The sequence below is a fragment of the Acetobacterium wieringae genome (genome assembly GCF_026646375.1).
GTDB lineage: Bacteria > Bacillota > Clostridia > Eubacteriales > Eubacteriaceae > Acetobacterium > Acetobacterium wieringae_A.
The window spans coordinates 1-42,926 of record NZ_JAIPPU010000023.1 but is presented as its reverse complement, the minus strand read 5'-3'; the positions used below and the strand labels follow the sequence as shown (position 1 = coordinate 42,926).

Annotated in this window: 37 protein-coding genes; 2 read left to right on the top strand and 35 right to left on the bottom strand. The window is 41.9% G+C overall.

From position 1 onward, the window contains the following. Positions 1-105: 105 nt before the first annotated feature. The 6 genes from Q7P33_RS16475 to Q7P33_RS16450 all read right to left on the bottom strand — a co-directional run bounded on the left by Q7P33_RS16475 (position 106) and on the right by Q7P33_RS16450 (position 5,337). Positions 106-834 carry an amino acid ABC transporter ATP-binding protein gene (locus tag Q7P33_RS16475; protein WP_303871834.1) on the bottom strand — a complete coding sequence of 243 codons (729 nt, stop codon included), beginning with the start codon at positions 832-834 and terminating at the stop codon, positions 106-108. Next, on the bottom strand, positions 815-1,480 hold the full coding sequence (locus Q7P33_RS16470) for an amino acid ABC transporter permease (protein WP_303871833.1): 666 nt from the start codon (positions 1,478-1,480) through the stop codon (positions 815-817). Before Q7P33_RS16470 ends, Q7P33_RS16475 begins: the two co-directional genes overlap by 20 nt. A gap of 161 nt (positions 1,481-1,641) precedes the next feature. Further along, entirely contained in the window at positions 1,642-2,412 is a 771-nt protein-coding gene (locus Q7P33_RS16465; RefSeq protein ID WP_303871832.1) for a transporter substrate-binding domain-containing protein, read from the bottom strand. Positions 2,413-2,661: 249 nt separating this feature from the next. Next, on the bottom strand, positions 2,662-4,242 hold the full coding sequence (locus tag Q7P33_RS16460; protein ID WP_303871831.1) for a hypothetical protein: 1,581 nt from the start codon (positions 4,240-4,242) through the stop codon (positions 2,662-2,664). A gap of 4 nt (positions 4,243-4,246) precedes the next feature. Further along, positions 4,247-4,816: a hypothetical protein gene (locus Q7P33_RS16455; protein ID WP_303871830.1), complete on the bottom strand. Its 570-nt coding sequence runs from the start codon at positions 4,814-4,816 to the stop codon at positions 4,247-4,249. Positions 4,817-5,028: 212 nt separating this feature from the next. Then, positions 5,029-5,337: a hypothetical protein gene (locus Q7P33_RS16450; protein ID WP_303871829.1), complete on the bottom strand. Its 309-nt coding sequence runs from the start codon at positions 5,335-5,337 to the stop codon at positions 5,029-5,031. On the opposite strand from Q7P33_RS16450, the gene Q7P33_RS16445 reads away from it, so the two are divergent. Then, positions 5,327-6,346 carry an LCP family protein gene (locus Q7P33_RS16445; protein ID WP_303871828.1) on the top strand — a complete coding sequence of 340 codons (1,020 nt, stop codon included), beginning with the start codon at positions 5,327-5,329 and terminating at the stop codon, positions 6,344-6,346. The genes Q7P33_RS16450 and Q7P33_RS16445 overlap by 11 nt on opposite strands. Before the next feature lie 117 nt (positions 6,347-6,463). Here the strand turns inward: Q7P33_RS16445 and Q7P33_RS16440 are convergent, their stop codons facing one another. From Q7P33_RS16440 to rfbD, 19 genes are all read right to left on the bottom strand, one after another. Further along, the gene (locus Q7P33_RS16440) at positions 6,464-7,849 is read right to left on the bottom strand and encodes a DUF6056 family protein (protein WP_303871827.1); all 1,386 of its coding nucleotides are present in this window, start codon (positions 7,847-7,849) and stop codon (positions 6,464-6,466) included. 71 nt (positions 7,850-7,920) lie between these two features. Next, positions 7,921-8,271: an EamA family transporter gene (locus Q7P33_RS16435; RefSeq protein WP_303871826.1), complete on the bottom strand. Its 351-nt coding sequence runs from the start codon at positions 8,269-8,271 to the stop codon at positions 7,921-7,923. Beyond that, on the bottom strand, positions 8,261-8,629 hold the full coding sequence (locus Q7P33_RS16430) for an EamA family transporter (protein WP_303871825.1): 369 nt from the start codon (positions 8,627-8,629) through the stop codon (positions 8,261-8,263). The genes Q7P33_RS16435 and Q7P33_RS16430 overlap by 11 nt, the downstream gene beginning before the upstream one ends. Beyond that, positions 8,626-10,329 carry a hypothetical protein gene (locus tag Q7P33_RS16425; protein ID WP_303871824.1) on the bottom strand — a complete coding sequence of 568 codons (1,704 nt, stop codon included), beginning with the start codon at positions 10,327-10,329 and terminating at the stop codon, positions 8,626-8,628. The genes Q7P33_RS16430 and Q7P33_RS16425 overlap by 4 nt, the downstream gene beginning before the upstream one ends. Positions 10,330-10,405: 76 nt before the next feature. Further along, positions 10,406-11,566 (bottom strand): glycosyltransferase family 2 protein, encoded by a 1,161-nt coding sequence (locus Q7P33_RS16420; protein ID WP_303871823.1) that lies wholly within the window; start codon positions 11,564-11,566, stop codon positions 10,406-10,408. Between the two features lie 84 nt (positions 11,567-11,650). Further along, the gene (locus Q7P33_RS16415; protein ID WP_303871822.1) at positions 11,651-12,595 is read right to left on the bottom strand and encodes a glycosyltransferase family 2 protein; all 945 of its coding nucleotides are present in this window, start codon (positions 12,593-12,595) and stop codon (positions 11,651-11,653) included. Between the two features lie 10 nt (positions 12,596-12,605). Further along, positions 12,606-14,678: a hypothetical protein gene (locus tag Q7P33_RS16410; RefSeq protein WP_303871821.1), complete on the bottom strand. Its 2,073-nt coding sequence runs from the start codon at positions 14,676-14,678 to the stop codon at positions 12,606-12,608. 94 nt (positions 14,679-14,772) lie between these two features. After that, positions 14,773-16,170, bottom strand: a complete 1,398-nt coding sequence (locus Q7P33_RS16405; protein ID WP_303871820.1) for an undecaprenyl-phosphate glucose phosphotransferase — start codon at positions 16,168-16,170, stop codon at positions 14,773-14,775. 21 nt (positions 16,171-16,191) lie between these two features. Beyond that, positions 16,192-17,058, bottom strand: a complete 867-nt coding sequence (locus tag Q7P33_RS16400) for a glycosyltransferase family 2 protein (protein WP_303871819.1) — start codon at positions 17,056-17,058, stop codon at positions 16,192-16,194. A 92-nt stretch (positions 17,059-17,150) separates the two neighbouring features. Next, on the bottom strand, positions 17,151-18,158 hold the full coding sequence (locus Q7P33_RS16395; protein ID WP_303871818.1) for a glycosyltransferase family 2 protein: 1,008 nt from the start codon (positions 18,156-18,158) through the stop codon (positions 17,151-17,153). An 87-nt stretch (positions 18,159-18,245) separates the two neighbouring features. Beyond that, positions 18,246-20,243 carry a GBS Bsp-like repeat-containing protein gene (locus Q7P33_RS16390; protein ID WP_303871817.1) on the bottom strand — a complete coding sequence of 666 codons (1,998 nt, stop codon included), beginning with the start codon at positions 20,241-20,243 and terminating at the stop codon, positions 18,246-18,248. A 119-nt stretch (positions 20,244-20,362) separates the two neighbouring features. After that, entirely contained in the window at positions 20,363-23,188 is a 2,826-nt protein-coding gene (locus Q7P33_RS16385; RefSeq protein WP_303871816.1) for a GBS Bsp-like repeat-containing protein, read from the bottom strand. A gap of 121 nt (positions 23,189-23,309) precedes the next feature. Continuing rightward, complete coding sequence (locus tag Q7P33_RS16380; RefSeq protein ID WP_303871815.1) at positions 23,310-25,520, bottom strand: glycosyltransferase family 2 protein; 2,211 nt, start codon at positions 25,518-25,520, stop codon at positions 23,310-23,312. Between the two features lie 21 nt (positions 25,521-25,541). Further along, complete coding sequence (locus Q7P33_RS16375; RefSeq protein ID WP_303871814.1) at positions 25,542-26,738, bottom strand: ABC transporter ATP-binding protein; 1,197 nt, start codon at positions 26,736-26,738, stop codon at positions 25,542-25,544. A 32-nt stretch (positions 26,739-26,770) separates the two neighbouring features. Continuing rightward, positions 26,771-27,580, bottom strand: a complete 810-nt coding sequence (locus tag Q7P33_RS16370; RefSeq protein ID WP_303871813.1) for an ABC transporter permease — start codon at positions 27,578-27,580, stop codon at positions 26,771-26,773. A gap of 66 nt (positions 27,581-27,646) precedes the next feature. After that, on the bottom strand, positions 27,647-28,750 hold the full coding sequence (gene rfbB, locus Q7P33_RS16365; protein WP_303871812.1) for a dTDP-glucose 4,6-dehydratase: 1,104 nt from the start codon (positions 28,748-28,750) through the stop codon (positions 27,647-27,649). 33 nt (positions 28,751-28,783) lie between these two features. After that, positions 28,784-29,350, bottom strand: a complete 567-nt coding sequence (gene rfbC / locus Q7P33_RS16360) for a dTDP-4-dehydrorhamnose 3,5-epimerase (protein WP_303871811.1) — start codon at positions 29,348-29,350, stop codon at positions 28,784-28,786. An 8-nt stretch (positions 29,351-29,358) separates the two neighbouring features. Then, positions 29,359-30,228: a glucose-1-phosphate thymidylyltransferase RfbA gene (gene rfbA, locus Q7P33_RS16355; protein WP_303871810.1), complete on the bottom strand. Its 870-nt coding sequence runs from the start codon at positions 30,226-30,228 to the stop codon at positions 29,359-29,361. A 94-nt stretch (positions 30,229-30,322) separates the two neighbouring features. Further along, positions 30,323-31,183: a dTDP-4-dehydrorhamnose reductase gene (rfbD, locus tag Q7P33_RS16350; RefSeq protein ID WP_303871809.1), complete on the bottom strand. Its 861-nt coding sequence runs from the start codon at positions 31,181-31,183 to the stop codon at positions 30,323-30,325. 281 nt (positions 31,184-31,464) lie between these two features. On the opposite strand from rfbD, the gene Q7P33_RS16345 reads away from it, so the two are divergent. Further along, a complete protein-coding gene (locus Q7P33_RS16345) occupies positions 31,465-32,976 on the top strand; it encodes an LCP family protein (protein ID WP_303871808.1) in 1,512 nt (503 codons plus the stop codon). Positions 32,977-33,108: 132 nt separating this feature from the next. Here Q7P33_RS16345 and Q7P33_RS16340 read toward each other — a convergent pair whose 3' ends face one another. The 10 genes from Q7P33_RS16340 to atpE all read right to left on the bottom strand — a co-directional run. Beyond that, positions 33,109-34,806, bottom strand: coding sequence for a phospho-sugar mutase (locus Q7P33_RS16340; RefSeq protein WP_303871807.1), 1,698 nt, complete (start codon positions 34,804-34,806; stop codon positions 33,109-33,111). Between the two features lie 83 nt (positions 34,807-34,889). Next, entirely contained in the window at positions 34,890-35,765 is an 876-nt protein-coding gene (galU, locus tag Q7P33_RS16335) for a UTP--glucose-1-phosphate uridylyltransferase GalU (RefSeq protein WP_303871806.1), read from the bottom strand. Between the two features lies 1 nt (position 35,766). Further along, a complete protein-coding gene (locus Q7P33_RS16330; RefSeq protein WP_303871805.1) occupies positions 35,767-37,098 on the bottom strand; it encodes a UDP-glucose/GDP-mannose dehydrogenase family protein in 1,332 nt (443 codons plus the stop codon). A gap of 203 nt (positions 37,099-37,301) precedes the next feature. Then, a complete protein-coding gene (gene atpC, locus Q7P33_RS16325) occupies positions 37,302-37,703 on the bottom strand; it encodes an ATP synthase F1 subunit epsilon (RefSeq protein WP_303871804.1) in 402 nt (133 codons plus the stop codon). 15 nt (positions 37,704-37,718) lie between these two features. Continuing rightward, positions 37,719-39,119 carry a F0F1 ATP synthase subunit beta gene (gene atpD, locus Q7P33_RS16320; protein ID WP_303871803.1) on the bottom strand — a complete coding sequence of 467 codons (1,401 nt, stop codon included), beginning with the start codon at positions 39,117-39,119 and terminating at the stop codon, positions 37,719-37,721. 86 nt (positions 39,120-39,205) lie between these two features. After that, a complete protein-coding gene (gene atpG / locus Q7P33_RS16315; protein WP_263992896.1) occupies positions 39,206-40,096 on the bottom strand; it encodes an ATP synthase F1 subunit gamma in 891 nt (296 codons plus the stop codon). 23 nt (positions 40,097-40,119) lie between these two features. Continuing rightward, entirely contained in the window at positions 40,120-41,628 is a 1,509-nt protein-coding gene (gene atpA, locus Q7P33_RS16310; RefSeq protein WP_303871802.1) for a F0F1 ATP synthase subunit alpha, read from the bottom strand. A 16-nt stretch (positions 41,629-41,644) separates the two neighbouring features. Next, the gene (locus Q7P33_RS16305) at positions 41,645-42,187 is read right to left on the bottom strand and encodes a F0F1 ATP synthase subunit delta (protein WP_070371627.1); all 543 of its coding nucleotides are present in this window, start codon (positions 42,185-42,187) and stop codon (positions 41,645-41,647) included. Continuing rightward, positions 42,184-42,690 (bottom strand): F0F1 ATP synthase subunit B, encoded by a 507-nt coding sequence (gene atpF, locus Q7P33_RS16300; protein ID WP_303871801.1) that lies wholly within the window; start codon positions 42,688-42,690, stop codon positions 42,184-42,186. Before atpF ends, Q7P33_RS16305 begins: the two co-directional genes overlap by 4 nt. A 60-nt stretch (positions 42,691-42,750) precedes the next feature. Continuing rightward, positions 42,751-42,926, bottom strand: a 176-nt coding sequence (atpE, locus tag Q7P33_RS16295) for an ATP synthase F0 subunit C (RefSeq protein WP_303871835.1), incomplete at its 5' end; no start/stop codon positions are given.

Sequence of the window (42,926 nt, the reverse complement as noted above, 5' to 3'; positions counted from 1 at the left end):
GCCTTATGCTTTTGCAAACATAAAACTCTTCTGATTTCTTAACTTAATGACATTGCCTCAAAGAGATGGTTTTTTAACGTTAATCTGTTTTCCACTGTCCGGGAACTACAAAACTTTATTCAGAAAATTAATGGTTCTCTGATTCTTGGGGTTCCCAAATATTTCGCTGGGTGGGCCTTCCTCTACGATAAACCCTTCATCAATAAAGATCACCCGGTCAGCGACCTCTCGGGCAAAGCCCATTTCATGGGTAACCACGATCATGGTCATCCCATCTTTTGCCAATTGTTTCATAACATTTAATACTTCCCCAACCATTTCGGGATCCAGCGCTGAGGTGGGCTCATCAAAGAGCATAACATCCGGATTCATGGCCAAGGCCCGGGCAATCGCGACCCGTTGCTGTTGTCCTCCGGATAACTGTTCCGGATAAACATTGGCTTTTTCTTCCAAATCAACACTTCGTAATAATTTTCGTGCCGTTTCTTCCGCCTCTTCTTTGGTTTTAAGTTTAAGGGCTACTGGTGCAAAGGTAATGTTTTTCAAAACCGTCATATGCGGGAAGAGATTAAATTGCTGAAAAACCATCCCAATATCCTGTCGATATTTGTTGATATTACCATCGGCTCTGGTGATATCATTCCCATCGACTTCAATGGTTCCGCTACTGGCTTCTTCCAAAGCATTGATACAGCGCAATAAGGTGCTCTTTCCCGAACCGGACGCACCAATAATACAGATCACTTCCCGTTCTTTGACTTCCAGGTTAATATCCTTCAGGACGTCTAAATCACCAAAACTTTTTTTGAGATTCTTAATTTTTACTTTTCCCATAAGACATTTTCCTTTCAAGTCGTTTTGAGATCTTCGATAAGATCATAATGATCACAAAATACATCGCCGCGACAATCGCCCACACCTCGAAGGATTGGAAATTATTGGCAATAATCAGTCGCCCGGTCTGGGTTAATTCCGTCACCCCAATAACCGAGAGAAGTGATGTATCTTTAAGCGTTATAATGCATTGATTAATTAGTGCCGGTGTCATCGTTTTGACTGCCTGAGGCAAGATGACACTTCGCATCGCCATTCCGTAGGGTAAACCCAAGCTCCGGGCAGCTTCCATCTGCCCTCTGCTGATGGATTCAATCCCGCCACGGAAAATTTCGGCCAGATAACCGCCCGCGTTTAAGCTAAGGGTAATAATTCCAGAAATCACTGGATCTGATTGAATCCCCAAAACCTGTGGAATCCCAAAGTAGATGAAAAATGCCTGTACCAACAATGGTGTTCCCCGAACAACATCCACATATACAAGAGCAATTGCTCTTAAACCCTTTTTCTTTGATACCGACAAGAGTCCAAAAACAAGGCCTAAAATACCTGCAAAAAAAAGCGAAACAATTGTTATTTCAACCGTTAATACCAATCCTGCCAACAGACGGGGCCAATATTGTACAATTAATTCTGGAATACTCACGTCAACCTCCTTCAATAGTTTGAGTTGTCCAACAGTCTTTACTCACACGCAAGAAGTCACGCAAGTAAACACTTTTAGATAACTTAGAGAAATCATCTGCCAGTCGTGTATGCTGACAGATGATTTCAAAATTGATAATGTGTTAAGTTTTTTCTAACAGATTATTTTTTGATATAGGTGTCCAGGATTTCCTGATACTTACCATTGGCTTTAAGATTCGCCAATCCAGTATTAAACATCTCAATCAACTCTGGATTTTGACCTTTTTTAACTGCGAAGCCATAAGAACTGCCTTTTTCCATGTCAGTAACCATTTTAAGTGGCACACCACTGGCAATCGCATCACCAACGACTGGGTAGTCTTCAAATAAAGCGACTGAATTTCCGGCTTTTACATCTTCATACATGTTGGCAGAATCCGGGAAAGAAACAGTTGTAAATCCATACTGATCTTTGATTGACTCAGCAAAGGTTGCCCCTTCAGTTCCTGTTTTAACCGCTACTTTTTGACCTTTTAAATCTGCATAAGACTTAATTGTGTCATTTGAAGCAGCTACTGCCATCACAACACCTGAGTCAAAGTAAGGCTCGGAAAAATCAAACGTTTTTTTCCGTTCATCCGTAATACTCATACCAGCAATCATCCCATCCGATTGACCAGTCGATACTTCCCCCAAAGCAGCATCAAACCCGACTGCCTTTAATTCATATTCGAAACCCTGATCTTCAGCAATCGCTGCTAAAAGATCGATATCAATTCCGACCCGTTCACCCTTTTCATTTTCATACTCAAATGGTTTGAAGGTTGTGTCTGTAGCGATTACATATTTCTTTGTATCGCTGCCAGTTTTTGTTCCACTGGAACAAGCAGCCAATGAGAATACCATTGCCGCTACCATTACCAAAACACCAAGCTTTGCGATTCTTTTCATTTCTTTTCCTCCTAATAATAATAAGTTTTGGTGCATCTTTAGCCAATACACCCACTTTCATACAGGTAGCAGTATATCATTTTTATAAAAAATTCGCAATAAAAAAAACCATCGATTGCAGTAAAGGATGGTTTAATATGTTCATAATAACCTATTACAGTTCGACTACTTATCTAACTGTGTACGCCAATCTCGTACACAGCCTTCCTGTAAACCGGTCGTTGTCTATGTCAATTCACTACGTTTCGTCTATTCTTCCGGATTCTCAGTCAGGTATTTGCGGATCGACTCGTAGTCCCCTTCTGCTACGATAAATTCGGCATCCAAATTTTCCAGCACCACTTCTTCTGGGAGAATTTCAACTTCATTCTCCACTGGGGTTCGGTTTCGGGCTTCGACCAAAAGCAAATCTTTTTGATCCAATGCAATCTTGCGCTGGTTCAATCCCGCTTCGATGATGTCCAGATCATTGATCCGTTTATTAATCAGTTTAGATAGCCGAATTAGATCGTCGAGAACCTCATCAACAACGAATTGTTTATCAATAATCATTTTTAACTTTTCACGGATCAGATTGCCGGCGGCTACGATTTTTTCATCCCCCGCAATGGGTTCATAGTTCTCCACTTCCTTCTGAAAATCACTGATAGCCCCCTGGAGATACTGGGTTTCCTTCATTGATTTTTCGATCTCGTGAAACAAATAGCCCAGTCGCCGTTCAATGGAAAGAAAACCCTCTTCGTTATCATCTACTTCTGTTGTTCTAATTCCTGCTGATCCTAAATGATTAACCGCCATTTTTTGAAAATCAGATTTTTTTTCTTTAACGGTTGGCAAATCACCAAACAGCTCCGCACTGCTATTTTGAGGAATCGTATCTGCGATAAAAGGCTTCTGAGTTGGTAATATCATGGTCGCTTCCGGCGCTTGATTACTCATGAGTGAGTTTGTCTCCATCCCCACTGCTTTTTTCCGGTCTGATTCCATTGGTGATAAGCCTACAGGTATACTCTGTAACGATTGGTTTTTTTCCGGGTTTGCTGTTTTTTTTGCGGTTCCACCCTGAGCCTCAGTTTGACTTAATGGTGGCTTGTTTTCTTTTTTTAAATTTTCTTTGATTTCATTAAGAAAATCACTGGTCTGGTAACGTTTTTCTTCTGCAACAGCCCTCGGCACATCGGCTCTGGGGGACTCCACATAGCGTTGCTGACCTCTTTTTTCATTTTCCAGCAAACTGGTAAAAATGCTGTCATACTCTGACTCTTCTTCATCATTTCGGGATAACCAGGTTTTTTTCTCGCTTTTCACTTTTTTCCCTGAATTTTTATCCATTTTTACCGGTTCCCGTTTTTGATCATTATTCCGGTCTTTTTTTGTCGTCATCTTTTTTTCTTTTTTCGGCATTCGTGCTTCGTCTGAAGAAACGCTCTGTTCACGGGTATAATCATCATCCTTACCAATCAGAACCCACCATAACAGATGACACAGGGTTATCATTAAGAAGTCTGCTACTGCCAAACCAATAAAAAATGTTGTCGGTACATCCGGAATGAGAAAAAAGCACATCGCAAAAATAATTCCGTTACCGAGAATCGTAATCCCGCCCCCGATGAAGGGAATGTTCTTTCGTAATAAGTTTCTGTTTAAATCGTACAAAGCCAGCACAATGGTCTTGATCCCTACAAAGAAACCCATCAGAATAATATAAGCATTGGCATTTTCAAGTGTCATTAAAACCTGATAACCCAATAAAAACGCATAACCAGCGATTGCTAAGCCAATGATATCAAAAATTAACAAACCCCAGCACTTACCAAAACTTAATTTCATCAAATCACTCCTTGCTGTCATTTTTAAAGGTTGTTCCATCGTTTTCTCGTGAACTCCCTTTATCAATCGTAACTTTTCCAAAGGTCGACGTCAGAGCATCCAAACCTTCCGTGCTGCGATACAAAGCTTCAATTTCCTGAAGCTTTTGATATTCACGATTGAGTGTCTCTTCTTTTCGATTCACTTCTTCGTGTCGTTTTTTCAAAATAGCCAGAGCTGACCCTAATGAATCCAGCATGTCCTGAACCATTTTTTCCCGTTTTTCAATATTGGCCAGCTGGATATTCAACTCATCGGCTTTATAATTGGGAATTTCGCCTTCACTTCTCAAAAACCGGGATTCTTCTTCCTTCAAATCATCGAAGACCCGCTCGAAATGGGTGGATTCTGGACGCAGAGCGGTAGCCCCACCCCCCCTTTTCTCTGGTTGTGATGGGCCATTTTGAACCGTTTTGAGGATGAGTGATTTTAATTCTTCATCTTTTTTTAAAATCAGTTTTTCTAAATTTTCAATGCGCGATTCTACATATTCAAAGTACTCATTCTTTTCATTGAGTTCCTGTTCGTTTGCCATATTAAACCTACTCCTATATTCGCTATCAATCTTTGCATCTATTATAACAAAGTTTTCCTAAAATGTATAATAAGATTTAATGGTTGTTAACTTTTTCTATTTATATTATTTTTACAAATATTTACATTTATGATATAATAGCCTACCAGTAGTCGTAAATCGGCATAATCAGAATTTATTTTTAAATAAAAGATGGGAAAACGCCTTGCATATTACGGCGCGCCTATGCGTTTAGAACGATCTGCAAACAGAATGATTTCCCAACGAGGTAACAATTTGAACAATAAAAAAAAGAGTGTGATTGAAAACAGACGAAATCCAGGCTCAAAAAAGACATCCAACAAGACTCTAAGGCCTGATACGCGTCCCCTTAAGACCATTAAATCAGAAACAAAGTCGAAACAAAAATCAAAGCCGCAGTCAAAAACAAAACCGGTAATTTTACCTGATCCATTACCAAAAAAAAAGAAAAAATCCAATGGCTTTCTGAAAAAATTTTCCCGCACCATTTTGCTGATCATTATTTTTCTGATGGCCACCGCTTTTGCTGTTAACGCTTTTTTCTTAGGGAATGTCACCAACGACCTAAAAGGAAATTTAAGCAAGTATGGAATCAGCAGTGAAGCCGCTAACTTTGCCAAACAGCATAAAATTGTTAATGTTGCCGTTTTCGGCGTCGATGGTCGCGATGATGTCGAAGGTGATCGAACGGACACCATCATGATAGCAACTGCCGATTATGAACATAGCAAGGTCAAGGTGGCCTCGCTGATGCGCGATACCTATGTTTATATCGATAAAAAATACGAATTTGATAAGCTAAATGCCGCCTACGCCTATGGCGGTCCAGATTTAGCCCTCAAGACGATCAATCAGAATTTTGATACGACCATTACCGATTATGTCACCATTGATTTTAACGCCATGGTTTCGATGGTCAACGCCGTCGGTGGAGTCACCATCGATATTGAAACCGACGAAGAGCTTGAATGGGTTAATGAATATCTGATGGATGTCAATGAAAAAGTTGGTACCGGTTCTCCATTTTTGGAAGAAACTGGATCCCAAACCGTTGATGGATCCCAAGCCCTGGCCTACTGTCGGGTTCGGTATGTCGGCGATGGCGACTTTGATCGAACCTTGCGACAACGGGTTGTTTTTGAACAGGTCTTGTCAAAAGCACTTGATCTGGATCTTAAAGAACAATATAATCTGCTAATGGCGACCTTACCCTATGTGGAAACTTCCTTGAGCACCCTCGAGATGTTCAAATATGGAGCCAATCTGGCTTTAATGCCTTCAAAAGATATCGAGCAAAGTCGTTTCCCCACCGACGAACTGATTTCTCTGGATATGCTGGATGGGGTCTCCTATGTTATTCCCGACACTTTAGCCGAAAACATTGAAGCCTTTTATCAATTTGTCTACGAAACCGACTATACCCCTTCAGATACTGCCTTGGAGATTAGCGATGAGATCAAAGCGACTGTCAAAGGCACTTCGAACACATCCGGATCTGATATAGAATAACTCTCCTATTAGAATCATAAAGCCACCTGCTGTCCTTCCTTGACAACAGGTGGCTTTTATTTTTGATGCGCTTGTTTTTAAAAGGTCAACAGTGCATTATCATCGATTTGTTCCCGTTTATGGCTGGCGCACGATATTGGGAACGCCAAAATAATCAGCCAGAGCACGATTAACCCAATGATTGGGATCTAATTGGACATCCTTTAAACCGTACATTCCGTTGTGGCTGGACAGCGGTACAATTTCCGGCACCTGAATCAGAGCTTCGTTTTGGTGTGTCTCAATGATTTGAACCCGAGCAACATACTGTTTACTCACTGTGATGGCATCAATACCCACGTAACCCCAGGACATAATATAGAATAACAGCACCGTCAAACCAGGAATGATTACAAATTTTCTGATCCGTTCTTCGGTCAATTTGAGCTGCCCAAACGCATATACCACAGCAATAATCAGAAATGCCGCCAATCCAAACATCGCCCGAGGCGGAAATTTAGGTGGTGCCAGCATCACAAACATAGCCGCCGCTGCTGCCACAGTAAAAATCCCAAAATTAACCCATTCGTTTCGATCTTTTTCACTTCTTAACATGACAAAAGCAATCGCCGCTAAAATCACCAGCGGCATCAGCGCATAAAGATTATAGGCGAAATATGAAAGCCGGGTGATAATCGGGTTTGATCCGACCATCATGGTAACTTCGGCAACGGCCGATTCATTTGCCACCCGCAAACTGTTTCCTGGTGCAAAAAGCATACATAAAAAGCCAGCGATCGAAAACACTAACCCGGTATACGCAAATGCAGGAATTCGTATTTTACGTTTAATGTTAACGCCGCAGTAAAGCAGCATAATCAGAATCATCCCGCCAGCGGTATTTTCGTTGGTAATCCCGCTGGTAAAGAATAAAGGAATCATCAACAGGGCAAACCAGACACTGTTTAACAGCTTGGTCTGTTTTTCTTCATACAGCCGGAATGGCAAAAGCGCCAGTAGTATAATGGTACCACACCATAAATAATTACAGGATCCGGTTAACCACATCACCGTCTGACCAAACATTGGGATAAAAAACCAGACTAAGATTGTCGTTAATAACAGTAATTCAAAGCGGATTTTGCGCCCCATTGCCAAAAAATAAACCGCCAGACAAAAGACGATATAGCAGAGGCTATTGGCCACATTAAAAACATCTTTTCCTAAAAACATGAAAATCTGCGTCAATGTTTCAGCCACAACCCGCCCTCCCCAGGTCATGTAATAGGAAATCTGCGAGGTCACGATATCCCCAAAACTCATTACTGGCGTTGAGGTGCCAAAAATAAAGGTATAGACAAAATCATCGGCAATTAAAGGGGTCTTACTGTTTAAAAACACCATGTAAGCAAATGTAACTGCTACTATTACCCAAAAGAGAATCAAATTTGTTTTTCGGGATTCCAAAAAAAATTGAATCGCACGATTTCCATATTTTTTTCCAAAACGGTCATTATTCATCATTTCACACTACCTTCTAAAAACCGATTTTAGCCATGCACTTGATCCGTTCCTATTCGCTCGAAACGACACCTTTAAATAAATGCATAAACAAAAATCCCCCCGATAATCAACACATTGCCAATAATTTTACGCCGACTGAGTTTTTCCTTTAGAATCAGCATCCCCAGAATTCCAACATAAATATAGCCGGTCGATTCTAGTACCGGTCCCATTGTTAACGGCACCCCTCGATAAGCAAAGGTAGTTAACAACGATGATCCGAAGAAGAAAAAATAGGCCCCGATCACATAGGGGTTCAAATATTCTCGGATGCGACTTTCATAATGAATCATGGCACTTTTTTTGAGAATAACTTGTGAAAGGGAGGCCACTAAAACCGAAAACAAATAGAGGGCATAAAAAATCCATTCATTATTTGTCATCACTCACCACCAAATATATTCCTGAAACAATAATCACCGAGCCCAACAACATACCCCAGCGTAGCGCTTCTCCAAAAAACAGATATCCCCAGACAATTCCCCACAATATAGTAATTGCCTTATTGGCAAAAGCCACTGTTAAAGGAAAACGCTTTAAGATCTGCTGCCAGAGAATGGCATAGACAAATAATATCAGTAAAAATAAGCCGTAATAAAGTATAAACGCCCAGGAAAGGAATGCTTCCTTGCTGGCCATTTTTGAAAAAACCGATCCGATTGAATATAGCAGTAAACTTGCATGTAAAAATAAATAATTTTTTAATCTCATTGTTCCTCTGTTCTCATCCGATTTACTCATTTTTCTCTCTTGTACCTCATTTTTACAAATACTTCCATCATTTTATAGAGCGTGATAACATTAAATGCGATAATCAATGGGTAGGCCCCTGCCAGATACCAATATGAGATGGCGACATATGCCGAAATATCGGTATAGGCGACACCACCAGCCAGTACAACTGCACTAAAGAGCAAGGCCGATAAAACCAACCAACAATCCATTAGCTCATACTGGTTATGCATTTTTTTTATCAGTAGCAAAATCGTAAGCAGGCCATAGACTACCAGCGCTACCATAAAGACCATTACACCCAGGCTCTGATAAATCGCAGTAATACAGTTTATTAGTACAAGTCTGACTTTTACATTTAACGGAATTGGTTCACCCTTTATTCGGGCCGAATTATTTGTAATGTCTTCAAAAAGTAAGATTCCATTCTGTCCATCATCGATGCTGTCAACCATACTGGTTTTGACTGCTTCAAACCCGGTGACATACCGGGCTGTTTTTAAAAAAGCACTGGCCAGTTTTTCACCATATTCATCCCGCCAGGGAGACATTAAAGCAGATGGCATGGTCGGCCGACGCACAAGCTGACCGCTGTCAAAAGCTACCTCCAATTCATTGGCCACCGCTTCATAAAAGCGATTGGCTGTTACAGCATCGCTATAATAGCCCGAGTTGGAAACTGCTTCTCGCAACGCCCAAAAGAAAAAACCGTCCTCTACCTGTCTTACCTCGGCATCTTTTTCGTACCAGGACCATCGATCGAGACTTGATTCCAACTCATTTTTTATACTTTTTAACGATGGGGATACCGCATAAATTTTAGTCATTGTACTTCTGGGAACTGATGCCCGCTCAACTTCTTCATCCGGCTGCACTGCATAAATGAGTTTAATTGCCTTCGTAAAATTACTGTCATTGAGCTCATTGGTGGTGTAAATTCCATAATAAGCGTAATTTACACAGGAGATAATAATCGTAGATACGATCAAAATTCCCATCGGGACTAGCGTAGTCATCCCCTTTTTCAGCTTTTCTTTTATTAATAATTCTTTTTTTAAAATAATCGTTACTCCGGTAATAATAATGACGCCCAGTACCAATGGAATAATCCAAATCCCATCTTCCCGGGTATGCCATAAAGCAGCCAAACCCAGTCCGGCAATAACTGCCCAGAACATTTGAACTGCTGTTTTTTCAAAGCGATTCAGATAAACAGCGAACATCCCACCACTGATAATGAGAACCTGAGCGGCCGTCAAGCTATTTCGGTAGACCCGGAGAAAGGTTTCATCGGCAAATGAGATCGGATTAAACAGCAGCGCCAAAAAAATTAAATAGAGCGGAAATTCAGTCTTAAACAGTCGTTTGATCCCAAAGACAAAAATTACGCATGCGAGGGAATAAATTCCTGGAATTGATAATGAATAAGGTATTCCAAACCAATCATTTGTGACTAAAAAAAGCGGAAAAAACAGCCCCTTGACCAACGTCTTTTCCGAATATGAACCTAACCACTCTCCTTGAAGCAACGAATGGGCCATATTGATCATTAAGCGATCGTCGTGTCCGGCTCCGGCATGGGCAAAAAGAGGCATGCCAATGACCAGCAATTGTTTGACCAGAATAAAACCAATCATGAAAATGACCAATCGGTATTTTTCGATCCCTATCCCCAATCGATTTTTTGCGTTTCCAAAACGTGTTGACACCCTCTTTTCACCTCCTCATTTTTTCAAAGAAAAATAACAGACAACCTAAATCTTCTCTAGCTTGCCTGAAACCCTCCTATTTTTTTCGTTCAATTTCCAAAATCCCCAGAAAGAAACTGGCAAAAATCAATTCAACACCGATGGCGATCAGTGTTGTCGCTGGAATTGTAATTTTCATAATTGACTCTGGCTGCAGATTTCCAAACGAATTGTTGCCCCAGATAACAAAGGCAACAATCGTGGCCACAATCCCCAATAAGGTTAACAAAACACCAATTACAACGCCCTTTTCGACGGTAAACTTTTCCAGGATGCCAATTGTTTTAGGACTATTAGGTATAAATCCTGAGCTTAATGCATAGGATTTAGTAAACATTGAAAATAAGCTGATACTAATCCCAACCAGCAATGCTGCCGATCCATACATCATGGTATTAATACCAAAATTCACATTCCCGATTTTTGTGGGCCCGACACCGATAGACACCATTATTACCAATCCAATGACTGATAAAATAATGCCAGGATACAAAAATGTCCAATTAGGACTGTACATCATCAAAAATTTGAGATGCCGCCAACCATCCCGCCAACTTCTTAAGTGCGGTGGACGTGACCGACCATCCGGTGATAAGGTCGTTGGCACCTCAATCATTTTCAGCTTATGCAAGGTCGCCTGAACAACCATTTCGCTGGCATACTCCATTCCTGTCGTTTGCAGCTGAAGACTCTGAATCGCAGCTCGATTATAGCCCCTAAGCCCACAATGAAAGTCTTTGATATCACTGGGATAAAATATCCGCCCGATAAATGATAAGACCGGATTTCCCAAATATTTATGCAAAGGTGGCATCGCGCCTTTTTCAATTCCACCTTTGAAGCGGTTTCCCATTACCAATTCATAGCCTTCTCTGAGTTTTGTAAGAAACGGCATCAGGTTTAAAAAATTATAACTGTCGTCCGCATCGCCCATGATAACATATCGACCTCGGGCATTTTCACTCCCACCTCTTAGTGCGCTTCCGTATCCCTTCTGTTCGATATTAACCACTCGAGCCCCGTTTCTGATGGCTATTTCCTGGGATCCATCGGTACTGCCATTATCTGCAATGAGCACTTCGCCATCGACATTGTTATCTTTTAAGAAGGACATTGCTTTTTTTATGCAAATCTCCAATGTTTCCGCTTCATTTAGACACGGCATTAATATCGTTAATTCGATTTCTCTCTCTTCCAATCGCTTTTCCTCTTTATACTTTATATTTTGTTACTCACTTGCGCTTATTCCAACGTTGGGAAGACCGCCGTCGACACGATCTGCTTAGACTTCTTTTCTCCACATCTCATTTAATAGATTCAACTGTCTTTCAAAATTATGACGATGCTGCTTTTTTAACACTTGCAGAATGACACCACTGAAAAAACTGATTATGGCAATGATCCACAAAGCCGAAATGACAATCAAGGTCGGATATTTGTCGACCAAGCCGGTTTCAAAATAATTGATTACAATCGGAGTAAAAAAGATCCCGCTGATAATCAGCAAAACTAATGAAACCATCGAGAAAAACAAATAGGGTTTGGTATCTCTAAACAGGGTTCCAATCGTCATCAACACTTTATATCCGTCTGAATAGGTATTGAGTTTTGAGACACTGCCTTCTGGTCGATCCCGATAATCGATTGGCACTTCAACAATTTTAAAATTATTGTCCAGTGCAAAAATGGTCATCTCAGTTTCAATTTCGAATCCCTTTGATGTAACCGGAAATGATTTAACAAATTCTCGGGTGAAGCCCCGAGCTCCGGTCATGATATCTTTTACTTCAGCCTTAAACAAAACATTTATGAGTTTTCGCACCAGAACATTGCCAATGTTGTGAAAAGGACGTTTGTTTTCCGTAAAATAAGTTGACGACAAGCGATCGCCAATGGCCATATCGGCCCGTTTTTGATAAATTTGTTGTTCCAGTTCCAATGCAAACTCGGCGGGGTAGGTGTCATCTCCATCCGTCATAATATAACAGTCGGCATCAATATCCCGAAACATCGATCTGACCACATTCCCTTTCCCCTGTCGATACTCATAGCGCACAATGGCACCAGCCTTTCTGGCAATTTCATCAGTCCCATCACTGGAATTGTTGTCATATACATAGATATCAGCATGAGGCATGACTGCTTTATGATCTTTGATTACTTTTTCAATGGTTTTTGATTCGTTATAGCAGGGGATTAAAATCGCTGTTTTTTGTCCTTTTTCCATCATTACTCCTTTAATTATAATTTACTGTATATATCTTAAATCCATTTTCATCTGCCAACTCAGTAAAGCTTACAACCTCATTTGAAAGTGTCGATAAATCCCGTTTTGAAAAAACATACGTAACCTCTAATTTTTCCAGATCCTTTATATTTAAATTGACTTCAAAAAGATCCGGCGATTTTAATTTAAAGTGTGTTTCATCACCTGTGTTTATCAGATTGATGCTGATATGAGCATAACGGTTATATATCTCCTCTGCTGATCCATCCGGATCCAGTAGATGCCATCTTTCCAGATTTGGATATACGTTTGTGGAGTTTATTGTTGGCGCACCAGCCATTAGCGGAAAATTAATCACCGGAAAACCAATTTCCTCTCCTGAATCGACAATCCATAATCCGTTTTCCGTCATATTTGTCTGTTGAATTCTATTGATTACATTCATCTGATAAATTGCATCCAGTCCACTAACAACCGGATTCACAAATAATCCTGCAATAAAAATGATACCAAAGACAATCACCAGCAACGTCTTTCGGGCCCACTCCTTGTTTCCACTTAGGATGACGTAAAATGATCCAAACAAAAGAAGTAAAATAATCATACTCATTTTTAGATCAAGATAGCCCTCATATGTTTTAAACGCTAATAGCGTGATTCCCAAGCTCATGAGCAGTGCACTACCCACTTTAAACCATTTTGAAAACGCACCTTCAAATAAACTAAGAGCCCGAATCAACAATAGAATATTTAAAAATCCTACTGCCAAAAAAGCCCGAACCGGCTTTGAATAACTGAGTAAGGTGATTTTTGCCAACCATTCCGGCCAGGGAAACAAACACCACATGATCATCATGGCATTTGTTAGAAGCAACAGGACCAAGAATTTATCTTTTTGCTTTTGTTTTAACACTACCCAGACAGACAAAATTATTCCCAGTGGAAAAAAATCAAAATAAACTGCCAACTCACACGGATTTGCATAAGTCAGTTCCCGGGAAAAGGCAAAAAATAGGTTGCCCGGATATAAAAACAATCGTAATACCTGATTTCCCCCGGTTTCAGCACTTCCTCCCGGATAAACGGTATTCATCACCGAGTCAATTGTTCCCCCAGATTTAGACAAAATATAAATCATGCCCATACTCAATAACAGAATCAAGCCGATGCCAATTCCAATATCTTTTTTATTCCAAATAAAATGCTTTCGATTTTCCAGTACAACGCCAACGAATAATGCCAGAAATACATATATCAGGGGTACTTGCCAGGCTGGATAAAAGGTTAGAATATATCCACCTGCACAAATCAATACCACGAAGGCATACAGTGATCGTCGATAGTAATTCTGATTATTCATATATCGTGTCATCATAATCAACGCCAATTGACCAAAAACCAGCATTTCGACTAGACCGTTGATGGCAAACCACCACTGCACAACGGGGGACCAGATAATCATCAGGGTGTAAATTAAAGCAAGTAATTTACTCTTTTTAGTGAGAATCATACCAAATTCAAAAGATACTAAAAACAAGGCAATCGTTCGACCGATCCAAAAAAAAGATAGCCCCTTTGCCGGAGCCAGCAGTAAATAACCCCAATGAAATGGTCGAAAAAATATCGCAATATCTCTCACCGGTTGACCATATATAATAAAGGTATCCGTTAATGCCCCCCGGATGGTTTCACTGAAATAAGGAAACAAACCCGAATGATTATAATACTGCGACAACATCATCGGTGTATTGACCGCCCACTCATCACTACGAATGGATCGTGATATGCCAATCAATGGTTCCGAAATGTTGGTTAAATTACTTAAATAATTCTGCCAATACAAGATTGACGAGCCATGAATTTCAAAAAAAACAAGGAGAACCCCCAATATCGCCGAAATCCAAAACCGATATCGATAGGCACTGTCTGCCAATTTTTCCATTCCATAATGATTCACCGAAATGCTCAGGCCGATTCCAATACTTATAAAAAAGAACAACCTGACAAAATGGAGAGTCTGAATAATCTGGGCAATTCCTGACCATGATTGGAAGAATTCAATTGCAATTTTGTTTTCAATCATTAAAAAAAACAATTCACTAAAACTGGCTAATATAACTGACAAAATTATTAAAATGAAAATATTTGTCTTTCTATTTTTTAATATTCCATTCAACTTAATACCCACTCTCAAACACCGCTTTAAATGTCATAAAAAATACTTTGATATCAAACCACAGTGTCCATTTTTCGATATACTCGATATCACATTCGATCCGTTTATGAATTGAAGTGTCCCCACGCCAGCCTTGAACCTGTGCCCAGCCGGTGATTCCTGGCCGAACATGGTGTTTAATCATATACTTGGGAATTTCGTGTTGAAACTGGGTAACATAGTGGGGTCGCTCAGGACGGGGCCCAACAATACTCATATCCCCTTTAAGCACATTATAAAACTGTGGCAATTCATCAATGCTGGTTTTTCGGATGAATGCCCCAAATTTTGTTTTACGCGGGTCATTCTCGGTGGTCCAGCCAATTTCCCCAGGAATAGCTGTATCACAACGCATCGATCTGAATTTGTAAATCCAGAATTCCCTTCGTCCCATCCCCACCCGAATTTGCTTGTAGATAATCGGCCCTGGTGACGTCAATTTGACCAGAATTGCGGTGATCAGCATAATTGGTGAAACCAGAATTAAAATCAGAATTGAAAGAATAACATCAATTGCTCGCTTGATCCATTTATTCAACGGCTGATCCAGGGGGATATAACGGGTATTGATCAACGGAATCCCATCCAGTTCATCAAAACAAGCCGTTGTTCCCTGAATCAAGTGAAAATAATCTGGAATAATCTGGGTTTTAACACCCTGGTATTCACAGATATCAATGACTTCATCGATTCGTTTAAAACTGGTATTCGGTAAGGCAATAATGACCTCATCCACCTGATATTCTTCCAGAATTTCATTCATTTCCCGGGTTTTTCCCAGAATTGGGATCCCATCTTTATCGCTTTTGTGATAATAATCATCAACATACCCGGTTACCTTATAACCCAGCTGACGATCTCCAGCGACTTTTGCAGCAAAGGTTTGACCAATACTACCGGCACCCACAATAATAATATACTTGATGTTAAAGCCCCGTTCCCGGGCCATTCGGAGAATTTTGCGAATCGATCCTCGCTCCAAAATCATCATCACCGTAGAGGTAATAAAAAAGATCCCCAGCATATAGCGCGAAAAATGGATGCTTTTCATGGTAAATAAAGCTGACATCAAAATCGCAATGCCAATAATATTGGCAAAGACAATTTCCCGGCATTCTTTAAAAAAACGCTGTTTACGATACGGTTTGTAGAGGCCAAAGAACAGAAAAAGAACAAGATAGAGCGGGATGATGATTCCCAACAAATCAATATAAGCCCTTAGGTTCATGGTTCGCACGCCATCGTCAAAAAATGGCGAAACAAACCGAATATACCAGGCAAATAAAAGAGACGCTGTCACGACACACAAGTCAAACAACACCAATATAAAATTAAAAAAACGCTGATTGCTTTTTATCATTGCCAGTCTCCCTTTCCTGCTTTATTTTCTGCGATTATTTTTGGCTAAAGCCATTTTTTTCATGATTGTCGTTCCTGTCAGCACACACCACCGGGTAAACCCATTATATTTATTCTGATAATGTTTATTATAAAAAATGATCATCGAATCATAAAAAGCGGCGATCACTTTGGGGTTTCGTTTGCCGATGCCACTGGCTTTTTTGTGATGAAAGATTCGAACTTCCGGATAATACATGACCTGATACCCTGCTTGTTTGATCCGATAACACCAATCGACATCTTCCCCATACATAAAAAAATTCTCATCAAGCATCCCCACCGTTTCAATAACGACTCTGGGAACCAACATAAACGCGCCCATAATACAATCAATGGAGCAGGTTTTATTTTCATCCACATAGGTTAGATTATAGGCTCCAAAACGGGTGCTTTCGGGAAAGGCCAGATCCAGATTGAGACTGTGATAAAGTCCGTTCATCGGTGTAGGAAAGCTGCGCTTACACGCCGGATCCAATTTTCCTGATGGTAGCAACACCTTACAACCCAATGCCCCAATATGTTTGTGATCTTTAATAAAAGCTACGGCACCTTTTAAGGTATCCAAATCAACAATGGTATCGGAATTCAGCAAGAGAATATAGTTTCCCTTTGCCACTGCCAATCCAATGTTATTGGCCTTTGAAAAGCCCAGGTTTTCACTGTTCTTGATAATTGTAATTTCTGGAAACTGCTTTTCAATGGCTTCAATACTGCCATCTTTAGAAGCATTATCGACCAGAATAATTTCATAGTGCAATCCTTTGGTATTACTTTTTATAATCGAATCAATACAATTTGATGTCAATTCTTCTGTTCTATAATTAACAATAATAATCGATAAATCCATTTTCAGCCTTTCTTAAGCCATTTTGTCTTTCAAAAGACATTATATTTTACCATAACCCCCACAAATATGGAAGGGCCGATCTAAAAACTGTTTTACTTGCCTATTTTATTTTCAACGTGTCTAACTACATTTAATATCAACTGGACTTCAATAGAAAAGTAGTTCTTCAGATTTCGAAACTGAAAGGGAACCTTCGTCATGATTCGATGTTTTTTCAGACCTTCTTTAATCCCAGCTCGATAGTCCTGGCCAAAGCCCCGTTTAGCAAACGTTATATATTTAACGATAAACCCCAACAATAAAAACGGGCTGTTAATCAGTAATTGAACAAATGGCATGTTTTTATATGCGACATAAATATTATTACGGGCTGAAATCTGAACCTTGAAAGAACTGTACTTTTGGCCTTCTGCTGTAGTTGCGCTACCAATATGGTAACAGATTGCTTTGGGTTCATATCGATTTTTATAACCATTGATCAACGCACGGTATCCGATATCTACATCCTCCATATAGGCAAAAAAAGCTTCGTCAAACAAGCCAATCTCATTTAGTATCGATCGGCGGTAAATCCCCGCCCCGGCACAGCTACTAAAAATTGCAGTTGGCTTATTATGTGCATTTACCGATTGGCCATCGCCCCGTTTATATCCCCAGCCCAGGATATTATAAAAATCGCCGGTGTCATCGAGCTTATCCCGTTCATAAAAACGAATCATTTTTGAACTCACCGAAAAAATTCGGGGATTATCATCAATATGCAAATATAAATATTTCACAAAATCGGGATCAGCCACTACATCGTTATTTAAAAGCAGACAATATTTTCCATGACTGGCCAGAATTCCCTGGTTGACCGACTTATCAAAACCCGAATTAACAGAGTTTTTCACCAACGTTACATTTTCATAATTTTTTATAATTTCGACACTGGTATCGCTGGAGCAGTCGTCCACGACAATAATTTCCATGTGCCCGAATGTTCTAAAACTTTGTATCATCATACTATCCAGACAATTGGCGATAAACTTCTCCCCGTTGAAATTTGGTATAATAACTGAAATATCACACTTCATAAAACCGTCCTTTATTCTATCCATAATCCGTTTTATTATAACATAGGATCTTCTTTTACTAAACAAAAAGAGACTCGGAACTTTTCCCAGTCTCTCTTTTGGGGCAATATCTCAGTTTGCATTGCTGTAAGGGTTGTGAAAGTCAATCCATATTTCCGGATCGACACAGGCATCATCAGCATTGGCGATTGCTCCAAAATGCAGATGCGGCCCATAGGCATCATCAATATAGGTTCGTTGGGCGCTATAACCAGAGCCCCCAACCGAACCAATTTTTTGCCCCTTACTTACCGGTTGTCCCACGCCCACGTTAATCTCCTGCAGGTGTCCATAAAAGAAGGACACACTTTCACCGTAGCGATCAGTGGTGCGGATTCTAACATAGCGACCATAGCCCAAAAAATAGCCGGCTCTTTCAACAATACCGTTTCCAACCGCATAGCAAGTTGTATAATAAGGCGCCGGGATATCAACGCCTTCATGGATATCGCCCCAGCGTGGTCCAAACCAATCGGTGGGATCGCTGGGATTTGGTTTGTAATCTTTCTCCAGTGGATAGTTATAAAAACCATATACCGTTGCCGTATTCTGTAAAATCGTTTTACTGGAATCTTTTACAAAAATCATTTTTCCATTTTTATCAACCAGGTAAGCGTGCGAAATAAATGAATCAACAATAATGTTATAATTTCGCAGATTAATGTTGGCCTCCCAGGTGTGATTGCCAATATAGGTTGCCGGTTCCCACCGCAGATCATCCTGCCCATTTGAGCCGCTCCAGGTTGGCATCAAGATTGCGGTCACACCGTTCTCACTTCCCACATTACTGATCCGTATTTTAAAGGTATTATTAAGCACTGCCTTGTCGTACTCGATAGTCGGATTAAGATTTGTCAATGTGAAGTTAACGCATGCAAACGAAATAGTCTCTCCGTTATTTCCCTTAATGTAAGCATGAATAGTAAATGGGCCAGTTTCAAATCCATGGTTTTCAATATCCACCGGGGAGCGGTATTCTCCATTTGCGCCAAGCACCCCTTGATACCATCTTATCTCATCCTGACCATTTCGATTTGACCATACCGCAAAATCGACCTGTTTGATCCCAGGCTTTTTGCTGCAGTTTTGAGTGCTAATGACAAACTTCGATCCATCATTTTCCTGCTGTTGTGCCGTAACTTCCAACGGATCTTTCGCAAATGGATTATCAATGATTTTCGTTGTCGCTCCCAGATATTTCTGTTGTCCATCTTTATCGGTAACGTAGACGTGGCTGATAAAGGTATCATAGCTTTGTTTATAATCAGCGATATTTATCACCGCTTCCCAGGTATCATTTCCTACATAGGTAGCTTTTTCCCAGCGCAGATCGTCATGACCGTTGATCTGAGTCCAGGTTGGTACAACAACATCGCTGACGCCATAGCGGTTGCTTAGCCCTGAAATACTTACCTTAAAACAGTTATTCAATACTTCTGTCATCGAAATAGCCGACTTAGATTCTTCAAGATTGTAACTACTTCCGACAACTTTTAGTATTTCACCCTGCTGTCCATAGATATAGGTATGGATCAAGTAAGATCCTGTCTCATATCCATGATCTTTAACATCGATGGTGATGCTGAACTCACCATTTTTATCCCGGGTTCCTTCATACCAGCGCAAATCATCCTGACCATTTCGTGCTGTCCAGGTTGGAAACAAAACCCTGCCAATCTCGGCTTTTCCGGCGCATCCAATGGTACTGACCGTAAACTGAGTCTTATTCTCTGCCGCTTGTGAAATGATTATTCCCAGCTCATCAGCCGCCGTCGTTGTTGTTTTTAATGTTTCACTCAATTCTTCATCCAGATTATGATCGCTCGTTGTTACCGCATCCGCTTCATCAATCTTTACATCCGCATTATCATTGCCTGCAATATTTTCAGTGGTTTCTGGTTGCAATGCCGGCGTTGTATCTGTTTGCACTTCCGTTTTTTCTGATAACGCATTTTCCTGACTAGCGAATTCCATTTCATCCTGCGCCAGGATTTGACCTGCTGAAATAAACATGATCAATGCCCAACAGATCACCAACGATTTTATCGAATTGCGCCTCTTTTTTTTCATTTCCCATCACCTCAATTTAATCCTGGACTTTTCACTACCCTATCATTGAACCATTGTCGGCGTCAATACTAAGATACAAAAAAACAGAGCTGAATTTCTTCAGCTCTGCATTTTTTTAACTAGAATTTTTTCATAATCGCCTTAACCTTACCTGCATAGGTTGTGTCCGCTGCCCAGGTTCCGGCCAGTTCTTCAACTGAAATGGCTTTTAACCGCAATGAATCATTCCAACGCGGATCAACCTTAGTTTGATTGAGCGCCGCACTGCTGGCATAACATTTCAGATGCTGTACATGTCCTCGAATTCCAGTCTGAAGTCCTGTACTGCTACTGCCGTATACTGCTGCGAAATCAAATCCAGGTACGCCGCCAGTGGCTCCCAGCCCTGCAAAATTGAATTGGGAAGCCTTGACATCTCCACCAAACTGAAGATTTCCAGTTTCCAGCATTGCCTGAGCAAAGGCAACCTCAGCCCGAACGCCTTCAGCGTTGCACTCCTGTACATAAAGCTCTGCAAATCGCTCCAGATTAACACCAAGGTCATTATAAAGTTGTGGATAGACACTTCCAGTTCCCTTATAATAGGCTACCAGTTGTGCCGCAGTCACTGTAGAAGTCCCCATGATCGGGGTTTCTACATAACGGACACTCACCGAAGTATTGCCCAGAAATACTGAACGCCCATCTGATTCGACTCCATAGGCATGGATTGAATAATTACCACTATTCCCATTGTGATTCTTGGCATCTATAATCGCCTGATAACTGCCATCGCTTTGTTTGGTGGCGGTGTACCATTTAATATCATCCTGACCATTTATATCACTCCAGGTTGGAATTAAAATGCTTTTTATTCCATTTGGCGCTGTGATACCACTCACTGTGGCTGTAATAATATTCTCGTTAACAACGGCTTTTACAGTTGAAGCCGTCATTGGTTTTGTCGCCGTAATATTTGCCGTAGTATTTCCCAGCAAGGTCATTCTTCCGCTAACTTCAGTTCCATAAGCATGAATACTGTAAGTACCACTCGCATACTTGTGATCTTTAATGTCAACTGTGACCACGTAGCTACCATCACTTTGTTTGTCTGCGTTATACCAAACCAGATCATCCTGACCATCAACATCACTCCAGATCGGTACTAAAATCTGCTTGATCCCGCCAGGGGCACTAATTCCTTTTATCGTTGCCGTAATCTTATTGCCGGAGACACTGGCCGTAACACTGGTTGCCGTCATCGGCTGAACCACAATGTTTGCTTTTGCAGCCCCAACATAGGTCATTTTTCCATTGCTATCTTTTCCATAGGCATGAAGAATATAGTCACCACTGTCGTAATTGTGATCTTTGATATCCAGCGTTAACTTGTAACTGCCATCACTTTGTTTCGTCGCTGTATACCATTTGATGTCATCCTGACCACCGATTTCGCTCCAGACCGGTATTAGCATTTCCGTAATCCCATAGGGAGCTGTAATGCCTTTTACCGTTGCTGTAATTTTTCCGTTGGTCGCCACAGCGGTAACGCTGCTCGCCGTCATGGTATCAACCTTAACCGTTGCTGTTGTATTGCCTAAAAATGTAATTACACCACTGGTGTCTTTTCCATAGGCATGAATATTGTAGGTACCACCGTCATACTTGTGATCTTTAATATCGATGGTGATCTTATAACTGCCATCAGTTTGTTTGGTTGCCGTGTACCATTTCAAATCATCTTGACCACCAGTCTCACTCCAAATCGGAACAAGCAAATCGGTGATTCCGCCTGGTGCCTTGATGCCACTTATGGTAACGGTGATGGTATTCCCCGTCACACTACTGGTGATACTGCTTGCACTCATTTTTTCCTGGACAGACGCATTGACATTTGCAGTACTTTGACCTAATAAGGTGTACTTCCCGTTCGAGTCTACACCATAACAATGCAATTGATAATTTCCACTGGTGTACCCATGGTCTTTTACATCAATCGTCACGCTATACGAGCCATCACTTTGTTTGCTTGCAGTGTACCACTTTAAGTCATCCTGACCACAATCATCACTCCAAGTTGGAATATAGATAACCTGTAATCCATTGGGGGCCGAAACACCCGTAACCGTCGCGGTAATTTTATCACCATTAACGGTGGTTGTAAATCCGGTGGCTGTCATCGGTAATGTTGCTGCTCCAAAAAGCTCACTGACACTGGCTAAAACCTGATCGGCCATTTTTTGCTGATTAGTTCCATCGGCTAATTTCTGGGATTCAGCATTGTTTGACACAAATCCGGCTTCAATCAGTACTGAAGGCATGCTTGTTTTTCTGGTATAAGCATCATCCCGTTCAACAATCTTATTCCGGCTGGGAACATAGGTTAAATTTTCACTGAAATTAGTATTCATCAAATTAGCCAATTCCTTGGACTTTAAGGCGATGGTTGGTGGTGTTGCATCCAAATCGGCCAGCGACCCATCACTCCATAACCCAGCTTTCTGATAAATACCATTGTTGTCAACCGATGGATGATAACTGCTCCAGTAAAATTCATAACCACTGGCTGTCGCTGCCCCGGAGTTATGATGAACACTGATGAACAAATCAGCTCCTAAACTGTTGGCAGCACTACATATCGCTGTTGAATTATTGGTTGTTGTTGCCAGTAAGGTTGGCAATCCGGGGTTTCCTGGAATCTGATGACTTAGCATCGCATTATAGCCATTATTTCGTAAGGTTGTAACGATTTTAATGGCTAACGCATTATTAAGGTCCACTTCCGTGATTCCGGTTGTTTTATTAACGGCTCCCGTATCGGTTCCTGACTGATGCCCCGGATTAACCACGATGGTCGTGCTTGCTGCCTCCACTGTCAAACTGAAATACGAAAAGAACGTGAACAGCACAAGGATCATAACCACTCCCAGCGTAACCTGCTTGCGGATGTTTTTTATCTGCGTCATTATTATTATTTTCCTCCTTTCTTTAAAATTTTCCTGTTGTCATTATATTGATAGTTGTAACGATAATATCACAATTACTTTACATCGTCAATTTTTTCGTTACATCCTTTGCGTACTTAAGTTAAATCTCATTCTCTTCATCTTCGCTTGTTTTTCCCTTTACATAACCGACAATATCCACACAAATGGCGTAATTTCCGTCAACTCGGGTTAAATTCCGATTATAGTAAGGATCGTTCTTGATGTATTTCAGCCAATGATCTTTCATGTATTTGATTTCGCTGTTGAAGCGCTTGTATTTAGAATAGGTATCCTCAGCACCCCGGGATTTTGATTCGTAATGATAGAGTTCCACATCATGCAGCCAGACATTGAATTTTCCCGCTTCATAAAGTTTGAGACAGAAATCCACGTCATTAAACGCTACCGTCAACTTTTCTTCAAAACCATTAACCCGATCAAAATCTTCCCGTTTCACCATCATACAGGCGGCCGTCACCGAAGTATAGTTATTGGTAGTGACCAGTTTACCAAAATAGCCATAATCGCCACGCGGAAATCCCACATGGCCATGACCGGCAACACCACCCATTCCCAATAAGACGCCAGCGTGCTGGATGGTGTTATCGGGATAATAAAGTTTTGCCCCAACTGCACCAACGTGTTCCTGTTGTGCATAACTGACCATCCGTTTCATCCAGCCTTTGGTAATTACCGTGATGTCATTATTTAAAAACAATAGATACTCACCGTTTGATTCTTTGACCGCCAGATTATTTATTTTTGAAAAGTTGAACGGGATATCAATCCGCACCACTTTAAACTGCTGCGGGTATTTCTTTGTATAGTATTCAAACAATCTGAAGGTCTCTTCTTTTTCGCTGCCATTATCAGCGACGATAATTTCAAAATTCTCATAGATCGTTTTTTCATAAATCGAATCAATACAAGCTTTTAAATCGGCAGCATTGTCCCGGGTAGGAATAATCACCGATACCAAGCCCGCATTGACAATTTCATAGTCAATGTTATAAACGCCCGGAAAAGCCCCATGACTGACCGTCCCTTTAATTTTCCGTCTTTCCAGAGCATCTTCAAGAGACTTTAGGCCTGCTTCGAAGGCATAACCTTTTGAGTCCGGATTGACGGCGGTGGAATTACTGATCATCCGCCAATGATACAAAATCTTTTGAATATGGAAGATCTTGTCGGTTTTTTCAGTAAAGCGCAACACCAGATCATAATCCTGAGCCCCTTCATAGCCTTTTCGGAACCCGCCGATTTCATCGATGATGGTTTTGCGGTAAACCCCAAAATGACAAATGTAATTGGTCGCCAACAGAATATCAGGCGCCCAGTCCGTTTTAAAAAACGGCTGACTCCGTTTATTGTCCTCACTTAGCTTATCTTCATCGCTATAAATAAGATCTGCTTGCGGGTGTTCATTTAATAATTTAACCACTTCGTAGAGAGCAAATTCAGCCAGAGTATCGTCATTATCCAATAGACCCACAAACTCGCCGGTGGCGATCGCCAGAGCGGAGTTGGAAGCCTCTGAAATATGACCGTTTTCTTCCCGGTAAACCACCTTGATGCGGGAATCGAGTCTTTTGAATTCTTCCAGTAAGGGTTTAATGTGCAAATCCGTCGAATTGTCATCGGCGATGCATAACTCCCAGTTGGTGTAGTATTGATTTAAAACCGAATCGACACAGGCTCGCAGCCATTGTTCCTCTACATTATACACTGGCATCACGATGGAAACCTTAGGATTATATGAAAAACCGCTGATTTCTGCCATAACTTTTTTCTTGTCATAATCTTCATGGACATCAATCCAGAAATCATAGTTTTCCTGATTTTTATACTTCAGTTCAAACTTGATTTTCCGGATCGTATTTTTTAAGCCGTTGCGACTGAGATATCCGACCGTTCGGGTTGTCACACCAGCCAATCGTTTGGCATTAAACAGATTCGGCTTTTTCAAATAGTCATAGTTTTTCTTTAAATTAATTGGCACAATGCGAATATTATTGTCATCTTTTAGTTTAAGTTTGAGTTTTTCACCATAAGTGTTTTTATCAAATTCGATAATAAAACCAACTTTGGCATCATCCGGCAAGGCATACTTGTTATTAACGTCGATTCGAAAATCCCGTTTGAATTGAACCCCAACGGCTTCTCTTCCCAATAAAAATAATTCGACCGGCTCTTTCGTCTTGGTATTAAAGGCCCAGCCCTGAACCGTGGCACATTGACTCGCTTCATCCTTAACAATCTTGTCGATAAAATATTTAATTTCTTCCTGTTCGGTAACTGTCTTATTTCTCATTCCCATAGCCTTTCTTTTAAACTAAATGATTTCCCATTGATGTTCCATATGAACCAGACCCTCGGTAAAATAATCGGCTACTACCGCAATTACAAAGGCCGCTGTTTCATAGTCCAGATTGACAATGCTCTTGTTGGCAAAAAGTCCGATATCAACCTCGTATTTTCCACCCAGCAGTGGTAGCTTGGGCACGACATAACGGACATGATGGATTCCTTTTGTTTTTGGTATATTTACCCCATCCAAATGGGTGTTAGGACCAAAAATATATTGCCGGTCGATGGTGTAAAAGGCCACCCCTACCAATGGTTCACTGGAAAGATCATCATATAGCTCATATTCAATGTCCACTATAAAATCTTCAAAGGTATTTATGGTTTCTTTATTACAGTGCATGGCCGTGATTTTTCCCAGATGCGCTTCAATTTCATAGTTATCCAGTAGCTGTTTGCCTTCTTCAAGAGCCTTCTGTTCCATCGATTCTCTGAGCATTTCACTTTCATACATATCAATGACATGGGTGACCTCGTCAAACATCCGCATTTCGCCCTGATCAATCCATACCGCTTTGGTACAGAAACGTTTGATCTGTTCCAGGGTGTGGGAAACAAAAAGTACTGTTTTTCCCGAGGCCTTGAATTCTTCCATTTTGTTGATACACTTGATCTGGAATTTTGCATCACCAACCGCCAATACCTCATCGACAATCAATATTTCCGGATCCACATTGATAGCGGTGGCAAAGGCCAACCGGGCAAACATGCCACTGGAATAGGTTTTAACCGGCTGATAAATGTACTCGCCAATCTGGGCAAAATTGACGATATCATCCAACTTCTCGTCCATTTCTTCTTTACTATAGCCCATGATCAGACCATTGGAATATATGTTTTCGATTCCGGTATATTCGGGATTAAAACCAGTTCCCAATTCCAGTAGGGCAGATACCTTGCCGTCCACACACACAGTACCCTTGCTCTGGGTCAAAACGCCAGAAATAATCTTCAGTAAGGTTGATTTTCCTGATCCATTCTTACCCACAATCCCAATCGATTCACCCTTTTTTATTTCCAGATTGATATTATTCAGGGCATAAAATTTATGATGATACTCCTTTTTCTTAAACAGACTCATGGATTCTTTCAAGCGATCCATCGGTCGTTGATAGAGCTGATATATTTTTGTAACGTCGGCTATTTTTATTGCCACATCTGACATAATTTCCTCCATTGATCCGTGATCAATATTTTCTATAAGACATCAGCAAAATGCGGTCTTAATTTTCGATACACTGCGATTCCGATTAGCAGCAATACAAAGCTAAAACCCCAGAAGTACGCTGTCATCACGGGGTGTTCCCAAAACCAGCCGGTTCCGAAAAAGCTTTCTCTATATCCTTGGACAATATAATATAAAGGATTTAGTTTCATGATCCATAATAGATTTTCAGGATATGTTTCAACAGGCACTACAATTGGCGTTCCCCAGAACAACACCTGCATCCCGACATTAATAAACTGCAAAATGTCTGTAAAAAATGGCTGCATCGAAGCAGTTATCCAAGTTAGACCCGTTAACAGAACCATTAGGCAAAGTAGATAATACAAAATCTGAATAAAGTGCAGTGACAATGAATGATTATAGACGAGTAACATCACTATTGCAAAGCCAATAAAGAAAATGTGGGTATATAGTGATGAAATTATTTTTACTGTCGGTAGGATCTTAATATTAAAGGTCACCTTTTTAACCAGATAACTGTATTCCCGGAAACAATTGGTTCCATTGACAAATGATTCAGAAAAGAAAAACCAGACAATGATCCCAGTGATGAGATATAAAATAAATGGTACACCATTAGTTGGTGGTGATTTTAATCCCACACCAAAAACAAACCAGTACACGGCAATGTTAACAGTCGGCTGAATAAACGCCCACATTATCCCCAAAAACGAACCGGCGTATCGGGACTTAAAATCATTGATGGAAAATTTCTGGATCAATTTCCGGTTCGCATACAAATCTTTGAGATAATCCATTAAATCTTTAAACAAGTACAAACTGACACCTCATTCTTATTTTAAATGAAAAAGCACAAAAACTGTGCTTTTTCTTTTATAGCTATTCTACTTTTTCGAGTACATATTTTCGTAATACTGTTGATAGTCACCCGACTTAACCTGTTCCAGCCATGCCTGATTGTTTAGATACCATTCAATGGTCTCAACAATTCCCTGTTCGAAGGTGTAGGATGGTTCCCAGCCCAGTTCGGTGGTGATTTTGGTGTTATCAATGGCGTAACGACGGTCATGTCCCAGGCGATCCTCAACATAGGTAATCAGTTCTTTGCTGATTTTTGACCCATCATTATCAATTGGATATTTCCCGGAGCGGAGCATTTCCCCAACATTTTCAATAATTAAATTGACAATCTCCAGATTGGCTTTTTCATTATTTCCACCAATATTATAAACTTCACCGGCCACCCCTTTTTGAAGAATGGTGTCAATGCCACTGCAATGATCTTTAACGTGGAGCCAGTCTCGAATCTGCATGCCATCGCCATAAACCGGCAGGCTTTTTAACGCCACTACATTAGAAATCATCAGTGGAATCAGTTTTTCCGGAAAATGGTAAGGACCGTAGTTATTGGAACAGCGACTGATGGTAATTGGCAATTTAAAGGTCTGTCCATAGGATCGAACCACCAGATCGGCGCTGGCCTTCGATGCCGAATAAGGACTGTTGGGCGCAATCGGGGTAGTTTCTGTAAACATCCCCGTTTTTCCCAGGGCTCCATAAACCTCATCGGTGGAAACCTGATGATAGCGAACCCCAGCCCGATAGGTCGGGTAACCGCAGTCATCTTTCCCGGTTTGCCAGTGATTTTTGGCTTCATCCAAAAGTACCAAGGTACCCATCACATTGGTTTTAATGAAGATCTCCGGATCTTCAATGCTGCGGTCAACATGGGATTCGGCGGCAAAGTTCACGACCATATCAAAATTGTAGGTGTCAAAAAGATTCTGAATAAACGACCGGTCGACAATATCCCCACGTTCAAAAACATAATTGAGACTGTTTTCAATATCCGTCAAGTTTTCCAGATTTCCGGCATAGGTTAACGCATCGACATTAACGATTTTATAATCCGGGTGCTGATTGAGCATGTATTTTACAAAGTTTGAGCCAATAAATCCGGCACCACCGGTGACTAATACTGTTTTCATGATTACTCCATTTCTATCTCTATCGAATTCAATCTATTCAAATCTTAAGGTGTCTCGGATCTCACTTAAGAAGGGCAGCTGTCCGTCTTTTTCTGAAAGCAGCACCGCATCGATTGTATCCAGCGGCCACTCGATCCCTACTTCCGGATCATTCCAGCGGATTCCGCCATCGTATTCCGGGGCATATAGATTGGTACATTTATAGTTAAACACGGCTTCTTCAGAAACCACTAAAAACCCATGGGCAAAGCCTTCCGGGATATAAAACATGGTCTTATTGGCCTCGGTCAGCAACACCCCAGCCCATTGTCCATAGGTGGGTGAGCCATTTCGCAGATCCACGGCGACATCATAAACCTCACCCCGGGTCACCCGTACCAGTTTTCCCTGGGAGAATTTGGTCTGAAAATGTAGCCCCCGTAAGACGCCTTTACCGGATTTGGATTCATTATCCTGAACAAAGCGCATCGTTAAACCGGCTTTGTGAAATTCTTCCTCATTATAGGTTTCCATAAAATAACCACGATGGTCGCCAAAAACCGATGGTTCAATGATCACCAGTCCGTCAATTTTTGTCTTAATTACATTAATCTTTGCCATCCGTCTACCTACTTGCCTTTCGCACGCTGAATCAGATACTGTCCGTAAGCTGTTTTCTTCAGCGGTTCTGCTAGTTTTAACAACTGTTCTTTATCAATGAAATTTCGTAAGTAGGCAATTTCTTCGACACAGCATACATAAAGCCCCTGTCTTTTCTGGATCGTTTCAACAAAATTAGAGGCTTCGATTAAACTGTCGTGGGTACCGGTATCGAGCCAGGCCATGCCACGACCAAACAGTTCCACCTTTAAATTCCCCTGTTTTAAATAGGTTTCATTAACTGTGGTAATTTCCAGTTCCCCTCGTTCCGAGGGTTTAATGTTTTTGGCAATTTCGACTACTTTATTATCATAAAAATAAAGCCCTGGCACCGCAAAATTGGATTTTGGATTTGCCGGTTTTTCTTCGATAGAGAGGACGGTTCCGTCTTTAGCGAATTCAACCACCCCATAACGTTCCGGATCGGTTACCGGGTATCCGAAAATGACCGCCCCGCTTTGCAGTTGGGCTGCTTTTCGGATGGTATCCGTAAAGCCATGACCATAGAAAATGTTATCCCCTAAGACCAGCGCAACACTATCATCCCCAATAAATTTTTCGCCGATAATGAAAGCCTCGGCCAAACCATTAGGCGCTTCCTGGACTTCATAAGCAAAATTCAACCCCAATTCCTCCCCGGAACCAAAAAGTCGTTCAAACATCGGGAGATCGTGGGGTGTGGAAATAATTAAAATATCTTTAATCCCCGCCAACATCAAGGTTGCCAGCGGGTAGTAAATCATGGGTTTATCATAAATGGGCAATAATTGTTTGGACACTGCCCGGGTGATGGGATATAGTCGAGTGCCGGATCCTCCGGCTAATATAATACCTTTCATAATGACCTCTTCTCTTGTAAATTGTTTTATGATTCCTGATGTACCGTAAGTTCTGAGGCCAGGCTACCGCAAAACCATGACGGGTACGCTTTTTTTACTTAGTTAAATTATCCAGATATTCGACCAGAGAAACCTGCCAGGGTCTGAAATGATTCATCTTAAGATCGTTTAGGGCTTTGTTTTCCAGAACCGAATACTTCGGTCGCGGTGCCGGTCTGACAAACTGCTCAGAGGTTACTGGCTCCACCGGAATGTCAATGCCAGATAATCGGAAGATCTCGGTGGCAAAGTCGTACCAGCTACATTGCCCTTCACAGGTGCCGTGGTAATATCCATAATGATCGGTATGGATCAAATCGATAATCGCTGCCGCCAAATCAACAGTGCTGGTCGGCGAACCAATCTGATCATTGACAACCGTCAATTTGGGGTGTTTTGATGCCAGCTCCAACATCGTTTTGACAAAGTTATTGCCATCTCCATACAGCCAGGCTGTCCGGACAATAAAATATTTGGGTGCTGTTTCAGAAACGGCTTTTTCTCCAGCCGCTTTGCTTTCGCCATAAACCGTCTTAGGATCAATGGGATCGGTTTCCCGATAAGGTCGCACTGCACCGGCTTCAATAATCCCATTTCCATCAAAAACATAATCCGTCGAAACCTGAACGAGCACAATGTCCTGATCACGGGCGATTTCAGCTAACTGTTTGGGACCAGACGCATTAATGGCCATGGCCAGTTCTTTTTGGGTCTCACAGCCGTCCACATTGGTCAGAGCCCCACAATTGATGATTACGGTTGGTTGCTCTTTGGTAATGATGGCCGTCATTTTTTCTTTATCAGTAATGTCAAACTCGGGAACATCATAGCCAACAAAATCAATCTTTTTTTTCGTGAGCTGACGGGTTAATTCCCGCCCCAACTGTCCATTGGATCCGGTTAATAAAATTTTCATATTTCACCTTATTTCATCATTCTTTTTAATGTAACTATTTTCTGATTTTCGCTGTTTTTATGCAGTTAAGCCATAAAAATTCATTGTCATTATACTTGATATCCCCATAAAAGTCTATTTTTTTCTAGATTCTTTCAGGTTTTTAAGATTATCACGTTACCCACTTAAGCCAGTTTTACCCAAGATTTATTATTTCCTTAATAATATTCAATGTTTTTTTAAGCAAATTTATGGTATTATTGGTTGATATGATTTTAGTTCGCTAGTTGAAAGGAACCTTCATGAAAAAGAAAGTAATTTTAGTCATCCTGTTTTTGATTGTCTCATTAATAGGTACTGGACTAGTATATGGCTTTAATACCATCAGCCAAATAAATGAAATGGTCGCCGAACCCAAGATGGATGAAACCGAATTGGCTGTCAATAATGATCTCGATATTGATACCGTCAATATTGCTGTTTTTGGCGTTGATGGACGCAGCGACGTTGATGGCGATCGTACCGATACCATTATGATCGTCTCCATGGATTTCCGAAACGGTAACATCAAAGTCACCTCTATAATGCGTGACTTATTGGTTCAGATTCCGGAAACCAAAGATACCTATGAAAGTCTTGATAAAATCAATGCTGCTTACGCTTACGGCGGCCCCGAATTGGCGATTAAAACGATAAACGAGAATTTTGATTTAAACATCAAAGACTATGTTATCGTAAATTTCGATGCCATGGTCGATACGGTTGATGCATTGGGCGGTGTTGAAGTTAATGTCCAAAACGAAGACGTCCTGGAGTGGACCAACAAATATATCGATGATGTCAATGACAAGGTTGGCAAAGCTGACCCTTATCTGGAAACAACCGGCGTTCAAACGATCACGGGGGTTCAGGCCCTGGCCTACGCCAGAAACCGTTATAGTGACGATGATTTCCACCGAACCGAACGGCAGCGGGAAGTTGTGAAACAAATTGCCTCTAAAGCCTTCAATATCGATATGACGACTGGACTCAGTCTGTTAAGCAAAGTCTATCCTTATATTAAAACCACCCTTTCAATTAGCGAAATTACAACCTATGCCAAGGCCTTTTTAGATTCTCCAGACAAACAGTTTCTGGAATTCCGGCTGCCCACCGATGCCTATGCAACTACCGCAATGATCAATAGTGTTTCTTATGTGGTGCCGGTCAGTCTGGTGGACAATGTCGTCGCGCTTCATGCCTTTATTTATGGACCAGTTCAATCAACCACGACCACCAACACCGTGGCTACCAGCGGCAGTTCTTCCACCACAACAGAAAACACCTCAACAGAAAGCAACACTGCCAGCACCGGTAACCGCACCAATGTCACCCCCCCTACCACCAGTTCCAATACCAGCGTCTCATCGGGAACCAGCTCCGGTTCAAGCAGCTATACTGCCTATGTACCATCAGCCCGGGTCAAGGAAATCAGTGATGCCATTGCCTACTTCGCTGGTACCGGCTCATCCTCATCCTACACTGACTCCAGTTCCAGTGATAGCAGTAGTGACTATTCCAACTCCAGCAGTTCGAGTTCTTCCTACTCCAACACTGAATCATCCGGATCATCCGAAAGTTCGGGCGGATCGAGCTCTTCCAGCTCCGGTGGTAGTTCTTCAGGATCTGATTCCAGTTCAGGTGCCACTGACTCTGGTACTGGTACTGATTCTGGATCGGACTCCAATTCGGACAGTGGTTCTGGCTCAACGGATTCAGGCACCACCGACAATAGCAGCAGCGGCGACGATACGTCTTCAGAGAGCAGTAATTAAGGCCGGTTACATTATTTACTCCGATTAAAACAAAATTTATCAAACCAAAAAGCATAAAGGCGTTATCCTGAGCATCGGGATAACGCCTTTAATTTATTCGTTTCATTCTTCTAACGCCTGCGGTTGCAAAGCTCAGATTAAATCCGTTACCTGCTGTTTTAGCAAATCCTTCTTTGCCTCAGCTTCTTTTGCAGTCTTCCCGGTTACCGAAAAGTAAATCTTTAGTTTTGGCTCAGTTCCTGATGGACGCAGAGCAAACCAGGAATGGTCATCAAAAACAAATTTCAAAACATTTGAGCGGGGCAGATCAATTGTTGATTTTGCTCCGGAAACAACCTCATTACTGATGCCTGCTTCATAATCATTAAAACAACTCAGTTTGGCATCAGCAAAACCAGGGAAGCTGACTTTCCTGAACTTTTCCATAATTTGATTAATCTTAGTTTTTCCTTCGATGCCCTCAAGGGTCAAGGCCACGACATCTTCGATAAAATAACCATGTTGCTGATATAGATCAATCAGGGCTTCATAAAGGGTCTTTCCCTGTTTCTTATAATAATCGGTCATTTCACAAACCAGAGCTGAAGCAACCACAGCATCCTTATCCCGGGCATAATTGCCCGCCAGATAACCATAACTTTCTTCATAACCAAAGGCAAAGGTATAATCGCCGGTTTGTTCAAAATCAGTCATGCATTCACCGATATATTTAAAGCCCGTCAGAACATCTAAAACGTTGGCACCATATGATTTGGCTACAACCCCACCCAGTTCGCTGGTGACAATCGTCTTAATTACCACCTTGTTATCCGGCAGATCGGTGCGGGTTTTTAGGTAATAATCAACCAAAAGAGCCCCGGTTTGGTTGCCGGTAAAGACTTCAAACTCTCCTTTTTGATTCCGGCCTACCACGCCAACCCGATCACAGTCGGGATCGGTGCCAATAATAATGTCGGCGCCACATTTATCAGCCCGGGCCATGGCCAGGGTAAAGACTGACCGGTCTTCCGGATTGGGATAGGGTGCAGTCGTAAAATCGCCATCCGGCAACTCCTGTTCCGGAACCACTGTCACATGTTGATAACCGAGTTCTGCCAACACTCGACGCACCGGTTGATTACCGGATCCATGCAGTGGTGTGTAAACGACTTTCAATTCACTGTTGGGATTGGGGTTACAAATGGCGGTAACCGCTTCCGTGAAAGCATTATCCATATTTTCACCAACCATTTTGATGATCTTTTGATTGCGGCCTTCTGCTACTGTTATCATCGGAATCCCAAAAACATCCGGTATCTTGGCGATTTCGGCAATCAGGGCATCCGCCGAAGCGGTCACCATCTGGCCGCCATCGGGCCCATAGACCTTATACCCGTTATATTCCTTGGGATTATGGGATGCTGTAATCACAATTCCGCCTGCGGCGCCCAGCTTACGAACAGCAAAAGACAGTTCCGGAGTGGGTCGCAGCTCTTCAAAAAGGTAGGCGGTAACGCCCATTTTACCCAGCACCCCAGCGGCCGTTTCAGCAAATTTTTGAGAGTTGTGACGGGAATCATAGGCAATGACGACCCCTTTTTCCCAGTTTTGAATATCTTGCCGCAACAGGTATTTTCCTAAGCCATATGTTACCTTAGCGACAGTGTAAATATTCATACGGTTCGTGCCAGCTCCCATTTTCCCCCGCATGCCGCCGGTGCCAAATTCCAGATCGGTATAGAAGCGATCTTCAATTTCTTTTTCATCGGTGATGGCTTCCAGTTCCTGCCGGAGTTCTGCATTAAGTTCCGACTGACCTAACCAGTTTTGATACGCTTTTTTATAGTCCATTGTGTTCCTTTCTCCTCTCCATTATGGATGCCTGTATCTGAGTCGGGCTTCGGCCCTTTTACGTTCCAATCGGAATTGGCTGTTTATTTTTCGCTTAACAGGGTTTCTAGATACTTTTTAAAATCTTTACCCAGTTTTGCGTCTCTCAAACCATATTCCACCGTGGCCTGGAGAAACCCCAACTTGTCTCCCACATCGTAGCGTTTACCAACAAAATCATAGGCAAACATTTTTTCCATGGTTGCCAGGGTTTTTAGCCCATCGGTGAGTTGAATTTCACCGCCAGCACCCTTCCCAGTGTGCTCCAGCACCTCAAAGATCCCCGGGGTGATAATATACCGTCCCAGTATTGCCATGGTTGACGGCGCAGTACCAATGGCCGGTTTCTCAATCAGATCCTTGACCTGAAAGACCCGTTTGGCAACAGCGTCACCAGAAACAATGCCATATTTATCAACCTGTTCGGGAGCAACCTGCTGAACACCAATAACCGAGGCGCCATATGTGTTGTAAACATCAATCATTTGTTTCAGGGCCGGGCACTCTTCATGATAAACAATATCATCTCCCAACACCACGGCAAAGGGTTCATCACCAACAAATTCTTTGGCACACAGCACTGCATGCCCCAGGCCTTTTGCTTCTTTCTGTCGTACCGAAAAGATTTTTGCCATGTTGGTAATGGCTTCCACTTGTTCTAAAGCCGCTGTTTTTCCACCGGCTTTTAACAGTGCTTCCAGTTCCGGCACCTTATCGAAGTGGTTGATGATGCTGTCTTTATTGCGGCCATTGATTATGAGTATCTCCTCGATTCCCGAAGCCACTATCTCTTCTATGATATACTGAATCGTTGGTTTATCCACAATTGGCAGCATTTCTTTTGGCACTGACTTGGTAATTGGTAAAAACCGGGTACCCAATCCTGCTGCCGGAATCACCGCTTTGCGTACTTTTTTCATGCTAATTTATCTCCTTTTCTGGAATGCCCAAGCCTGAATATATAAACCCCTTGGGCGGTTCCTCACCAAACAGATTTCTAAAGTCAAAGAAAAAACGATCTCTCATCACAGAGCGAACCCGCTCCTGATCCATCCCTTTAAACTCCCGCCAACTGGTAATCAACACCAGGGCATCGGCATCCTGAGCCGCTTCATAAACATTGTGACAATAGCTAATCTCATCTTTTTCGTTATGTAATCGCCATTTGGCTTCCTGATTTCCTTCCGGACAATAAATCTGGATCTTGGCCCCACCGGCAACCAGCCCCTTGATGATATTCACCGACGGGGCTTCCCGCATGTCGGTGGTTTCCGGCTTGTAGGAGAGTCCTAACACACCAATGGTTTTTCCAGCCAGATTACCCATCGTCCGCTTAATTTTTTCCACCATCTTATTTTTCTGTTTTTCGTTGGCTTCAATGGCACCTTTAAGCACCATGAAATCCTCACCATACGCTTTTGCGATTTCCACCAGCGCTTTTGAATCCTTGGGCAGGTCACTGCCACCATACCCTGGCCCGGCTTCCAGAAAGCCCTTTCCAATTCGCTCATCCCGACCCATGCCATTGGATACATCGAGAATATTGGCATTAGCGTTTTCACACAACAGTGCCATCTCATTAATAAACGAGAGCTTTGTAGCCAGAAAGGCGTTAACCCCATATTTTATCATTTCGGCACTCTGGGGATCCGTAATCACATAGTTTTCTTCCCGGACGTGAAGGCTATCGTAAACACTTTTTAACCGCTCCACCGCTGCTTTTGAATCTGACCCGATGACCACCATATCCGGCACCAGACAGTCTTTAATCATTGAGCCTTTCCGGGCAAAGTCGGGATTGCTGACCACATCAAAGGCAATATCTGCTTCCCGTTCGTCCAGCGTATTTTGAATGGTCTGCTTTATGATCTGACAGGTTCCCGGGGGAACGGTGGATTTAATCACCACGGTTATCGGGGTTTCCATATGGTTACCAATGCTCTGGGCAATCGGCTTCATAAAGCGCAGATCAGGAAAATCCTGATCATTGGTTGGTACTTCACAGGTAATAAAAATGATCTCGCTTTTTTTGATGGCACTTTGAATATTCGAACTGAAATACAAGCGTCCAGTTGATACTGAGGTTGACACCAATGCTTTTAATCCTGGCTCATAAATTGGCAATTCGCCCTCGGATAACATATCAATTGTTTCCTCATCGGTATCAACACAGATGACATTGACATCCGAATCGGACAGAATCGAACCGTAGGTTATTCCTAAAATCCCCAAACCAATAATACAAATATTCATTCTTTATCCTCCGTTTACAATGGCCGCTTTAAATTTTTCTCCATTGCATCGTTGTTCATTCCTCGATCGAAACTCAATGGCCTCAACTTTCAACTTGAATTATAGCACAAAAAAAAGCCCATTAAAATACTTGCCCCAATAAAAAAAGACCGCCGCGATTCGTGGTCGAATCCCAACGGTCTTTTGTATTGTAAATCGTTTAATTATAAACCTTCTTTTGAATTGATACGCGCAATTGCTCTTTCCAAAGCTGCCTGAGCCCGAGCTGCATCAAACTTGTCGTCCTTGAGACGTTGTAGTGCCCGCTCTTTTGCTTCCTGAGCCCGTTTAAGATCAATTTCTTCCGGCCATTCAGCTGCATCGGTTAAAATAATGGTTTCTCTGGGATTAATGGTAGCAACGCCCCCTAAAAGGGTGCCGCTTTTACTTTTTTTATCGCCAAAAATAATATTAAAGGTACCAATGGCTACTGAGGTTGTCAGCGGTGTATGCTCTGCAAGCACGGCAAACTCCCCTTCTGTTCCCCGGATGACAATACGCTCGATATCATCGTCAAAAAAGATACCGGTTGGAGCAATGATTTTTAATCTGAACGTTTCAGCCATTAAAACTCACCTCAACTAACCTTTGATTTTTTTTGCTTTTGCAACTGCGTCTTCGATCGTCCCAACCATCAGGAAGGCACTTTCTGGTAAATCATCATGTTTTCCTTCAAGGATTTCTTTGAAGCCCTTGATGGTTTCGCCAATGGTTACATAAACCCCTGGAGTACCGGTAAACTGTTCGGCAACGTTAAACGGTTGAGAAAGGAAACGCTCAATTTTTCGCGCTCGGGATACGGTGATTTTATCAGCGTCCGATAATTCATCCATCCCCAGGATTGCGATAATATCCTGCAATTCTTTATAACGTTGTAAGATTTCCTGTACTTCACGGGCTGTCTCATAGTGATCTTGTCCAACAATTTTGGGATCAAGAATACGCGAAGTGGAATCCAGTGGATCAACCGCTGGATAAATCCCTTTTTCGGTGATGGCCCGGTTAAGTACCGTGGTGGCATCCAGATGGGCAAAGGTAGTCGCTGGTGCGGGGTCAGTTAAGTCATCGGCAGGTACATAGACAGCCTGAACCGATGTAATCGAACCCTTGCTGGTGGATGTAATACGTTCCTGAAGTGCACCCATTTCAGTTGCCAGGGTTGGCTGGTAACCAACGGCACTTGGCATACGACCTAAAAGCGCTGAAACTTCTGAACCCGCTTGGGTAAATCGGAAAATATTATCAATAAACAACAGTACGTCCTGACCTTCCTGATCACGGAAATATTCTGCCATTGTCAGACCAGTTAAGGCGATACGCATTCTGGCTCCTGGTGGTTCATTCATCTGACCAAAGCAGAGGGATGTTTTATCAATAACCCCAGATTCCATCATTTCGTAGTAAAGGTCATTTCCTTCACGGGTACGTTCTCCAACACCGGCAAAAACGGATAAACCACCATGCTGGGTTGCAATATTGTTGATCAATTCCTGGATCAGTACGGTTTTACCAACGCCGGCACCACCAAACAGACCAATTTTACCACCTCGAACGTAAGGACAGATCAGGTCAACGACCTTGATGCCGGTTTCAAACATTTCTGGTTGGGTTTGTTGCTCTTCAAAGCTGGGTGGGTGACGATGAATTGGGTGCATCGTAACGCCAGTGGTATCAAAGGGTTTTCCATCGATTGGTTCACCCAAAACGTTAAACATTCTGCCAAGGGTTGCTTTCCCTACTGGCACGGCAATTGATGCTCCAGTATCTACAGCTTCCTGATTTCTGACCAGACCATCTGTAGAGTCCATTGCAATACATCTGACAATGTCATCTCCAAGTTGTTGAGCTACCTCAACAACCAGGGTGTGTCCATTGAGTTCAATATTTACTGCGTTGTTCAATTTTGGCAGTTGATCTTTTTGAAACTTGATATCGACAACTGGTCCAATAACCTGAACAACCTTCCCTATATTTTGGGCCATTCCCTATAACCTCCTTGTGCAAATTAATTTGCACTCATAATTTTCTGTCTGGCAGGAATTGTGATCCTGCCCTATGCAAATTGTTATTATTTAAGTGCTTCCGCCCCACCAACAATTTCAGAAATTTCCTGAGTAATTGCTGCCTGACGGACACGGTTGTATTTCAGTGTCAAACCATCGATCATCTCATTGGCGTTAGTTGTTGCCGATTCCATGGCGGTTCGACGAGCGCCTTGTTCACTGGCAGCACTTTCGATCATTGCGCCATAGACGGTGCTGCTGACAAAGTTTGGAATCAGCTGATTTAAGAGCTCTTCCGGATCAGGCTCATAGAGCATAACGGTCAGATCTTTGCTTTTTCCTTCATTTTCCACCGCTTCCACTTTTTTAGCCGGTTTGAGATCTTCCACGCTAAGAGGAAGCAATTTCATAAGGCTGGCATGTTGTGAGATGGTAGAGATAAATTTGGTATAGACAACATAAACTTCGTCATATTCGCCTTTTTTAAATCCTTCCATCACTACTGCCGCCACTTCGCGGGCATTAAAAAAGTTTGGTCGTTCGGAAATTCCGAGATATTCGCCCTGAATCGTGTAGTCGCGGTTTCTGAAATGATCCCGACCACGAGATCCAACGGCATAAATATAAGCATCTTCTTTGTTCGTAATGTGATCCTCAACCAGTTTGCAAACATTGGCATTGTAGCCACCAGCCAGACCCTTATCACCCGTCAGGACAATATAGGCAACTTTTTTAACTTCACGCTGGTTCATGAAAACATTTCGGGTGCTTCCACTTTTTTCAACAATGCGTCCCATACTTTCAATCATGGCCTCAAAATAAGGGCGACGACCTTCGGCCAGTTCACGGCTTTTTCGCAGTTTAGCCGAAGCCACCAGTTCCATGGCATGGGTGATTTGTTTTGTACTGTTTACACTTTTTATCCGACGTTTAATATCTTGTACATTTTCTGCCACTCAGAATCACCTCCGCTGACAATCTATACAGATTTACTGAAAACTTTTTTATAAGCCTCAATACATTCAGCAAAACCTGCAACAACCTCGTCTGAAAGGCCATCCTTACCTTTGGCTTTAGCCATGATTTCAGCATAATTCTTCTGGGCATATGCAATCAGGCCTTTTTCAAATTCACGGATATTTTTAACTTCAATGTCTAATAGGAAACCATTGGTTGCCGCATAGAGAATCAGAACCTGATCTTCAACATTCATTGGATCGTATTGATCCTGTTTCAGGATTTCCACGATTCGTTCCCCTTTTGCCAGCTGAGCCTTGGTTGCTTCATCCAGATCTGATCCAAACTGGGCAAATGATGCCAACTCACGATATTGAGCGTACTCAATTCGCAGTGGTCCGGCAACCTTTTTCATGGATTTAATCTGAGCAGAGCCCCCAACTCGGGATACCGAGATCCCCGGGTTAACAGCTGGACGAATACCGGAACGGAAAAGTTCAGCTTCCAGGAAGATCTGACCATCTGTAATCGAAATTACATTGGTTGGGATATACGCCGAAACATCACCCGCCTGGGTTTCAATAATTGGCAGAGCGGTGATCGATCCACCAGCTTTAAGCTTGGCAGCCCGTTCCAACAGTCGTGAATGGAGGTAGAAAACATCCCCTGGATAGGCTTCACGTCCTGGTGGACGACGGAGAATCAGGGACATGGCTCGATACGCTACCGCATGTTTTGATAAATCATCATAAATAATCAAAACATCTTTTTGCTCTTCGTTCATGAAATATTCAGCCATGGTAACCCCGGCATAGGGTGCCAGGTATTGCAGTGGTGCCAATTGTGACGCACTGGCTGAAACAACGATGGTATAATCCATGGCATTATTTTCTTCCAATTGTCCCACGATTTGGGCAACGGTTGATTCTTTCTGGCCGATGGCAACATAGATACAGATAACATCTTCACCTTTTTGGTTGATGATGGTATCAATCGCCAGAGCTGTTTTACCCGTTTGTCTGTCACCGATGATTAACTCACGTTGACCACGGCCAATTGGAATCATCGAGTCAATCGCTTTATAACCGGTTTGAATCGGCTGATTAACGGATTCACGTTCGATAACCCCAGGTGCTTTTACCTCAACGGGACGATGATGATCCGTGGCAATCGGGCCTTTCCCATCAATTGGGAAACCGAGTGCATTAACGACACGGCCAATCATGGCGTCACCAACGGGTACTTCAACGATACGACCGGTACAACGAACAATATCACCTTCAACGATGTTATCATCATAACCTAAAAGAACACAACCAACGTTATCTTCTTCAAGATTGAGTACCATCCCGTAAACCTCGTTCGGGAAAGCTAAAAGCTCACCTGCCATAGCATTTTCAAGACCATGAACACGGGCAACCCCGTCTCCAACTTGAATGACCGTACCGACATCGACGACTTCAAGCTTATCTTGATAACGCTCTATTTCATTTTTAATAATTTGACTTATTTCCTCTGGTCGGAGATTCAACTTTACTCACCTCTTTTTAATGTAGTCTTAGACTGTTCATTTGTGTTTTCATTTGACTTAACTGATTTTTGATGCTCCCATCAATTACCTGATCCCCAACATAAACCACCGCACCACCAAGAATTGAATCATCGATGACATTTTCAAGAATCACCTTTTTATCAAAACGTTTGGCCAGGTTCGCTTCCAAAGCGACCCGCAGGGCTTCGTCCAGGGGCACCACGGTTAGAACCCGGGCTTCCACTGTGTTTTTATAGGGTAACACCAACTGTTTGAATGTATCGTGGATTTCTAACAGAAATTCAAAACGATTTTTATCCAAAAGAATGTTTAAAAAATTTCTCAAGTACTGATTATATGAGTCTCCAAAAACCCGGCCAAGAACACCTTTCTTTTCAGAAGTATTCATTGAAGGGGTTAACATCAGATTCATTAATCCGGCTTCAGACTTGAAAAGATCAATGACCGAAGAAAACTCATCATACATTCCATCAACAATGTTTTTATCGACGGCAGTGTCGAATAAGGCCTGGGCATATCTTTTCGCTACTAAACTCATTTAGCTTCCCCTACCTTATCGATAAAGTCAAGAATCATCTTTTCATGCTGTTTCTGATCCATGGATTTGTGGATAATTTTTTCAGCTGCAAAGAGTGACAGATCCACGATGTTTGATTTAACCTCATTCATCGCTTTACGTTTTTCAACTTCAATTTCAGCCATGGCTTTTTCCATGATCAGTTTTGCATCAGCATGAGCTTTTTCGATAATATCGTGTTTTTGAGCCTGTGCTTCCACATTTGCATCACGAATAATTTCACGTTCTTTGGAACGGATATCCGCCAATAATGTTTCGTATTCCTGTTTTAATTTCGCTGCTGCGGCATTCTTTTCGGTAGCACCGACGATTTCAGCCGAAACATCCTCTTGTCTTTTTGCAATAATATCTTTAACTTTTTCGTAAAAGAATTTTTTTAATAGCAAAAAGAAAATGATAAAGTTAACGATCGTTGCCAGCAAGAGTTTTAAGTCAATTCCAACTAAGCCTGCGTATTCAACCATAATGTTATAGCCCCCTTTCTAATTCATAAGCATTAACGTATTTCATTACAGAATCACCTATTAACCAAGAAAAGGATTGGCAAAAAGTAAAATCAGTGCAACAATCAAACCGTAGATACCAGTGGTTTCAGCAACCGCTGCACCTAAAAGCATGGTTCTAACGATGTCACTTTGTGCTTCCGGCTGACGACCAACCGCTTCAGCACCTTTACCAGCGGCAAAACCCTGACCAATAC

Bases quoted from the DNA above. Each gene is read 5' to 3' on its own strand.
- Q7P33_RS16475 (WP_303871834.1), bottom strand. From the start codon at position 834: ATGGGAAAAGTAAAAATTAAGAATCTCAAAAAAAGTTTTGGTGATTTA.
- Q7P33_RS16465 (WP_303871832.1), bottom strand. From the start codon at position 2,412: ATGAAAAGAATCGCAAAGCTTGGTGTTTTGGTAATGGTAGCGGCAATG.
- Q7P33_RS16460 (WP_303871831.1), bottom strand. From the start codon at position 4,242: ATGAAATTAAGTTTTGGTAAGTGCTGGGGTTTGTTAATTTTTGATATC.
- Q7P33_RS16455 (WP_303871830.1), bottom strand. From the start codon at position 4,816: ATGGCAAACGAACAGGAACTCAATGAAAAGAATGAGTACTTTGAATAT.
- Q7P33_RS16450 (WP_303871829.1), bottom strand. From the start codon at position 5,337: ATGATCAGCAAAATGGTGCGGGAAAATTTTTTCAGAAAGCCATTGGAT.
- Q7P33_RS16440 (WP_303871827.1), bottom strand. From the start codon at position 7,849: ATGATGAATAATGACCGTTTTGGAAAAAAATATGGAAATCGTGCGATT.
- Q7P33_RS16435 (WP_303871826.1), bottom strand. From the start codon at position 8,271: ATGACAAATAATGAATGGATTTTTTATGCCCTCTATTTGTTTTCGGTT.
- Q7P33_RS16430 (WP_303871825.1), bottom strand. From the start codon at position 8,629: ATGAGTAAATCGGATGAGAACAGAGGAACAATGAGATTAAAAAATTAT.
- Q7P33_RS16415 (WP_303871822.1), bottom strand. From the start codon at position 12,595: ATGGAAAAAGGACAAAAAACAGCGATTTTAATCCCCTGCTATAACGAA.
- Q7P33_RS16410 (WP_303871821.1), bottom strand. From the start codon at position 14,678: ATGATTGAAAACAAAATTGCAATTGAATTCTTCCAATCATGGTCAGGA.
- Q7P33_RS16405 (WP_303871820.1), bottom strand. From the start codon at position 16,170: ATGATAAAAAGCAATCAGCGTTTTTTTAATTTTATATTGGTGTTGTTT.
- Q7P33_RS16400 (WP_303871819.1), bottom strand. From the start codon at position 17,058: ATGGATTTATCGATTATTATTGTTAATTATAGAACAGAAGAATTGACA.
- Q7P33_RS16395 (WP_303871818.1), bottom strand. From the start codon at position 18,158: ATGGATAGAATAAAGGACGGTTTTATGAAGTGTGATATTTCAGTTATT.
- Q7P33_RS16390 (WP_303871817.1), bottom strand. From the start codon at position 20,243: ATGAAAAAAAAGAGGCGCAATTCGATAAAATCGTTGGTGATCTGTTGG.
- Q7P33_RS16385 (WP_303871816.1), bottom strand. From the start codon at position 23,188: ATGACGCAGATAAAAAACATCCGCAAGCAGGTTACGCTGGGAGTGGTT.
- Q7P33_RS16380 (WP_303871815.1), bottom strand. From the start codon at position 25,520: ATGAGAAATAAGACAGTTACCGAACAGGAAGAAATTAAATATTTTATC.
- Q7P33_RS16375 (WP_303871814.1), bottom strand. From the start codon at position 26,738: ATGTCAGATGTGGCAATAAAAATAGCCGACGTTACAAAAATATATCAG.
- rfbB (WP_303871812.1), bottom strand. From the start codon at position 28,750: ATGAAAACAGTATTAGTCACCGGTGGTGCCGGATTTATTGGCTCAAAC.
- rfbC (WP_303871811.1), bottom strand. From the start codon at position 29,350: ATGGCAAAGATTAATGTAATTAAGACAAAAATTGACGGACTGGTGATC.
- rfbA (WP_303871810.1), bottom strand. From the start codon at position 30,228: ATGAAAGGTATTATATTAGCCGGAGGATCCGGCACTCGACTATATCCC.
- rfbD (WP_303871809.1), bottom strand. From the start codon at position 31,183: ATGAAAATTTTATTAACCGGATCCAATGGACAGTTGGGGCGGGAATTA.
- Q7P33_RS16345 (WP_303871808.1), top strand. From the start codon at position 31,465: ATGAAAAAGAAAGTAATTTTAGTCATCCTGTTTTTGATTGTCTCATTA.
- Q7P33_RS16340 (WP_303871807.1), bottom strand. From the start codon at position 34,806: ATGGACTATAAAAAAGCGTATCAAAACTGGTTAGGTCAGTCGGAACTT.
- galU (WP_303871806.1), bottom strand. From the start codon at position 35,765: ATGAAAAAAGTACGCAAAGCGGTGATTCCGGCAGCAGGATTGGGTACC.
- Q7P33_RS16330 (WP_303871805.1), bottom strand. From the start codon at position 37,098: ATGAATATTTGTATTATTGGTTTGGGGATTTTAGGAATAACCTACGGT.
- atpC (WP_303871804.1), bottom strand. From the start codon at position 37,703: ATGGCTGAAACGTTCAGATTAAAAATCATTGCTCCAACCGGTATCTTT.
- atpD (WP_303871803.1), bottom strand. From the start codon at position 39,119: ATGGCCCAAAATATAGGGAAGGTTGTTCAGGTTATTGGACCAGTTGTC.
- Q7P33_RS16305 (WP_070371627.1), bottom strand. From the start codon at position 42,187: ATGAGTTTAGTAGCGAAAAGATATGCCCAGGCCTTATTCGACACTGCC.
- atpF (WP_303871801.1), bottom strand. From the start codon at position 42,690: ATGGTTGAATACGCAGGCTTAGTTGGAATTGACTTAAAACTCTTGCTG.